The organism is Heliobacterium chlorum (assembly GCF_014502795.1).
GTDB lineage: Bacteria > Bacillota > Desulfitobacteriia > Heliobacteriales > Heliobacteriaceae > Heliobacterium > Heliobacterium chlorum.
On record NZ_JACVHF010000015.1, the window covers coordinates 1 to 57,222 of the forward strand.

At 44.3% G+C, this 57,222-nt stretch carries 65 protein-coding genes and 3 pseudogenes (1 of these 68 only partly in view); 15 read left to right on the plus strand and 53 right to left on the minus strand.

The window, feature by feature from the left end; genetic code table 11:
• The 32 genes and pseudogenes from H1S01_RS13350 to H1S01_RS13505 form a co-directional block, all read right to left on the minus strand.
• The coding region (locus H1S01_RS13350; RefSeq protein ID WP_188040946.1) for a BRO-N domain-containing protein at nt 1–380 on the minus strand (380 nt) is incomplete at its 3' end.
• A gap of 27 nt (nt 381–407) precedes the next feature.
• A complete protein-coding gene (locus H1S01_RS13355; RefSeq protein WP_188040947.1) occupies nt 408–1,667 on the minus strand; it encodes a DnaB-like helicase C-terminal domain-containing protein in 1,260 nt (419 codons plus the stop codon).
• On the minus strand, nt 1,667–2,437 hold the full coding sequence (locus H1S01_RS13360; protein ID WP_188040948.1) for a P-loop NTPase family protein: 771 nt from the start codon (nt 2,435–2,437) through the stop codon (nt 1,667–1,669). The genes H1S01_RS13355 and H1S01_RS13360 overlap by 1 nt, the downstream gene beginning before the upstream one ends.
• Nucleotides 2,434–3,402 carry a helix-turn-helix domain-containing protein gene (locus tag H1S01_RS13365; RefSeq protein WP_188040949.1) on the minus strand — a complete coding sequence of 323 codons (969 nt, stop codon included), beginning with the start codon at nt 3,400–3,402 and terminating at the stop codon, nt 2,434–2,436. Before H1S01_RS13365 ends, H1S01_RS13360 begins: the two co-directional genes overlap by 4 nt.
• A 158-nt stretch (nt 3,403–3,560) precedes the next feature.
• The gene (locus tag H1S01_RS13370; RefSeq protein ID WP_188040950.1) at nt 3,561–3,794 is read right to left on the minus strand and encodes a phage holin family protein; all 234 of its coding nucleotides are present in this window, start codon (nt 3,792–3,794) and stop codon (nt 3,561–3,563) included.
• Between the two features lie 44 nt (nt 3,795–3,838).
• Nucleotides 3,839–4,474 carry a peptidoglycan recognition protein family protein gene (locus tag H1S01_RS13375; protein WP_188040951.1) on the minus strand — a complete coding sequence of 212 codons (636 nt, stop codon included), beginning with the start codon at nt 4,472–4,474 and terminating at the stop codon, nt 3,839–3,841.
• 2 nt (nt 4,475–4,476) lie between these two features.
• Nucleotides 4,477–4,719, minus strand: coding sequence for a BhlA/UviB family holin-like peptide (locus H1S01_RS13380; protein WP_188040952.1), 243 nt, complete (start codon nt 4,717–4,719; stop codon nt 4,477–4,479).
• Between the two features lie 45 nt (nt 4,720–4,764).
• Complete coding sequence (locus H1S01_RS13385; RefSeq protein ID WP_188040953.1) at nt 4,765–4,941, minus strand: hypothetical protein; 177 nt, start codon at nt 4,939–4,941, stop codon at nt 4,765–4,767.
• On the minus strand, nt 4,941–5,321 hold the full coding sequence (locus H1S01_RS13390; protein WP_188040954.1) for a hypothetical protein: 381 nt from the start codon (nt 5,319–5,321) through the stop codon (nt 4,941–4,943). The genes H1S01_RS13385 and H1S01_RS13390 overlap by 1 nt, the downstream gene beginning before the upstream one ends.
• A 636-nt stretch (nt 5,322–5,957) precedes the next feature.
• On the minus strand, nt 5,958–6,638 hold the full coding sequence (locus tag H1S01_RS13395; RefSeq protein ID WP_188040955.1) for a hypothetical protein: 681 nt from the start codon (nt 6,636–6,638) through the stop codon (nt 5,958–5,960).
• 65 nt (nt 6,639–6,703) lie between these two features.
• On the minus strand, nt 6,704–7,024 hold the full coding sequence (locus H1S01_RS13400; RefSeq protein WP_188040956.1) for a hypothetical protein: 321 nt from the start codon (nt 7,022–7,024) through the stop codon (nt 6,704–6,706).
• A 95-nt stretch (nt 7,025–7,119) separates the two neighbouring features.
• Nucleotides 7,120–9,729: a hypothetical protein gene (locus tag H1S01_RS13405; RefSeq protein ID WP_188040957.1), complete on the minus strand. Its 2,610-nt coding sequence runs from the start codon at nt 9,727–9,729 to the stop codon at nt 7,120–7,122.
• Entirely contained in the window at nt 9,723–11,834 is a 2,112-nt protein-coding gene (locus tag H1S01_RS13410; protein WP_188040958.1) for a tape measure protein, read from the minus strand. The genes H1S01_RS13405 and H1S01_RS13410 overlap by 7 nt, the downstream gene beginning before the upstream one ends.
• 20 nt (nt 11,835–11,854) lie before the next feature.
• A pseudogene (locus H1S01_RS13415) lies at nt 11,855–12,148 on the minus strand (phage tail assembly chaperone); the annotation flags it as partial.
• A gap of 20 nt (nt 12,149–12,168) precedes the next feature.
• Nucleotides 12,169–12,465 carry a hypothetical protein gene (locus H1S01_RS13420; protein WP_188040959.1) on the minus strand — a complete coding sequence of 99 codons (297 nt, stop codon included), beginning with the start codon at nt 12,463–12,465 and terminating at the stop codon, nt 12,169–12,171.
• Nucleotides 12,466–12,477: 12 nt separating this feature from the next.
• Complete coding sequence (locus H1S01_RS13425) at nt 12,478–12,903, minus strand: phage tail tube protein (protein WP_188040960.1); 426 nt, start codon at nt 12,901–12,903, stop codon at nt 12,478–12,480.
• Between the two features lie 4 nt (nt 12,904–12,907).
• A complete protein-coding gene (locus H1S01_RS13430; RefSeq protein WP_188040961.1) occupies nt 12,908–13,228 on the minus strand; it encodes a minor capsid protein in 321 nt (106 codons plus the stop codon).
• A 52-nt stretch (nt 13,229–13,280) separates the two neighbouring features.
• On the minus strand, nt 13,281–13,706 hold the full coding sequence (locus H1S01_RS13435; protein WP_188040962.1) for an HK97 gp10 family phage protein: 426 nt from the start codon (nt 13,704–13,706) through the stop codon (nt 13,281–13,283).
• On the minus strand, nt 13,706–14,017 hold the full coding sequence (locus H1S01_RS13440; protein ID WP_188040963.1) for a hypothetical protein: 312 nt from the start codon (nt 14,015–14,017) through the stop codon (nt 13,706–13,708). The genes H1S01_RS13435 and H1S01_RS13440 overlap by 1 nt, the downstream gene beginning before the upstream one ends.
• The gene (locus H1S01_RS13445; RefSeq protein WP_188040964.1) at nt 14,014–14,337 is read right to left on the minus strand and encodes a hypothetical protein; all 324 of its coding nucleotides are present in this window, start codon (nt 14,335–14,337) and stop codon (nt 14,014–14,016) included. Before H1S01_RS13445 ends, H1S01_RS13440 begins: the two co-directional genes overlap by 4 nt.
• A 28-nt stretch (nt 14,338–14,365) precedes the next feature.
• Nucleotides 14,366–15,295, minus strand: coding sequence for a phosphoadenosine phosphosulfate reductase family protein (locus tag H1S01_RS13450; RefSeq protein ID WP_188040965.1), 930 nt, complete (start codon nt 15,293–15,295; stop codon nt 14,366–14,368).
• A 36-nt stretch (nt 15,296–15,331) separates the two neighbouring features.
• Nucleotides 15,332–15,523, minus strand: coding sequence for a hypothetical protein (locus H1S01_RS13455; protein ID WP_188040966.1), 192 nt, complete (start codon nt 15,521–15,523; stop codon nt 15,332–15,334).
• 62 nt (nt 15,524–15,585) lie between these two features.
• Complete coding sequence (locus H1S01_RS13460; RefSeq protein WP_188040967.1) at nt 15,586–16,527, minus strand: major capsid protein; 942 nt, start codon at nt 16,525–16,527, stop codon at nt 15,586–15,588.
• A gap of 61 nt (nt 16,528–16,588) precedes the next feature.
• Nucleotides 16,589–17,134, minus strand: coding sequence for a hypothetical protein (locus tag H1S01_RS13465; protein WP_188040968.1), 546 nt, complete (start codon nt 17,132–17,134; stop codon nt 16,589–16,591).
• 290 nt (nt 17,135–17,424) lie between these two features.
• Nucleotides 17,425–18,318, minus strand: coding sequence for a phage minor capsid protein (locus H1S01_RS13470; RefSeq protein WP_188040969.1), 894 nt, complete (start codon nt 18,316–18,318; stop codon nt 17,425–17,427).
• Nucleotides 18,315–19,775: a phage portal protein gene (locus H1S01_RS13475; protein WP_188040970.1), complete on the minus strand. Its 1,461-nt coding sequence runs from the start codon at nt 19,773–19,775 to the stop codon at nt 18,315–18,317. Before H1S01_RS13475 ends, H1S01_RS13470 begins: the two co-directional genes overlap by 4 nt.
• A gap of 54 nt (nt 19,776–19,829) precedes the next feature.
• Nucleotides 19,830–21,503: a phage terminase large subunit gene (terL, locus tag H1S01_RS13480; RefSeq protein ID WP_243237328.1), complete on the minus strand. Its 1,674-nt coding sequence runs from the start codon at nt 21,501–21,503 to the stop codon at nt 19,830–19,832.
• A 1,195-nt stretch (nt 21,504–22,698) separates the two neighbouring features.
• Nucleotides 22,699–23,592, minus strand: a complete 894-nt coding sequence (locus H1S01_RS13485) for a tyrosine-type recombinase/integrase (RefSeq protein ID WP_188040971.1) — start codon at nt 23,590–23,592, stop codon at nt 22,699–22,701.
• A 151-nt stretch (nt 23,593–23,743) separates the two neighbouring features.
• Nucleotides 23,744–24,148 carry a phBC6A51 family helix-turn-helix protein gene (locus tag H1S01_RS13490; RefSeq protein WP_207732333.1) on the minus strand — a complete coding sequence of 135 codons (405 nt, stop codon included), beginning with the start codon at nt 24,146–24,148 and terminating at the stop codon, nt 23,744–23,746.
• Between the two features lie 1,055 nt (nt 24,149–25,203).
• Nucleotides 25,204–25,533: a thermonuclease family protein gene (locus H1S01_RS13495; protein WP_188040972.1), complete on the minus strand. Its 330-nt coding sequence runs from the start codon at nt 25,531–25,533 to the stop codon at nt 25,204–25,206.
• A gap of 232 nt (nt 25,534–25,765) precedes the next feature.
• Nucleotides 25,766–26,095, minus strand: coding sequence for a hypothetical protein (locus H1S01_RS13500; protein ID WP_155477880.1), 330 nt, complete (start codon nt 26,093–26,095; stop codon nt 25,766–25,768).
• 109 nt (nt 26,096–26,204) lie between these two features.
• Nucleotides 26,205–26,879 carry a DNA-methyltransferase gene (locus H1S01_RS13505; RefSeq protein WP_188040973.1) on the minus strand — a complete coding sequence of 225 codons (675 nt, stop codon included), beginning with the start codon at nt 26,877–26,879 and terminating at the stop codon, nt 26,205–26,207.
• A gap of 247 nt (nt 26,880–27,126) precedes the next feature.
• Between H1S01_RS13505 and H1S01_RS13510 the strand changes: the two genes are divergently transcribed.
• Nucleotides 27,127–28,152, plus strand: a complete 1,026-nt coding sequence (locus H1S01_RS13510) for a DNA cytosine methyltransferase (protein WP_188040974.1) — start codon at nt 27,127–27,129, stop codon at nt 28,150–28,152.
• Between the two features lie 54 nt (nt 28,153–28,206).
• Here H1S01_RS13510 and H1S01_RS13515 read toward each other — a convergent pair whose 3' ends face one another.
• The 3 genes from H1S01_RS13515 to H1S01_RS13525 all read right to left on the minus strand — a co-directional run bounded on the left by H1S01_RS13515 (nt 28,207) and on the right by H1S01_RS13525 (nt 30,562).
• Complete coding sequence (locus tag H1S01_RS13515) at nt 28,207–28,725, minus strand: HNH endonuclease (RefSeq protein ID WP_188040975.1); 519 nt, start codon at nt 28,723–28,725, stop codon at nt 28,207–28,209.
• Between the two features lie 47 nt (nt 28,726–28,772).
• Nucleotides 28,773–29,282: an HNH endonuclease gene (locus H1S01_RS21190; RefSeq protein ID WP_207732334.1), complete on the minus strand. Its 510-nt coding sequence runs from the start codon at nt 29,280–29,282 to the stop codon at nt 28,773–28,775.
• 239 nt (nt 29,283–29,521) lie between these two features.
• A complete protein-coding gene (locus H1S01_RS13525) occupies nt 29,522–30,562 on the minus strand; it encodes a DUF3644 domain-containing protein (RefSeq protein ID WP_188040976.1) in 1,041 nt (346 codons plus the stop codon).
• A 484-nt stretch (nt 30,563–31,046) separates the two neighbouring features.
• On the opposite strand from H1S01_RS13525, the gene H1S01_RS22030 reads away from it, so the two are divergent.
• Nucleotides 31,047–32,018, plus strand: a complete 972-nt coding sequence (locus H1S01_RS22030) for a protein NO VEIN domain-containing protein (protein ID WP_188040977.1) — start codon at nt 31,047–31,049, stop codon at nt 32,016–32,018.
• 32 nt (nt 32,019–32,050) lie between these two features.
• Nucleotides 32,051–32,554, plus strand: coding sequence for a GIY-YIG nuclease family protein (locus H1S01_RS13535; protein WP_188040978.1), 504 nt, complete (start codon nt 32,051–32,053; stop codon nt 32,552–32,554).
• Nucleotides 32,555–32,676: 122 nt separating this feature from the next.
• Here H1S01_RS13535 and H1S01_RS22560 read toward each other — a convergent pair.
• Both H1S01_RS22560 and H1S01_RS13540 read right to left on the minus strand, forming a co-directional pair.
• Nucleotides 32,677–32,979: pseudogene (locus H1S01_RS22560) on the minus strand (DUF6884 domain-containing protein).
• Nucleotides 32,980–33,096: 117 nt separating this feature from the next.
• Nucleotides 33,097–33,294: a hypothetical protein gene (locus tag H1S01_RS13540; RefSeq protein WP_188040979.1), complete on the minus strand. Its 198-nt coding sequence runs from the start codon at nt 33,292–33,294 to the stop codon at nt 33,097–33,099.
• Nucleotides 33,295–33,513: 219 nt separating this feature from the next.
• Between H1S01_RS13540 and H1S01_RS13545 the strand changes: the two genes are divergently transcribed.
• Nucleotides 33,514–34,488 (plus strand): hypothetical protein, encoded by a 975-nt coding sequence (locus H1S01_RS13545; RefSeq protein WP_188040980.1) that lies wholly within the window; start codon nt 33,514–33,516, stop codon nt 34,486–34,488.
• Nucleotides 34,489–35,360: 872 nt separating this feature from the next.
• Here the strand turns inward: H1S01_RS13545 and H1S01_RS13550 are convergent.
• Nucleotides 35,361–36,005: a pentapeptide repeat-containing protein gene (locus H1S01_RS13550; protein WP_341479103.1), complete on the minus strand. Its 645-nt coding sequence runs from the start codon at nt 36,003–36,005 to the stop codon at nt 35,361–35,363.
• 162 nt (nt 36,006–36,167) lie between these two features.
• Here H1S01_RS13550 and H1S01_RS13555 point away from each other — a divergent pair, with 162 nt between their 5' ends.
• Nucleotides 36,168–37,385: a site-specific integrase gene (locus tag H1S01_RS13555; RefSeq protein ID WP_188040982.1), complete on the plus strand. Its 1,218-nt coding sequence runs from the start codon at nt 36,168–36,170 to the stop codon at nt 37,383–37,385.
• Between the two features lie 410 nt (nt 37,386–37,795).
• Here the strand turns inward: H1S01_RS13555 and H1S01_RS13560 are convergent, their stop codons facing one another.
• The 5 genes from H1S01_RS13560 to H1S01_RS13580 all read right to left on the minus strand — a co-directional run bounded on the left by H1S01_RS13560 (nt 37,796) and on the right by H1S01_RS13580 (nt 42,872).
• The gene (locus H1S01_RS13560) at nt 37,796–38,251 is read right to left on the minus strand and encodes a MarR family winged helix-turn-helix transcriptional regulator (RefSeq protein WP_188040983.1); all 456 of its coding nucleotides are present in this window, start codon (nt 38,249–38,251) and stop codon (nt 37,796–37,798) included.
• A gap of 3 nt (nt 38,252–38,254) precedes the next feature.
• Nucleotides 38,255–38,680 (minus strand): SRPBCC family protein, encoded by a 426-nt coding sequence (locus tag H1S01_RS13565; RefSeq protein ID WP_188040984.1) that lies wholly within the window; start codon nt 38,678–38,680, stop codon nt 38,255–38,257.
• Nucleotides 38,681–38,965: 285 nt separating this feature from the next.
• On the minus strand, nt 38,966–39,574 hold the full coding sequence (locus H1S01_RS13570; protein ID WP_188040985.1) for a dienelactone hydrolase family protein: 609 nt from the start codon (nt 39,572–39,574) through the stop codon (nt 38,966–38,968).
• Between the two features lie 902 nt (nt 39,575–40,476).
• Complete coding sequence (locus H1S01_RS13575; protein WP_188040986.1) at nt 40,477–40,959, minus strand: hypothetical protein; 483 nt, start codon at nt 40,957–40,959, stop codon at nt 40,477–40,479.
• A 389-nt stretch (nt 40,960–41,348) separates the two neighbouring features.
• On the minus strand, nt 41,349–42,872 hold the full coding sequence (locus H1S01_RS13580) for a PAS domain-containing sensor histidine kinase (RefSeq protein ID WP_188040987.1): 1,524 nt from the start codon (nt 42,870–42,872) through the stop codon (nt 41,349–41,351).
• Between the two features lie 474 nt (nt 42,873–43,346).
• Between H1S01_RS13580 and H1S01_RS13585 the strand changes: the two genes are divergently transcribed.
• Together H1S01_RS13585 and H1S01_RS13590 are read left to right on the plus strand one after the other, a co-directional pair.
• Nucleotides 43,347–43,580 (plus strand): hypothetical protein, encoded by a 234-nt coding sequence (locus H1S01_RS13585; protein ID WP_188040988.1) that lies wholly within the window; start codon nt 43,347–43,349, stop codon nt 43,578–43,580.
• A gap of 80 nt (nt 43,581–43,660) precedes the next feature.
• Nucleotides 43,661–43,894 carry a hypothetical protein gene (locus H1S01_RS13590; protein WP_188040989.1) on the plus strand — a complete coding sequence of 78 codons (234 nt, stop codon included), beginning with the start codon at nt 43,661–43,663 and terminating at the stop codon, nt 43,892–43,894.
• Nucleotides 43,895–44,158: 264 nt separating this feature from the next.
• Here the strand turns inward: H1S01_RS13590 and H1S01_RS13595 are convergent, their stop codons facing one another.
• From H1S01_RS13595 to H1S01_RS13610, 4 genes are all read right to left on the minus strand, one after another.
• A complete protein-coding gene (locus H1S01_RS13595; RefSeq protein WP_188040990.1) occupies nt 44,159–44,446 on the minus strand; it encodes a Dabb family protein in 288 nt (95 codons plus the stop codon).
• A gap of 175 nt (nt 44,447–44,621) precedes the next feature.
• Nucleotides 44,622–44,972 (minus strand): hypothetical protein, encoded by a 351-nt coding sequence (locus H1S01_RS13600; RefSeq protein WP_188040991.1) that lies wholly within the window; start codon nt 44,970–44,972, stop codon nt 44,622–44,624.
• Nucleotides 44,969–45,364, minus strand: a complete 396-nt coding sequence (locus H1S01_RS13605) for a hypothetical protein (RefSeq protein WP_188040992.1) — start codon at nt 45,362–45,364, stop codon at nt 44,969–44,971. Before H1S01_RS13605 ends, H1S01_RS13600 begins: the two co-directional genes overlap by 4 nt.
• Nucleotides 45,334–45,642 (minus strand): site-specific DNA-methyltransferase, encoded by a 309-nt coding sequence (locus tag H1S01_RS13610; protein ID WP_188040993.1) that lies wholly within the window; start codon nt 45,640–45,642, stop codon nt 45,334–45,336. Before H1S01_RS13610 ends, H1S01_RS13605 begins: the two co-directional genes overlap by 31 nt.
• An 84-nt stretch (nt 45,643–45,726) precedes the next feature.
• On the opposite strand from H1S01_RS13610, the gene H1S01_RS13615 reads away from it, so the two are divergent.
• Nucleotides 45,727–46,230, plus strand: coding sequence for a hypothetical protein (locus H1S01_RS13615; protein WP_188040994.1), 504 nt, complete (start codon nt 45,727–45,729; stop codon nt 46,228–46,230).
• A 1-nt stretch (nt 46,231) separates the two neighbouring features.
• On the opposite strand, the gene H1S01_RS21195 is transcribed toward H1S01_RS13615, so the two are convergent.
• The 5 genes and pseudogenes from H1S01_RS21195 to H1S01_RS13635 form a co-directional block, all read right to left on the minus strand.
• Nucleotides 46,232–46,585 carry a hypothetical protein gene (locus tag H1S01_RS21195; protein WP_207732335.1) on the minus strand — a complete coding sequence of 118 codons (354 nt, stop codon included), beginning with the start codon at nt 46,583–46,585 and terminating at the stop codon, nt 46,232–46,234.
• A gap of 175 nt (nt 46,586–46,760) precedes the next feature.
• Nucleotides 46,761–47,087: a hypothetical protein gene (locus H1S01_RS21200; protein WP_207732336.1), complete on the minus strand. Its 327-nt coding sequence runs from the start codon at nt 47,085–47,087 to the stop codon at nt 46,761–46,763.
• A 558-nt stretch (nt 47,088–47,645) separates the two neighbouring features.
• Nucleotides 47,646–47,922 (minus strand): annotated as a pseudogene (locus H1S01_RS21555) (phBC6A51 family helix-turn-helix protein).
• 439 nt (nt 47,923–48,361) lie between these two features.
• Nucleotides 48,362–48,835 carry a GNAT family N-acetyltransferase gene (locus tag H1S01_RS13630; protein ID WP_341479106.1) on the minus strand — a complete coding sequence of 158 codons (474 nt, stop codon included), beginning with the start codon at nt 48,833–48,835 and terminating at the stop codon, nt 48,362–48,364.
• 683 nt (nt 48,836–49,518) lie between these two features.
• Nucleotides 49,519–49,938: an Lrp/AsnC family transcriptional regulator gene (locus H1S01_RS13635; RefSeq protein ID WP_188040996.1), complete on the minus strand. Its 420-nt coding sequence runs from the start codon at nt 49,936–49,938 to the stop codon at nt 49,519–49,521.
• Between the two features lie 126 nt (nt 49,939–50,064).
• Between H1S01_RS13635 and H1S01_RS13640 the strand changes: the two genes are divergently transcribed.
• Nucleotides 50,065–50,817, plus strand: a complete 753-nt coding sequence (locus H1S01_RS13640) for an MBL fold metallo-hydrolase (protein WP_188040997.1) — start codon at nt 50,065–50,067, stop codon at nt 50,815–50,817.
• 888 nt (nt 50,818–51,705) lie between these two features.
• Here H1S01_RS13640 and H1S01_RS13645 read toward each other — a convergent pair.
• Nucleotides 51,706–51,852 (minus strand): hypothetical protein, encoded by a 147-nt coding sequence (locus H1S01_RS13645; RefSeq protein WP_188040998.1) that lies wholly within the window; start codon nt 51,850–51,852, stop codon nt 51,706–51,708.
• A gap of 287 nt (nt 51,853–52,139) precedes the next feature.
• Between H1S01_RS13645 and H1S01_RS13650 the strand changes: the two genes are divergently transcribed.
• From H1S01_RS13650 to H1S01_RS13675, 6 genes are all read left to right on the plus strand, one after another.
• Nucleotides 52,140–52,652, plus strand: a complete 513-nt coding sequence (locus H1S01_RS13650; RefSeq protein ID WP_188040999.1) for a GNAT family N-acetyltransferase — start codon at nt 52,140–52,142, stop codon at nt 52,650–52,652.
• A 566-nt stretch (nt 52,653–53,218) separates the two neighbouring features.
• Nucleotides 53,219–53,974, plus strand: coding sequence for an NlpC/P60 family protein (locus tag H1S01_RS13655; RefSeq protein WP_188041000.1), 756 nt, complete (start codon nt 53,219–53,221; stop codon nt 53,972–53,974).
• Nucleotides 53,975–54,159: 185 nt separating this feature from the next.
• Entirely contained in the window at nt 54,160–54,690 is a 531-nt protein-coding gene (gene lepB, locus H1S01_RS13660) for a signal peptidase I (RefSeq protein WP_188041001.1), read from the plus strand.
• Nucleotides 54,691–54,875: 185 nt separating this feature from the next.
• Nucleotides 54,876–55,169, plus strand: coding sequence for a hypothetical protein (locus H1S01_RS21565; protein WP_243237330.1), 294 nt, complete (start codon nt 54,876–54,878; stop codon nt 55,167–55,169).
• 461 nt (nt 55,170–55,630) lie between these two features.
• Nucleotides 55,631–56,638: a coiled-coil domain-containing protein gene (locus H1S01_RS13670; RefSeq protein WP_188041002.1), complete on the plus strand. Its 1,008-nt coding sequence runs from the start codon at nt 55,631–55,633 to the stop codon at nt 56,636–56,638.
• Nucleotides 56,635–57,222 carry the 5' portion of a site-specific integrase gene (locus H1S01_RS13675; RefSeq protein ID WP_188041003.1) on the plus strand. 378 nt of this gene lie beyond the right edge of the window, so 588 of the gene's 966 nt are visible here — the first part of the coding sequence; it begins with the start codon at nt 56,635–56,637; its stop codon lies beyond the right edge, outside the window. The genes H1S01_RS13670 and H1S01_RS13675 overlap by 4 nt, the downstream gene beginning before the upstream one ends.

Genomic DNA, 57,222 nt, shown 5'->3' on the forward strand with positions numbered 1-57,222 from the left:
TCCGCGTATTTATGCAGTGCATCTGGGAGCGTTTTGGGGATGAGGTCATAGAAAATTGAGTATGACCCTGTCTGACGTATGCTCGGCAGCACCTCATGGGTAACCCATCGTTTGAACGCTTTGGCCTCGGGCTTGCGGCTGGTCAAAACAAGAGAATAAAGCCCGGGTTCGTTAATAATGACCATTTCTTGCTGACCTCCAAGGGTGTCCACAGTATGGACACCCTTTTCATCAGAGTCCAATCGCTGAATTACTTGGCGAGGATTTCCGTGTTCGAGAATTTTGCACACATCATTTGCTACAAACCAAGGCTGACCGTCAATCAGCACTGTACGCACTTGAGCACCTTCATAGTTGAATACCTTTTGTAAGTTAGTCATTGAAAAACATCCTCCTAATTTTTGTTTTTAGAATTGGTCGGTAATATCGGTCTCTCGAATCCGGCCCTCATTAAAATTACATGTCAATTCGATCACTTGGCCCACGTTGGGCTCACGAGCCTTCTCTATGGATATCATGCCTATCCCATCGGATGCGTCGAACGTGAGGGCTGTGGCGGCGTCCTGAATGACAGCGACGGTCTCTGAGTAATCCGTGAGCCGTGGCGGTTTCACCAACCGTCTGCCTGCTTCATCTTCTTGTCGCTTTTCCTTTTCTGCGGAACCTGGTGTTTGGTGAACGACTAAGCCTACGACGTTATGGCGGCCAAATATCTGGCGTAGTCGGCGGGAGGTAAACGTCATGGAATCCCTCATTCGGCCTTTGCCGTGAATCATCAGGTTAAACCCGTCGATGATGACCATTCCGATATTCGCGTAAATCTGTAAGTCGGCCTCGATAACATCCAAGGTTAAGCCGTTGGGGAGGTCTTCCAACGTTTTGATTAGATATGGAGCCGCATTAATCTCCGGTTTGAACCCTTCCAGATAGCCGAAGTATTGATTCTCATTTGCCAGCAACCCTCGCCGGAGCTTTACGTTATCAAACTGCCCCATCAGCGTGTCGAGCCGTAGAGCCTGCTGTTTCTTTGATAGCTCCGGTGAGTAATGAAGCACACCAAATCCATTCTCCCAGGCCGCTAGGCCCATGTGAGAGGCAATCCATGACTTACCCCGGTTCGTGAATGCCATCAATAGAATGTAATCTCCGACCTCAAATCCACCGCCAAGAGCTTCCGTTAATGATGGGTACGGCGTTGGTAGGTACGTCCGTGACCGTTGTTCTTTGGCGGATTCGTACCACTGTTTCCGTTCCTCCCCGTTGGTCGCATAGTTGGTCCCCAAGTCGAAGCGAACTAACGTACTTGCCTCAATTCGCTCGGTTTCTGCCTTCAGCCATTGAACAAACTTGTCACCGGGCAATTCATTGAACATTTTGACCGCTTGGTTTTGTAAGAGCTCAAAGGCTCGTCGCTTCGCCGATTGTGCCTTCAGACGAGTACAAAGATATTTGAAGGTATCGGTGACCGCCGGTTGGTACTCAAAGGTTTCAAAGTTTGCCACAACGGTTCGATAGTCTGGGGTTACATGGTTCTCCCGTACATATTCACGAATAAAGGCGTAGGTATCACCGAGGGTTGGAAAATCAGTTTCGTCTACGTTGAAGCGGAACAGCGGGGTAAAGTCTTTCTCATCCAGCACTTTGGATAGCAGTTGGGATTCCAACACTACGCCATCCCTCCCCGCCGCTTATCCTCACCTTTGAACGAAACGGGGTACGTGGCTCCTTCTATCCGGCTGGCGATCCGTTCATCGAGCAGTTTGGCTATCCGTTCTATGGGCTCATTAGAGGTATAGATGGTAGCCAGCTGTTCCACTGCTCTGGTATCAATGACCTCATAGAACTCATTCTTAAAGGACTCTGTCGCCTCTCTGATGCCTATATCGTCGATGGTTAGGAGAGCTACGGTCAGCATCCGGTCTTTCAGCAAGTAATAGGTTTGGCTGGCTTCCTCTTGCATATCTCGGGTACCACGGAATTGAGCGTTAAAAGCGTTTTGATATTTTGAAGCGTTCACAAACAAGGCCGGGATATCATCGATGGGGCGTTGCCGCACCACGTGCAGAATCACTCGGGCTACCAGATACTCGTTCAATAAAGCGGTGGCTGCCGTGGTTTTCCCGGTGCCGGTTCCCTTGGGGTTCGCATCATTCGGAACTGAATAGAAGTAATACCCTTGGCCCTTGTCGACGTTTGCAACAATGTCTTGGCAATACTGCGTTACAAATTCAAACGCTAAGGGGTTGTCCTGCCGAAATGGCAGGGTCTTTAGCAAGGACTGTTGATAGGCTTTGGGTATGCCTGAGACCGCCCACAAGCCTCCCTGTCCGCTTTCACCATGGAGTTTAAGGAAAGCATAGCAGGTGTTATTGCATCGGCCTGTGTCCCCGGCTTTTTTGCATCTGTGGCGTAACAGGCATTTAGAGTCCAACGTCATCCGACCTTCCTCCCTCCTCGTTTTAATTGCTCTAACATTACATAGGGATCTCGTCCGCCAAACTCTTTCACCGGCTCTACCGTGGTCTTTTCTTCCTGAGCCAACGCCAACGCTTGGTTACCCAACCATGACGCCAACTGCCCGAGGGAGGGGCGTGGGTATTTGTCTTTCTTCCATGTGGTGTCATAACGCTCAAACACGATATTAATGATGGTTCGGATTTGGTCAGCAGTAAAATCATTCAGGAGTCGTTTGGCCAGCAGCATGTCTCTTGACCAGTTGACGGAGAAGTTCACGGAATAACGCTCACGGTATTTCTGACTGAAGTATGAGATGACTTCCTTTGGGCCGAAGGATTCAGTTGTTCTTTTCTCCACGGTCATCCTTGCTGTTTGCCCTGCTTCTAACTGGTTATTGTTAAGATGGTTATTGTTATAGTGGTTATTGTTACATCGTAAACCCTTACGACTACGTACTTGTAAGGTCTTACTACGACGTAGACGTAACATGTTTCCCTTACGTAGTCGTAAGGTCTTACCACTACGTACTTGTAACTTCTTACGATCACGTACCGGTAAAACCGGAGAATCAGCAGTGTTGATTTCAGGTAAGGGTTGAATACTACCGTTGAAAACAGCGACCTGAGAAATCGGCAGCACCGTGTAGAAGGATTGTTCCTGTGGGCCTTTTCCGGGTATATACCGTTTGAGACGTTGGATAATCGGTTGGTCGTTCCAGCGAAAGGTGATTAATTCCGTGATATAGGTGTAGGCAGTTTTGGTTGATACGCCCATTCTTCGAGCAATCTGTTCTTGTGTGGGAAAGCAATCGCCAGATTCGTTCATATATGAGGCGATGGTCAACAGTGTCATCAGCCGTTTCGGCCCCAATGAAGCCGCGAGTCCTTTGGAAAACATGTCGAAGTACACTCGCATGAACAGGTCGTTTCGGTTTTTTTTGCTCATGCCGTCACCTTCTTAGACGGAAAACCCGTCGGACGTTTGTGTGTTCCATCATCACTCCCCCTCTATATAAACCATGTCGCTTTTTTTCGCCATTTGTGACGTTGGTAATTAACGACAAAAAAATGCCCACCAGCCGTAAAGCCAGTGGGCGTAAGGGTTTATTGGGTTTTTTGATGAAGAATTTTTGTTGCATCAAACAATCCGTTAGCCGATAAACCGACGATAATGCCGTTAAGAATACCTGTCTGAATGGTATCGGAGGGGACGTACAAGATGCCAGCGACGATGCCAAGGGCAAGGGTAACCAATGGGATGTACTTGTTATCAATGTACATTTTGGCAAACTGTCCTACGGCAATCAGAACTGCGACAACAATTCCGGATTCAAACATTTGCTCACCTCCTTGCATGGTGGATTGATACGGGAAGGTGAGGGTTAGGCGATCAGTCCAAGGCGATCCAAAATGACGATAACCCGGTAGAAGGTGGCATCCCCAGTGGGATCGTCCACCACGTTTTTGTTCATTAATTTCTTTAGGGAATCTCTTGCCCAATCAGGAACGGTAGTTAACTTTGCTTCAATCAGCCTTTCCTGTTGCCGCTTGGCAATCGAGGCAATGAAGGCATCCCAACGCGGCAGGATGAGATGAGGGCAGTCTTTCCCTGTCCAGTGCTTATGAGGAACCACGTTCGTAAGTGGGATGTTGTACTGCTTCATGAGGTCGATGATGAGGTCAATGGCGTTGGCTTCTGCTTGGGCCAGATTTCCGTCGCTGTTCTCACAAATCTCTACCCCAATACTGGTGCGGTTGCCAGGACCATTTCCTCCATCACCAGCGTGCCAAGCATTCTCGTTGGTCGGGATGTGTTGGATAATTTGATGGTCATCGACAGAGAAGTGCCAACTGGTCGTCCCGGCTCCAGGAGACTTGATGAACGCGGCATGACCGGCAGCGTCGGCTCCTGCACTGCTGTTGCCCGTGTTGTGAACGGTGATAAATGTCGGGGTCAAGGGATAGCCGGGACGATTTTTTGCTCCTTGAGGTACGATATCCTGAATGATGTTTGCCATGATTAGTTGCCCCTTTCTCGAATTTCAGATTTGATGATTTGCACGTCGTCACTGAGTCGTTCGTACTGCTTCGCGAGGATTTCAAACTGTTTTGAGATATCCTTTAGAAAGTTGGTGAGCCGATCTTCTCGGCTTCGGGCCTCCGCCTGCAGTCGGCGGCTTTCTTGTAGCTGGTACAGGTATAGGGATACAAATAACGAGGCCCACAATCCTTGGGACAATGCTTCAGCCAGCAGTCCGTCCATAATTCACCCCCTTTCCCGGAAACTAAAAAAGACGCTTTTCGCGTCCTACATCTCGTCTTTGGTTATCAGGTCAATGATTAAATCCAGTTTTTCATTCAAACTTTCAAGACTTACTTTATCGATTTTTGCTCGGGTTACCCTGTACGCATTTATCTTCTTTTTCAGATCTTCCGCTTTTATTTCCTTAACTGTCTTAGGTACTTTTAAGGTGGGCTTTCCCATTACTCCGTTACCTCCACCCTAAATTCGGCGGGGTTATGGGCAAACCCCTCGGCGACCGCTTTAATAAAGTAAATCCCAGGTTTTTCACTGATAAAATCGAACTCACCGATACCGTTTACAGGGGTTAAGGGCAAAGTCACTGTTTGGTCACCGCCATGAGCGACCGCCAACGTTACGGAGGTGTTTATGTTTGGTAAGAGTTTACCTTGCCAGTCCTCATATTTAACCAATAAAGAGCGACCTGTATTCACGGTGAGTGGACTTTCCTCTCCAACAATCTTCAATGAAATTACTGCACAGTGAAAGGTTTTTAATTGAATTTTTTCGTCCTCCCGGAGGACTCGGTACACGATATCGGCTTCTTGAATAAACCCTTCCATACTCATCTCCTATCTTCTTATTAGGCTGTAACATACCAAATACAATAGCGAATACACGGAGTTACCGCTGCACTGGTAGTTACGTAAAGATGGAACTTGTTCTGAATATGAAGCATTTTCGGGATAACGAACATAAAAAGCCCGGGAGACGTAGTGATGATACTTGTCCCCTGATAATGCCGATTAAACCCAGCGTACGGTCGCCAGGCGTACATATTTTTTCCGTAATCACCCGTTGAGTCCCAGTTACTTGTCGCGTAGTCACTTAACGATCTGGTCGACCAACCATTGAAAAAGGTTAAGTCGTCCATCACAAGATAGGGATAAAGATAGTTGGAAGAAGCTTCGAATTCGATATATCCATCAAGAATAGTCAATGGTCCGTTAATTCGAACAATATCTGCGGTTGCGTTGCTTACTGTAGTGGTAACATAGCCGTGAACCTCGTTGACTTTTTTCCCATACGCCCAAGGACTCCGGTCTAACGAATCACGAACGGACTGAAAGTTAGCATTCTGATTGTCTTTGATATCGCCAAGTTTAGCGTGAACACTTCCCGTGGCGTTGGATGGATCAGTCCGTAGCCCTACCTGTCGTCGGAGGAACGATAGCAAGGTTTCGTTAAGTCCAAACAGGCTATATCACTCCTCTTTTCAGATACTCGCCTTTCCATTGGTAAACGAGTATATCCCGAATCCCGCCTTGGGTGGTTCCCATTGGCGGCAGATACCGATAGACCTTCGAGATTACCTCATTGCTGTATTCAATGGTCGTAAACCCACTTCCATACATTCCGTGCTTGAGTTCTCCCGACTCACCGGAGAAAACCTTAAAATGACCCGACGGGCCCTGTGCCCAACTTCCCGATGAACCAGAACGATAATAGCAGGGGTAGTTGGCGTTGGAGCTTGTCTCACCGATTAGGTGAAAATGGTTCGACGCATCTCCCGCTCCTCGGACTAACAGCCAATAACGAGCACCGGTGACGAGTCCAGTCGAATCCAAAGGAATGCTTACAAAAGCCTTTGTTTTCGGCAGAAACTCTTTCGGCAGAACCATCTGATAAAGCAGTTCCCCTTCCGTACTGCCATCGCTGACCAATCCGGAACGGAGTTCTATCACCACATCGGCTCCTGTTCCGTTGCCAACCAGTTCAAATTCAACGCGAGATATTTCTGTTACCCCTAATGCGGTAAAGTAAAATGCCCAATCATAGCCGGAACAGTCCATCTCAGAGATTCCGCTTCCGGTAAAGCCGTCGACTTGAGTTCCGTCATAAATCAACGTAAATGGCTGTAGGCTGACCAGACTGTTCATGGTCGCTTCATCTAGAATCGAAGCTCCGCCTTTGAAGGCCTGAATAGGCAGAAGATATCCCCCCTTTATCTTGCACTCACCGTAATTCGAGCCTCTACGGTAAGAAGAGTATTGGCCGTTTTTGACCATGGCTTGACCAGCAGATTGAGCATGGTTCCGGTGCCAGGTGTATCCGTGGCACCGCTAAAGACGGCGATTTTCCGGTGATCCCCGATCGCTTCATGTTGTAAAAACTGTGTCCGAAAGCGTACCTGATTCCCAGTACGGCTAATGGATGATACTGGCTTTCTTAGGACTTCCGTGATGGTTTCACCGGGGGAATTGTCATCCCCAATAACCAAAAAAGGACTGGGCAGGGTTTGAACACTATCTGCAATGAGACGCAATCCCGCTTCGGTGACGAAGTTGTTAAGAGGGCCGATGATTACTCCATCTTGGTACTCGAAAAACCATTCGCCCTTGATGTGCAGATTTGGATTATTTACGATACCACCACCCCATCACACACGACGCCGGTTTCGTCGTATGGCATTTTTGAGTTGAAATACTGAATCCTGGTCGTGCTTTTTAGCTTTACATAGCCGGGATAGGGGACTGTTATGGTTGCGCTGGGTTGAATCGTAGTCCACGGCGAGAATGTAATGCCGTCTGTGCTGGTCGCCATCTGTATCTTTGGTAGCGGACCCGCATCGATAGGCAACACATGAAAAAGAGACCCGATGGTGGGAGTTGGCACTCTTGCTCCTTCAACAGTGAGGTTAAAATTGTTCAGACGAGGTAGCCCTTGAATATCCGTGGACAAGGACTGGCGAACTTGCAATCGTGCGTTATTAAGGTTTAATCCCTGTGTGATGCCGGGAATGTTGCCACCATTGACTGTTGGTTGCCATCCAACCCATGAGGATCCTCCACTTAGGGAGAGATTTGTTTCGACGGTTACATCTCCTGGATATTCGAGCACCACATAGTCAATATCAGCTGTCCCGTTGCCGTCCGCGTAGTTCACGATAAACATGGGCCGGATATAAGCGACGCTATTAAGCACTGGGCCAGGACTGTCTGGATTAAGCTTTGGACCATTGGTAATCGATGAACTATACCCTCCAATGTAACCGATGAACGATTGCCACCCGCCAGTAGCCGTCAACGCTGTTCCACCGGCTCCGTAATAAAACTGGCTGGAATGAGTATTACTGCTGACCGTATTCACCAGGGTCACCCCATCTGCCGCGATGCCTTCTACGCCGAGATAACAATTTGGCCCACCGACCGTGGGGTCTACAGCTTGACGGAATCGGGCTTTGATGACATAGAGACGATCTGGTTGATAGGGAATCAACCCGTTCCAGTAAAACCACCCCATCCCACCCGATACTCTTAGGCATCTTCCATCAGTGGCCGTAGGTTCATTCAGAATGAATGTCGTGAGTCCCGGTGTATTAGCGTATAGGTTTATCCAACGGGGGTTCATGGCATTGAATGGTTCATCTACAAGGGAGCCAGCCATGGCATCCCAAGAGATTTTTGTCCGGTCAGCAGTACCAAGTCTCGATAAATCTAGCGTAGTCACGCGGTTGCCGGGTTGTTGAGATGTTAGTGTTAATGAGCCGTTTGTTGCCGTTACTCCGATTAACTGTCCTTGCTGAAATTCTGCCGTGGAATCTTCACGGTAAATGAGGTCAGTGCGATTGGGGTCAAAGATGCCAGATACACTTTTTTCGGTCTTAAACGGTAACTCCACTTGGTTAATGACCATTTCATCGGTGACTTTGAACAAATCTTTGTCATAGATAAACTTGTTCAGCAGTTGGGTTTCTGTTGAAGTCTGGGTTTGCTGTGCACTAACTATCGCTTGCAGAAAATCTGGAATCCCAATTAGGTGTCCGCCATATTCGACCTTATATGTCCAGACCGTTGGCGTAAGCGGTGAAATCGAAACTTTCTGCACCAGAAAAGAATTTTGGATTCCCCGGTTGGGAAGGTCGATGGTCAATAGTTGACCGGGAACCCAACCGGGGATTTCTGTTTCAAAGGAACCTCGGATGCGAGGATTCGCATTATTACGGAGATCAGCCATCCCAGCTGCTTCCGCCGCTTCAATAGTGGTTAAGCTAGTGTCGTGGATGACATGCTCATACACTCCATCGCCCCCTTGAACAGAAGCGATGGCCGCTTGGGATTCAAAATCGTCGACCATGGAAATCACGTTGATATCGTACTGATAGATGAAAGTCAGCGTGGCACCGTCTGCTGGGGTCGCTGTTTGGGTAGAGGCTTTTACATATTTGTCTTGATAATTCATGAGGTAGGCCACCGCAGCTTCCTCAGTAACGTTTTCAATACCCACGGTCACCGGCGAACCGGTTATCGCCAAAGAAAGATTGTGCGGTTTATGAGGGAGTGTCCAAATTCGAGCGTTACCGTCGGCTTTTAATTCATAAGTAAATGGGTCGGAAAGCATGGTTCCACCTTTGATGTAGACGCGGTTTCGAAGTCCCTGGGTATCCAAGCGGTGTGCAAGGTTACGAACTTCGGTATCGGAGGTAATCGTCACAGGAGCCTGCTGATTATCCGCAGCGGGATCGAAAAACCAGAGATCTCGGTAATAATCGACGTACCATTCCCAACCACAATAGTCGGCTAATTTCTTGAGACATTCCGAAGGGGGCGTGTAATCAAAGCAGATGTATTCTACAGTGGGAGCACCGGGTTTAACATTTGTGGAAGTAAATATCTCCTGTCCATACTTGAGAAGAATGTCCTTCACAATCCAATCGGTCGTTTTATTTTCATAGGTCTCTACGACCAACCGGCGATTTAACTGGTAGGTGTAGTCCTGGCAATCCACTTGCCAGATGTTGAGCGTCCCCGTCGATCGTTTAAGGCGAACGGAATCCACAATGCCTCCAAAAAAGCGAGTCCCGTCAACTTCGATAATGACTTCATCGCCTTCACTGGGAGGTTGGTTTTTGATGCAAAACGAGCAGGTATCCACCATATGGGTGAGTACCTGCTCTATCGTCAAATCTTCTAGAAGAACATCATGAATTCGGTTGACTCCGGCGACTAAAATTTGTTCAGCGATTACCACTTCACTCCTCGCCGGGCCAGTTGTCGTTCAAACTGCTCCCAAATTTCTTGGGCATTACTGCCTTGGATGCTGATATTAAAGGTATGACCGGCACCCGTTCCCGCCAATTCCAGGGTGGATACTGTGGGTCGATAACCTGAAACACCGCTAATGGCAGTATCGGCTAAACTGATAGCTGATTTTTGTACGGTCATTTCTCGGCTGTCCATCCCGATGGCAAAGCCTTGGGCGGTGTATTCACCCAGTTGCATCATCACACGGGAGGGCGAGCGAATATCAAGGGCTCGTTTCGCCGCATTGACGGCCCCGGTGAACAGGCTGGATACACTGCTGTAGAGCCAACTGCCTAACGCCCTCATCCCTTCGACGAAACCTCGGACCAAGTTTTGCCCCATAGAATAGGCATCGTTTTTCATATCCATCCACTTTTGATGGAGTACGTCGTAAATCACTTTCATCGCCGCCGCCAGTAACATAGGGGCATTTTTGAAGTATTGAAGAATCAGCTTCCACAATTCTTGGGTGATAACCCCGAGATTTTTCGCGGCAGCATCCCAGATATTTTGTAAGATTTCTGTATCTGAAGTGATAGTGTTCTTTATCCATGACAACGAATCTCCGGTGGACATTTTGATTCGGGTACACGTCTCATCCCATATTTGCCCAATAGCGGTCCATGCTAAATCTGCCCTGTTGGCGATAGAATCCATGATCTGGCTAAACCACTCCTTAACGCTGTTTAGCGTGGAATGGGTCGAGGTGCTTATCCTCTGCATCGATTGATCCCATATATCTCCCAAATTGCCGCCGATCAGAAGTAAAACGGTATTACTGATATCCGCACAGAAATCATTGATTACTTTGGTGATGGCCTCCCAAATAGAGGACGCGATCGACTTTATTCCATTCCAACAATCTGTCAGTCGTTGGGTAATTTCTTCCCAATTTTCGTACAGATAAATTCCGGTCACCACTAACGCTCCGATGGCCGCTGCTGCTATCCCCACAGGTGTAGCCAATGCCGCCGTGATCGATGCAAACGTTGCCATGGTAACAGATACCCCGGCCATGATGCCTTGAATGGCTGAGAAGGCCGCGAATCCGGTAGCGATACCGACTAATATGGGACCGATGATGCTCCAGTTGTTTTGAAGAAGAGAGAACAGTGTAGATACGCCTGTGATGATGCCGTTCAAGATAATTGCCACCGTTGGCGGAAAAGCGGCTTCAATTGCACCTTTCAAACCATCGGTTTTGAAGCCAGTTGACAGTTTATCTACAAACTCAATGGCGATTGGCATAAGTGCTTTTAATCGTTCCGATACCGGCTGAAGCACTTGGCCCAAGAGCATGTTGGTATTGTCTTTCAAGGTGCTCAACATCCCGGTAAAGGTCTGGCTTTGCTTCTGCATAGCACCGGAGAACTTCGTTCCCATCGCTTCAATTAGGGCCGGAACGGCTTGGTCGGCCATGATTTTTCCCTGCGATGATAACTCCATGAGTTGCTGTTTGCTCATACCAAGCTTTTCTGCCATGAGATCCCAAGCTGGAATCCCTCGTTCGGCCAACTGGTTCATTTCTTCTGCCGATACTTTGCCTTTGGTGGCCATCTGCCCGAGAGCCATCGTCACGCCATTAAGGACGTCTTCTCCCCCGCCAATCGCCGAAACCGCATCCCCGATGGCCTGAAGGTTGGGCATCACGCTGTCCGCGTTGAAGCCCATTGCCAACATCAGCTTCGCCGATTTCTGCAGTCCGGGGAATTCAAAGGGTGTCGTCGCTCCAAACTGTTGTAAGTCTTTGATCATCGCTTTGGCTTTTTCTGCCGAGCCAAGCAAGGTTTCAAATGAGATTGCTGCCTGTTCCAAATCCGCGTTGAAAGATAGACCTTTACTGATGCTTAGTCCGCCCAATGTCGCTGCGATCGCTCCCAGGGCTGGTAATGCCAAGTTCTTTAATGACGTAAAAGCTCCACCCATGGTAAAACCATCTTGTTGCATCTGTTTGCCGGTCTTTTGTACTTGCCCCATGGCCGACTGCATCTTGGAGTTAAAATCGGAAATATCTGCAGTGAATTTAACAAGGACGCTGGAGAGTGCGGACAAGTGTTCTTCTCCCTCCTGTCCTACGGTTGGAATTTCTGCTTCAATTCGTAGAGCCGTTTCTGTTGTTCTTTGCGATCCATTCGTTGTGCGTCTAGAGAGAGGCCAAGTAACTTATCCGGCGTGACTGGTCGTTTGAGATTACCCGACGCGTTCATGATGTGGCAGGCTAACCAAGCCGTTCGGTGATATTCCGCTTCTTGGCGTTGCTGTTCGTAATTGAAACGGGCTTCAATGATGTCGAGAAGTTCGGCTAACGTCAATGCCCAGAATTGTTCCGGCAATAAACGAAGCGAGCCGAAGGCGACCTTTTTTAGCTGGTCCCATTCGGCTCGCTTTAATCGTTTTTTCGAGTGGCCGTTTCAAAGGCTTCCGCAATCTTCGCTTGGACATATTCAATGTTATCGAAATCGACCCAAGAACCAACATCTTTTTCGTTAAGGTTAGCATCCTCATGGATAAGCCCCGCCCACAAGAAGGTACGAATCGATTTAATGCCAAGGGTTACTTCGCTCAGTTTTGTCACCGTAACGCCCAGCTTATCTTCAATCTCGGCTAGAGCGTTCAGGGTATAACGGAGTTTTCTAGGACGGTCTAGATCAATGTCTACGAATCCACGCTGTTTATTCGCCATTTATTTCCTCCATTAAGATCCGGTTGTGACCGTCAACGCTCCTGTCCCGGTCAAGGTCAGTTTATATGTGGCCGCATCATCCTGGGGGAACTCATAGGGAAAGTCGGTGATGATACAGGTTCCGGTGTACTTTTTACCGGAAGGCAAGCGAATTTCTGCTTTTAATGTAGAACGGCTGTTGAATACTTCATCCAAGTGATCCAATGCAGTATCGCTGTCGAGCATGAAACCGTCACATTCAATACTCCACGAAAGTACGCCAGCGACGTTTTCAGCCCAACCGTATGCGTCTTTCGATGTTGTTTCAATAAGATTGGCTGAGCGGTTCAAGGTGGCACCGCTTTGGCCACCAACAACGGTGTAGGTTGGAGTTCCTGTTGCTGTATCCGTACCGGTCTGCACATAGAGCAGTACATCCACGCCTGCGATTTTTGCCAAGTTATCAGGCCTCCTCCGTAATCAGTGAAAAATTCAAAGAATAGATGGATCGGCTGTTTTCATCGAGGCCGAGAAATAATGGACTGGATTGTCGAGCCACACAAAAAATGACGCGGGTGCTCCCCACGTTGAAGTTTCGCTTGCCATGAAACGCTTGATAAAACTCTGTTGCTTTCTCTTCAGCCATCGCTGGATCGCAGGTACGAATCAATATCTGCACAGCAGGTCGACTCAGATTGGCCTTTACACTGACTTCTCCTCCGCCAGTCATTCGCACAGCGGCACAATCTTGGTCTGTGACCGGGAAAGCGTTAGCAAAGTACATTAAGGGGACAGCTTGCTGAAGTATCGCGATGACTTCTGCTATTCGAATCTCATCATGCTCCCTTCAATATTTTCTGGAGTTCCCGCTCGATGTGCTGTTTATATGTCTGTGTCTCGCCTTCCAATGGCCGAGTTAAAAACTTGTTACCTACGGGATAATGCTTACCACTCATGCCGTAACCGCCGGGTTTAGCCAAAGAGCCGAGACCAAGCCGGTAATTCAGCTCATGCATCGCTAATGCGTAATTAAAGCCGCCTTCTTTGACGCTATAATCGACAGTTGCCGTTACTGTTCTGGAGTTGGCGGTTACTTCCTTCGCGAAGGATTTTTCCAAGATGCCTTTATCGTGTGGTGCCGTTTCTGACGATGCCCGAACGAGATCGTCAGCACAGTCATGAACGGCTTGTTTTAGCCGGTTTCGGATATCTTTCTCGACTCGTTTTAGAAGCTGGTCGTTCACTTTGACTTGAATCTTCATCAGACCACCACTTGCGTAAACAGCGGTTTGCCGGAGAAGTCCCGGATGATGGCGATGGTTAACGGCGACTTGAGGTGCTTTTGGCCGAGTTCATCGGACCACTCTATCTGATCGCTTAGGCCCACCGGAATGAGAGATTTAATCAAAATAGTCGCGACGGCAATCGCTTCTTGGCCGTTCACTTGTACAATCCGTTTGGTTGAAGCGTCGATTCGGCAAGGATACACTATCGGCTCCCCGAATGAAGGCTTCCCCCAGATATCTAACTCCCCGGCCTTACGGATGGTGACGGTCTGCTTCATCGGAATCAATCAGCATACCTCCCCACCCGGCAACCGAGGATGGCGATGACTTCGGGGGAGATGCGATTAATTTTGTCCATGGTGATGCTAAGACCACTTACGGATACAGACTTTATACCCTGCTGAGACTTACGAATTGTCTCATCCATTCGTATCAGCCATAATGCTTGCTCAAATAAAGCGTCTTTAGGAAGGGGCCGGTCGATGCGTTGATAGTTGCGGAATGCCCGGTAGAGCTGAGCTTCTGCACAGTTTAACGCCCTCTGCCTTGTAGCTTCTTCAGTTGTAAACCATTCTTCGTTATGGAGTACATTTTCTCGAAAGTACATATCTGCATCTTGAACTTGTATCGGCAGCTTACGCCACCTCTTTTCCGGAATCGACCCCGATATAGTCCAACACTTCCGCGATACCTAACTTGTCCATGCAATACCCATGCATTTTAGGGTGGGTCCTTTTTAATCGTAGGAATCGATTTTCTCCCTTTTCCAAGTGAACGCCGAACATACAGAAAACACAGCCAGTTCGTTTTTCCCCAGTGGTGGTTAACCGTCCGTTTTCGTCCTCGACGATTTCTCCGTACACGCTGGCATAAGGGATGTTAAACATCCGAAGATATTCTAAAATGTCCTGCTCTGTCCAAAAGGATATAGGTTTCGATGATGGCTCTTTACTGTCAAAGACATTACAGCCATGATTCAAATAATGCACTTTTCGCCGAGCCGATTCTATTGCCATAGTCCCGATGATGGGCTTTTTGCCGGTCATTTTCTGATACCGATAGAAGGGCTCTTTTTTCATGGCGTTGCAGCATTTATCGGAGATCAAAAAAGGGGCGTTGAGGAGATAGTGCCATTTCTTGGACACCATTCCGAACGTCCCTTTTTCATCGCCATATAAGAGTTTGTTGCGGTATTTCTCCGAAAGATTTTGTTTGCGGAGTTTGTAGATTGCCCCGGCTTGAGCTTTCGTGATGGCTGGGTAGCCGTATTCTTGGATTACTTGATAAAACGATTTTTTGGGTCGAAGCCAACAGACATTCTCCGTTTGTTTAACCTGTTCTCTAACTTCCGGAAACTCGAGGCCAGTATCCGCGAACATGGCTTGAACGTGTGGATAGACTGAACGAACAAGGTGAAGCAAAACCGTAGAATCTTTCCCACCGCTGTAGTTTACGTAAACCTCGCCATCCCAGGCTTCATACCACTCTCTAATCTTTCGGATGGAGCGTTGAATCTTTGCTTCTAACGGGAGAGATTGAAGTTGCTTCAACTGCCAGTCTTGCAAATATTGACCTCCTAAAAAGAGAAAACGGTAGCTTCGTTATTCCGCTACCGCTTTCGTTGCTTTTCGCTCTTTCGGTTCTTCAATGAGTTCACTTTGGTATCCGTAGTCAAGGGTAAGGATATTTTTAAGCCGCTCATCGTCAACGATGGCCTCTCCATTGGTGAACAAGACGCCCTCTGTAACTCCGTTGTAAATCTTGTTCGGCGTTCTTATCCTGTACTTTACCAAAATGACCCCTCCTAAAAAAAGATGAGACGTGGCAGATTGTCCACCACGTCAGTTCTACCCCACTACGCTGCTTGATTTAGTTCCTTTAATACTTCCGCAACACCTTTCTTAACGAATCGCAACCGTGCTGCAGCCCGAGGGTGGAACACAGCCATCCCGCAATAAAACTCAATCCGGGTTCTGAACACTGGTTTGCTGTCAATTTCGCCGAGGTCACGAACAGAAACTCCGCCATTCCGTAGGCCCGATACATACTGCTCGGCACCGAATTTCACGGCATAAATGGAACCTGTATCATTGGCAGTTCCCGCTTTGTTTAGCTCGGTAAAGCCGAGAATCTCTTGACCGGCTCCATCGGTTTCAATGACTCGAATCGGAATCCCTGCGTATGTGGCTACCGGTCGACCGAAGGAATCTTCCCCGCTCTCAATATAGTGCTTGGAGTCTTGAAGGATCGCCTTAATCTCCCGACGCATCGTTTTAGAACAAAAGAGAACATCCGGTTCTCCTTCAACTTTATCAATGAGTTCGTCAATCAAGGGGAGAGATAACACTTGATCATTCCCGTCAACGAGTTGGGAATTTGCTAATCGCTTTTGCAATCCGTCAAATTGGCTCGGCTGTGCCGCATCCCCTTTGAAAAAGGCTCGGGTGAATTCCAATGCCAGTGCTTTGGATTTCAGATCGGTATGGATGGATCGGATATCGTTCACGTTGCCCCTGGTCTGGATAAGAAATTTGTCAATATCCACGTCACCACCGAGGATATACAAGCCTTCGGATAGCTGATTGACCACACCCGCCGATTCTACATAGCCTTCGTTGACAGAACGGAACGCGATGCCGGGTAAAGCCTGCTCCTGATTGTACTTGTACGAGTTCCCCGATATCTCCATAAACGGCAACATTTCTAAGATCGGAGATGAACGTGCGAAGGTTTTGATTACTCCTTTTTGTAGGACATCTGTCGATAGCTTTGCCGCTTCGGTCATAGTTAGTGCCAAAGTAAAAAGTCCTCCCTATGTGCTGTATTTGGGCATAGAAAAAGCATAACCCGCGAAGGGATTACGCTCGTTGAGCATAGCCCATTTTGAGAAGTTGAATGGAACTTAGCTGGTTGAGGTCTGTGGTCTGGGCTTGAGTTGGATTCGTCGCCTGACCGACAGGCTGTTCTTGTTTGGTGCCGAATAAGCCTTTCTTTTCGGCTGCCGTCAGCCATTCTAGTTTTGCTTCCGGTGTAAGGTTGTTGGGGACGAGGTCGTGGAAGTCCTTTGGGATGCCATCTAACTTGGTTTCCACTAGGCCGTTAATGACCGATTCTAACTGCTGTACCCGGCCATTCACGGTTTTGAAGCCGTCTTTGGCTTTGGTTAACTCATCGGCCGTTGTCTTATAGAGTTCTTCAAACTTACCCTGCTGTTCTTTCGCTTCTTTCGCCTGTTGTTCCCGTTCGGTCAAAAGTTGGTCCAGCTGAGCCTGAACATCTTTATATTTGGTATTGACTTCATCGAACCGTGTTTTGGGGATGACATGCTCTTGGGGCGTGGGTTCCGGTTTCACTTCAGAGGCTGTTGGTTGTTGCGTTTCTTGAGCCTGGGCTTCTTCTGCCAAAACGATGTCCTCCTTACCCTACGCTTTGTTTCGCGGTTGCGTCCGCGTGGGTTGATTGGGCGGCTAGTTTAACGACATAACGCCGATGGGTCGAAGAAAAATTCGGGTATTCTAATCCCGGAGGTGGTTCTATGTTCCCTTTTCGAAAGTTCCAACAAAGGCAACGTGTGATACGTTGGCTATTTGCTTCCCTCTTATCAATCGGTTCTCTCATGGTTAGGCAATTTCTGTCTCGTCGCTGTCGAAAATGTTAACTGCCTCCTGCCACTCCATTTGGGGTGGCTTATTTCTTACCGAATCGCCTTCATTTTTTCTTGGTGCTTGTCTCGTAGTGACTTGGGAAGCAGTTGGATATCTCGAACTGGACTAACATGGTGCTGGCAGTTGGGATGAAATATCTTACCGGTTCCGCGGACTTGGTCATATGTGGGGTATCCCGGTGTTGACCCATGAAGGGAAATTACCATCCCCTCAAATGATCGACAGGCATCCTTGGCGTTGTGAGACGATATGACCGCCAAGTCCACACCCCGTTCCATCGTCTCCACCCGAGTCCCTTCGATATGAGCCTGTGTAAGTTTTGTTCGGACCACCATCTCGGCGTAGGTAGATAAATTCCATCTCCGACCGGCACGGTCTACAATGCCAATCCAAGCTTCATTGTCCAGCTTGGCCGACAGTCCTTTATGGGTAAGGTCGTGGACGATGGCGTTTCTCATCGTCTTACGCCCAATCTGCTCCAACGCTTTCACACGTAAGGTCTCGCTGACGGCATTTCTCACAAGCTGCTTAATCTTTCTTTCTGTGTTTTGCGTGGCCATCAGCAAGTCCGTGTAGGTGTCGTTAATCAAAGCCTCTGTTCGCTCTCTGGCCAGCATGGAAAAAGAAATGGACGATGCTGCCTCTGATAATGAGGATGCATCGCCCAACGCAAGGATAGTTTGTGCCTGTGCTTCTGTAAACGCCTGTTTAATGACGTGTTCGCACCATGATTTTGTGGAGCTATCTAAGTCACGGAGAATTACCATGATTTGAGAAAGCAGTGATTCAGCGTAGGCTTTTTCCAACCCGCCCGACGACGGAATGGTTTTTAACTGACCGGCAACTTCGTTAAATGCCTTTTTGTAATAGCCAATCAACCGCTTTACATCCCTCTCATAGACGGGTTTTGGAATCGGCCTCATTCGCTGTCACCGGGTTGCTGGAAGATGGACGGATCGGCGATGGCTTCCTCGTCCTGCATCCGTTTCAACTCGACCTCGGCTTGTTCCTCCGTTAGATCATCCAGCCACATTAGAGCCGACTTCTGAGAAATGGTCGCCTTCCCACCAGTACGAATGGACATGATATTGGCCATCTCCGTCTCATCATCCGGCAAGCCGTCTTTGAATTTCACTTTGGGTACGGTAACTTCATAATCCTGCGGACCTTTGCAGGCAATTTCGAGGAGTTGGGCGATTAGAAGCACTCGTTTTAAGGCTTTGTTGTAATACTGTCGCTTGCGGTTTACCTTCGCCAAAATCGAGTTGAGCCGCCATTTGATCGCAAGACCCGACGCTCCACTAGTCCCAGCATCGCCAGAGCCAAGGGCAATCTCGGGGATTTCGGCGTTAATGAGCAACAGCTTGACCAGCTTGTCCAATTCCAGAAAAGCTGCCTGCAACTGGCCGTCCCAAGTGATGTATTGAGGAACCACTTCGTCCTTCCCCATCACTTCAAAGACTTTATCTACGCCTACCCGAAAGATGGGATTGCCCTGTTCATCTTCGCCCAACGTCCCTGCTGGAACTGCCATGGCCGGGTCAGCGTGCTTATCGAGAATGGAAGCGATCTGCGAGAGCCGGTGGTTGATTTCATCCAACAACGGTTTGTTCTCGCTAAGGTCATCGATGCCTTCCCAACAATCGTCGGTGGCGTAGTTGGGAACGTGGACTACCAAAGGAAACGGCACGCCAGTTTGTACTTCCTTCCGTTCGCTAAGAAACTCGGCCTCAATTCGCCATTCATTGATTTCGTTGTCCACGGTCACCACAATCGGGTCCAGCTTGAACTTGGCGTAGACGATGCGACCGGGATAGTGGGATTCGGCGTTTAACAACCAATCCTCGGAATCACCACGCTTCACAAGCACCGGATAGGCAATGTGATAAGCGATGATGCGATTGGCGTCTCCTGGAGCCGTTTCGGGGAACACATACACAGGGTTTTGGGCTTCAATGATGACTCGGAAAGGATCGCTCTCCTTCCCAACCATCCCGCCAAACTCTTGACCGTAGCGGATTTTATAGAATGAATCGCCTCGGTAAGCGTTAGACAAGGCACTTTCATAATTCATAATGTGGAGGTCGTTTCCCTCAACAAGCCGCTCCATCGCCTGCTGCTCATTGGAGTTATCGTTTTTCCCCGCAGAAAAAGTGGGTTGCTCCCCGAATAAAAAATCGGCCGATTTCTTGCAAATCACGCCGGGAAGGTTGGTCGAAATATAAAGCAGCTCATTTTGCCGTCTCGATAGCTTGTTCTGAATCCGTTGGAATACATCAAAATGCCTGCCAAGAAAGAGCTTTTTGTTTTCCCGGTATCTCCGAATCCGATCGCGATGGGCCGGTGCCGGGTAGTAACTGCCTATGCTGAATAAGGACAAACCACGACCTCCCTTCTTGCATTTTCATCCACCAAGGTAGGCTGTTGGGATGGTTTACAACCCTACAGGTTTTTTTAGGAATGTTCTCCGTCGTCCCCCTCCACAGAGTTCCACAGCCATCTGCAAGGCATCGGGTAAATCATCGTGGTCGTGATTCGGAAACTGCTCTAACTGCTCCAGTAAGATTCGCTGGTGTTTCATAAATCGAAGAATCCCCTGCTCAATAATCGGCTCCAGCGATTCAATCCGTTCTTCCTTCTTGGTTTTGCTAGTTACCGCTTTTAATTTGGTTGTGTAGATCCCTTCCTTGGCCATCCGTTCCCGAGCCTGCCGGAATAAGTCAAACTGGGCTTGTACGGTCTCGATAGCGAAAATCCGTGGACGGTACTTGCCGATTTTATTAATGACCTCCATCAACGCTTCATGAGCCGGACACTTTCTTGCCCAAGTCTCCACGACATAGAGAATACCGGTTCGACGGTCACGCCCAGCCATCACGATGGCGTTGTAGTCCGAGCGATTGTTCTTGCCCATGGCGATGTCCCACGCACCGAAGTAATCTAACGGAATGGGTCGGCCCATCTTATCTCGAAGGTCTGGGTAGTCGAAGAATGTGAACATAGAAGGCTTAAAAATCTGGGTTTCTTCGTCAATGGGATTGTTCAGATACTCTGAACCAAAGGCTCGGGAGCCGATGTTGACCTTCTCGATCATTAGACGGGAATACGAAAAGCGTCCCGGCCATAAAACCTCGACGCCTTTATCCATCTCTTCTTGGTTTGTTTGATAGAACGCGATGGCATCATCCAGCCGAGTTTCATTCTCTGGATTCCGGCAAGTCGATTCAAACTGCTCCCACAGATCACCCCGTTCTGGCGGGGATACAATCGCAGAGTAAATGCGAGATTCAAAATCTGACCGTTGCAACACCGCCGTTAACAGCCCTCTCGCATGAACGATGGTTCCCATATAGATGAATGCTGTTCTGGCCGGGTCTCCGATCGGCATGACTACGGAGTTGAACCAGTGAAGGTTTTTCTCCCGCAGTTCCGGCGTATTCGTGTTCTTGGCCGATTCTAAATCATCGAGAATAACAAGGTCCGGCCGGTATGAGCCGTTCCTCTTCCCACGTAACTGCTTGCCCATAGACGCTGATTCCACGAGTACCCCTGTTCGGGTTAAAAACGCCTCTTGGTTATCCCGCTCGTTTAGGGATTTTCGATCGGATAGTAATTCACCGAAATCTTCCCGTAGCTTTTTATTGAATTTGAGTTGCAGCGATATCCATTCGATAAACTTTTTGGCCATTGAATCCGTTTCTGAAATGATGAGGATGTATTTTCGCTTATTAAAGACGATCTCATGGATGGGAAAGCCGTTAGAAAGATAGGCCGATTTGGCGTGGCCCCGTGGGGCGGCCCAAGCGATTCTTGCGATAGGGTTATCGATAGATACAACGCGGAGCAAATCGCAGAGCTCCCGGTGAAATCGAGGAGCATCGTCAATGCGAGTTCCTGCCGGGATAAGGTTCTGCTCATTCTCTGGGTTTTTATCGTCAGAGAAATACTCGTACATGAAAAACAGGACATCGAACTCTGAGCGGTCAATCCGTCGAAGGCGATATAGTTCTTTCAGGTCGGCAATATACTCGGTCTGCATCGCTGGGCTAAGTTCTTGCTTGGCACGAACATCATCAAATAACTGAACTCGCTGTTCTAATAGCTCCAACCGTTGCTGACGTTCACTGCGGTTAAGGATGTCTATGGTTTGTTCACCTCCGAGGATTTTGGTGGAAACTAAAAAAGACGCTTAGATTGTTTCTAAAGCGTCTCTAGCTCTGATTATTCGACAGCGTTTTCCCTGTTAAAAGTCATGTATGTGTAGTTATTCACCATATCCACAGAAATACCATTTAAACCTGTTGATAATGTTATATAAAAAGCAAAATGATGTTTTGATTTGTCGAAGGTTTTAGTCAAATATATCGTCATATCGACAGATTATTGATATCATGGAAGTAAAATCCACGATGTCAATTGAGGTGTATTTGATTGAAATTAAGCCAATGGGAGATTTATTTTTCTCCACAATTGGAGAGCCTTGATTATGTGCTAGTCACAAACGACGGCCAGCAAATTAAAGCGTACTGGAAAGAGAAGTTAGTCGCACATATTGTAGTCGCGGACGGGATTCTATCTTATCAGGGAGTTTGCCGTATGAACATACTCCCCCACGAAAACTTCGTCCAGTTGTGTCTTGACGATATGGAAGATGTTCTATCTCAACTCAATGCTTAGCCTGTCTCCCCGCACGTTGCCACACGTTCAAAAGAATTTGGCTCAGGCATAATTACCCCAAATACATATTCTCTCGCGACACGTGCCAACGTGTCGCCTCACGTGGGCAATCCAATTCAATACATGAAAAGGAAAAGCCCTCACAGACTAACAGCAGGAGGGCGATGCAATGGGCCAATCAAAAACGCCACCAAGAAAACGAATATTACCTTCGACAGGACGAGGGAGGTTAAAAACTCCGCTTAGAGGATACATGCCTCGTGTCGAAATCATAAATGAGACGGAAACACCCATCGGTAAACCTATCTTATCTCGGGTTCTTGTTTATGCTGCCGGGATACTTCTCATTAGCCTAGCCATGGTATTGTTAACCTCAATCGTTGGATCTTTGATCCTGAGACTATTTTATTCGCTAACATCTGGCGGAGGATCGTCTTCTCCCATGTAGCGGATTGATCAAATATTGTCAGTCCCCCCCCGTCGCCCTGCACGTTGCCCCACGTTCGAACAGATATTCGCCTTGGGGTATTTATGCCAACCCGCCCATTCTCTCGCGACACAGGGCAACGTGAAGGCTCTGTGGGGAAATGTGAGGTTTAGAAAGGGTGTCCACATTACGGACGCCCTTATACCCACGATAATTCCTCTACGGCTCTTACCAAATCTTCTTCACCGGGCATCGTATATCGACTGGTCATTTGCAGATTGGGGGAGCCGTCTTTTTTCATGTGGCCCATTAATCGAGCGATCACATCCAACGGAATTTTTCGCACAGCCAACTCATGCCCGAAACTGTGCCGGAGGGTATGGCAGGTCAGGTGGTCGATGCCAGTCAGATTCGCATATTTCGAAATCAGAAATGATACACCGCGTTGGCTCATCTTCTCACTACGCTGGGAGTAAAACAGGTACTCGCTGTTGGTATTGCGAGATTCGATATATCGCAGGAGGATTCGCCGGCTATCCACATTCAACGGGATTTCACGATATTTGCTGTGTTTGCCGTTGGGGATGACCAGCATTCCTTTGCGATCTGTAAGGGTTATGTCTTTCAACCGGATATCGCAGAGTTCCTGGACACGAACCCCGGTATGGAGCATCAACGTGACCATCACCAATTCACGAAGGGTGCCGTGCTGCCGGATGGCCCGGATGAGAGAGTTCTGTTCATTACGGCTTAACCACTTGGGCGACGATTGCGGGACTGTGATGCGGTCGATTTGCTCAACGGGATTATCCGGTGTATGGCCGTTATCGGATAGCCAACGGAAAATGACGTTGAGATGGGTTAACGTGAGAGAAAGGGTATTGGGCTTGAAGTTACTGGAAGCGAACCTTTTGAAATTTGCTATGTCCAGTTGTGTGGCCATCTGCGGCATGGCAGACCCCCCGGTGGGGGTGGGGCGGGGGTGCTCCTTCTCATACCACCGGGAAAACCTGGCCCAACTGTCCTGATAGGAACGCAGGGTGGTTGGGCTTTTGCCGTGTTGACGGAGTTCTTCGATAAATGCTGCGATCATTTCTTCATCCCTTTGCATAGACGCTGAGTATTTCGCCGGATATCCCACCGAAGTGTTGGGCTTCGTGGGTCACAGCTTATCTCTATTCAGCGACTAATGCAATGATAGAGGATGAGTTCAAAAGGGTCTCAATTAAACTGACACCCTTTGATTACATCTCGGCCAACATCTTCTTCAGGTTATCAATCTCCGCTTCGATTGCTTCGTTGGAACGGGTATCCTCAACCTTCGCCTCAATCTTCTGGACGTCGGTCAATCGGCCCTGGTTCTTCAGCACCAGTTCAATGGCCTTCAGTTTATTACCGTCGCTTCCGCTGGTACGAACGATACCTCGGAGGATACCGTAGGTCTCAGCGAGGAAGTCGTTCATCACACGTTCGGCCACATCATTCTGGTATGCGATGAAGTCGGGCTCTTGTTTCCAACGGTATAGGGACCGATCGGTTACGCCAACTTCTTCAGCGATCTGAGCCATGGTCATCTTGTGGATATCGTTGGTGGCAAAGATTTCAGCAGCTCTCAACTGCTGGGCAGACAGCCGGTAAACTTTTGACAAGGTAATCACCTCCCTTCTGTAATCCCGTTATTTCCTACGACTACAGTAAACAATAAAAAACGCTCTGCCCATCTGCGTCGGCAAAGCGTTGTCATCACTGTCTCTCTAACGGATATCCTGCCAATATGCTGTTGTTTCTTTATCCACGGTCATCCTGCTTATTGGCTGTACCTGCTGTATTATATTGTTATATTGGTTATTGTTAAGATGGTTATAGATACATCGTAAGGTCTTACTACAACGTAGACGTAAACTGTTACCACTACGTAGACGTAACACCTTACCACTACGTACTCGTAAGAACTTACGACTACAGGAATTAGAGGGTAGCTGCTGCTTTCTAATCCACGCTAAGCACTGTGTCATTAATAACCATAACTCCCACACTGTTCTCTTCACTGTGTCAATAGTGGTTAACGTATTAACGTCTTATAGTGGACCTGTTCGATTGTCATACAAGCTCCTCTGCTGTTATTTCTGCTGTTTTTCCATGATAATCAACGGGATTGGCCTTCTATCTCCCTGTTTCTTATTGTTTAACTGGTTATGGTTACGTTGGTTATTGTTACATCGCAAGGTTTTACATGTACGTAGTCGTAAAACGTTACCACTACGTAGTCGTAAAAATGGAGGACTACGTACTCGTAAAACGTTACGACTACGTGGACGTAAAACTGCGGAAGGGCCACCGATCTCCATAAATGACAAAAAAGGCGACATCGCAGTGAATGATGTGTTCACTACGGTGCCGCCCTTTTTTACTCATCTTCAATTATTCGCTTTCTTTTCGGCCATTTGGAATAGGCAATGTAAAAGAGCGTAACTATGTTCATCACCGGAACGATCATTAAAAGACTTAACCATGGCGACAGCCTAATTCTTTTAAGTATTATCCAGAAGGGCCATACTGTCAAAATTGAAATTATCAGAATACCTAACGGACCAATAGTAAACATCGGTTCGGGTTGAATAATCTCTATGATAAATCCCCCCAACACGCTTGTTACTTACAATAATAATAAACGAAGTTATCATTTTCCAGACTGTATTTCAAGTTATTTCATAAACGAAACTGCCAAGCCTTCGGCCAGCATCTCGTCATTCACGTTGTTTCCTTTATGATGGACCACTGCCAGCCACCTGCCGTACTTCTCTTTGCGAACAGAGTTTATCGTCACCGGTTGGCCCTCGACTTTACCGGCCAGCCACTGCTTAACTAGCTCTCCCCTGCCCTTTTCCTCACCGTGGATTTCCAGTGCGTTCAGCCCGTACAGACGAAACCTTTCCTTTATAATGACGTTGAAACCGAGGTCGATATCGGCGTCAAAGGTATCACCGTCGATGACTCTAGTTACGATGGCGTTGTATGTGTAGTTAACGAACATCCACTGTCCTCCTTGGATTTAACAGACATAACCAGAATGTTAACAGCCCAGCCAAGTTGGTCTAGGCTGTTTTGCGATCGAGAAAAGATCGGGTTTGTGACGTTGTGAGTTGCAGGGATGTGCACCAGCATCCCTCTATTTCGTGTGTATGTGAAACAAGGTATTATTATGGAGGGCAGAGCAGATTAGGCGGGTTCTCGTTGCCCGAATAATACCCTCATTTCAAATGAGGCTATTCTCGGACATCGACAATGTCGGAACAGCGGATTTCACGTTCATTTCCATCAGATACGATAGTCAACTTGCCGGATTTTGATTTGATAGGGATTCCGTTAATCCACTGTCCGCTCTTGATTCGAAACTTTATTTCATACTGCTCACTCGCTGCCAACTCGATAACCCGGGCTATTTCTTCCGCACGGATATCGTTGAGTTCCGGGATTGGCTCCTCGTTACTCAACCATTCCCTCTGGGTTATGCGAGTGACGTCACGATGCTCAGGCAGTAACATCGGTCGCCAAAGAGAGTTAGATGCATAAAATCGTTGGACTTTCGGGTTCACAATGCCCACCTCCTGGGAATATTTTAGCACATACGTTCCAATTACGAAACACACGTTCTAATGTTATCCCAGGAATTTATTGCCCTTGGTCAAACATTGAACAGCTACACTATGCGGCTTCATTTAGCCGGTTACTGGCTGCCTCCACGTATTGCTCCTCAACATCAAACGCGATGAACCTTCGCCCCATCCGCTTGGCTGCCACGCAGTCTCCTCCGCTACCGCAGAACGGGACCAGCACAACATCACCCGGCTGCGACGATTTCTCAATAATCATCTCGGCCAGCTTTACCGGCTTTTGCGTTGGATGGATGTAGGTCACTGCCGGATCACGAGGTACAGCCCACACATCAGAAATTCGCTTTCCATTTAATAAGTGTCGTCCCTTCACGGCGAAGATAAGAAATTCGTGAGCGGGACTGTAGGCTCCTCGAAGATCGCCCATTCCCCCACCGTTCTTTTGCCAGATGATGCAGTTTTTGATGGTGAAGTTCTGGGCGATGCGGTGGTGCCACTCAGTATAGACGTCCCAGCGAGTCCAGCAGTACAGAGCACAGCCATCTTTCAGCACTCGGAAAGCGTCGGCCAACCAGTCGGCCATGATGATGTTGTCGTTTTGGATTGCAGTGAACTTTCGCTTTCGGCTGCCACTTCTATAGTTGATGCCGTATGGTGGGTCGGCGATGACTAGGTCGATGGAGCTGTCTGGTATCAATTTTAGACCCTCGTTGACATCCATGTGGTGAATGCGGTCAACTGCTAATTTGCCAAGGTTTGCTGTCATTGGCCACCTCTTTGCTCTTTGAAAATAGAAAAAGCAGTCCAACCGCGATGGGCTGAACTGCCTGTCCATTCAATAGGTGGGCTGTGGGTGGTGGGGTACAAGTAGATTATGTATCGTTTATTGTCTCTGGTCAAAGCACACCTAACTTGATAAAATAAAACAATATATTGGCATTAATTATCTTTTTGATTCATTTAGCACATATAATCTTTTGACATCGAAAAGTCTCTAGACATTGGGGGAGCTTATGCAGCAACTTAATGATTTCACATTTATTGATTTATTTTCTGGAGCCGGAGGCATGTCTGTCGGTTTCGTCGATGCGGGATATACTTCGATTTATGCGGTAGAGAATAACTATTGGGCCTCTCTTACTTACAAAGAAAACTTTGGCGATCACGTAGATAATCGCGATATTGAACAGATAACGGATTTTCCACATGCGACAGTTATTATTGGCGGACCTCCTTGTCAAGGCTTCAGTCCTTTAGGGAAGCGTTTAGAAAATGATCCGAGAAATCAACTATGGCGTCATTATCTTAGAGCTGTAGAATGCTCCCAGCCATTAGTATTTGTCATAGAAAATGTTCCAGAAATACTAAAGTCAGCTGAATTTACAGAAATCGAAAGGGTTTCAAAAGCACTTGGTTATGTTTTAACTTCAGGTACATTATTTGCTGCCGATTTTGGAGTTCCACAAAAAAGAAAACGAGCATTTATAATAGGCAGTAAGGTTGGAAAGATTTCTTTTCCAGAACCGTTATATGTAGACCCGGCCAAATATAATAAAGATATGTTTAATTATAAAACCTGGGTAACAGTGCAAGAAGCATTTCGGGGATTACCAGAAGAACCAAATGATGTTAATTGGCATGTCGGAAGAAATGCTACTCCAATATCCTTAGAAAGGTATAAATGTATTCCTCCTGGAGGAAATCGTTTTGACTTACCTGATAATTTGAAGCCAGACTGCTGGAAGAAAAAGAAGACGGGCTCTACTGATGTATTTGGAAGATTAAGTTGGAATGAACCATCCCTGACCATCAGAACCGAATTTTTCAAACCTGAAAAAGGTCGATATTTACATCCGTCAGCTCATCGACCTATTACTCATCGTGAAGCGGCTAGACTTCAAACATTTCCAGACGAGTTTATTTTTGTTGGTTCAAAAATTGAGGTTGCTAAACAAATAGGAAACGCAGTTCCTTGTAAGCTTGCCTATCACATTGCAAAAAAAATCAAACAACACTTATTAGTTTCGGATAAAAAATAAAAAGAGTTTATGAATATAAAAAAGGGCGATTTCTTATTACCGCCCTTTTTATATTTATTTATTCTTTTTAGGAAAGGCTAATTTACAAGTAAGGCATTCTTTGTGAACGCAATCTCTGCACTGTGCTTTTTTGCCTAAATTGCATTCCAAGCACAGTATTTGAAGATTTTCTTCGGAATTGTTTTTACTTAACGCAAATGGTATACAGTGATCTACTTGTAGTACAATACTTGGGTCAGTATGTCGATTGTTTCCACAAAGTTGGCATGAAAAATTATCTTTTATTAAAACCCTCATTCTCACGGCAGTTCTTATCCTGTCACTTCTCTCTCCACTAGGAAAAGGAGGATACAATGTATACCACCCTTTTCCTTCTTTTCCGCCACCTTCATACTCTAAGTCCCAACCGTCCTCTTTTAGTTCACGTAATCTTCTAGCATAGTTAAATCGTTCGTTCCCAGCTCTAAATAAATCATCTCCACTTACTTTTGAACCCAAATTCTCATAAAGAACTTGTAACATTTTTTTATGGGCTTCCCCTCGTTGAGTCCCAGGAAAATGCGGCTTTTCCAAATCATTATTCTCCTTTTATAAGTTTTATGACTGGCCTTATCGTTTCGTTATTTTTGAAAAGCCAAGTTACAGTTAGTACAATTCTGTTTTACACAATCTCTACAATGTGCTTTTTTCCCCAAGTTACAGTCCTTGCATAAGGTTTGGAGGTTTCTCTCAGAGTTATCCTTACTTAATGCAAAGGGTATGCGATGATCAACCTGTAATTCGATAGCTGGATTAGTTTTCCGGTTTGCTCCACAGAGTTGACAAGTCCAGTCGTCTCTTACCAGGACTCTCATACGGTCAGCAGTGCCTATTCTTTGAAATCTTTCACCACTGGGGAATGGTGGTCTCAATGTGTACCACCCCTTTCCATCCAATCCCCCGTGTTCAAAGTCAATAAGCCAACCGTCTTCTTTTAACTCACGTAATCTTCGTTGGTAATTTACTTGATTTCCAGAAGCTCTAAAAAGCTCACCACCACTTACTTTAGAACCTAAATTTTGATAAAGTAACGCAAGCATTTTTTCATGAGCTACGCCACGTCTCGTTCCGGGGAAAAGCTGTTTGTTCAAATGAACTTCTCCTCTCACTATTTACAGTGAATTACCAACCAATTAAGTGGATAAACAAAATGTTTTTTCAACATTTTTCCTCAAATTCCTTCATTGTGATTTTTATAACGAGCAAAAGATTTTTAATAGTACGAATTTAATCCTCCTGAAATTTCAAAATGTCCTATTCATCCTACAAAGAACACCTCTGCTACGCAAAAAGCAAAAAAAGCGACTCGCCGATGCTAGCAAGATCGCTTTTATTGGGAATTTAAAATTTCAAATCTCTTATTCTCATCCGAAAGTTCTGTTATCAAAAGCTTGACCCATTCTTCGGTATATAAATAGTCGTTATGAGCGGCATCGTATTGACAATACTTTGTATCTGTTTTGGCCGGATTATTATCTTTTATCGGTGGGCGTACATTATAGTATTTCCAACATTTTGAGTGATGATTATTGTGACTAAAATTAATTCCAAGTGTTTTGGATACCTTATTTGCTACATCCTTAGGCTTTAATAAACCAGGATTTAGAACAGGTACTTGCTTTTCCTTTATTAAAGCGACAAACTTCTCATACTGTTGCATTTCTTCTGGTTTATTAGGATCATATTGTACAAACTCAACCGACGCATCCGAGTTTTTCGAACGATTAGCTATTTTAGGGATTAAAAACACTCTGAAACAATAATCCATACTTTGAAGTATTGGTTCTGGCAACCTTTGCTTAAATTCTCGAATATATTCATCCACTAGTTGATATTCGGCAGATTGAATTTTTCTGGATGCCTCATTTTGACCTGTTGTTCTTAGTTTAGAAAATTGAAGAGCAAAAACAAGACTTTCATTTAAAGCATACCTAACTCCAAACTCTTTAATTAAGATCTCTTCAAAATTTATAAGGTTTGCTTGACATTCGCCAAAAATTTGATTATCTAGTTTTGGCATAAATCGATGTTCAATTTTATTTCGAAGCCCGATTAAAAATTCCAAGTTTTGCTTTATGGCATTGTTTTCAGTTTTATAATATTCAGATAAGCATTTACTTATTTCCCATGCCTTGTAATCACCATCCACTTTTTGATAAAGTCTCTTATTATTATTATCCTTATAGTAATATTTTAGCTTGTTTTTTTCAAAAATGGCGTGAAATAAAGATGTCCAAGCAATGATCATCAAAACTATAAATCCACCACTACGAAACGAGATACCTGGTTTATTATATATTTCTACTGCTAGTATACAAGCCTCTCTCGCTTTATTAACTAATTGTTCAGCCTTTTTAGGCAGTCTTCTCATATTTCATCCCCACAAAGATACTTAGACTAATGGTTTGAATGGGTACGGTTAGTCCAATAACTACCCTCTACCTCATGTTATTTTTGACCGTTTCCCTTTATTACCCATTTTGTAAACTTTTTGAGGTCGACTTCTTATTTATTTAACCGGCGGTAGATTTTCTTCTCCTATCCTATCCATAGCAGACGAGTTTCCGCCTTCCTGCCCCTCCCACCCCCACAAACTCCCCCACTTATCACGCAAAAAACTCATCTGCTATGTAAAAGCAAAAAAAGCGACCCCGCCATTGGTGGCGAAGTCGCATATTCTTTTATGGAATGAGCCTGAAGAAGTATCCGTAAAACACTTTATTAACAACAGCTATTAACTATGAAGGTAAAAGAAGTAAGATGCAGAATACCTCCTTATTCATGGTTCGAATTTAGACAAATAATCATAAAACTCAGTTCTCTAAAATCAAACCGATTATATTGGAGGAATCAGAGTGCGTTTACTTTTTTGTAACATTGGTTGGATGAGATTTTATAATGGGTTAAGTTCTAGTGATCAAATTACGGGAGGGGGCAGTTGGGTTCAAGAAAATAAAACTGGTTGGGAAATATATAATTTCTCAAATTTTAATGGTGTTTATCATGGATTTGTAATGAATCCAGGTCAAATAAAAATAGAAAACCTTGGGGCAAGACCTAAAGACTCATATATAGATGACGTTTTCGTAATATGGCTTTCAAGAAATCCTTTGTTGGGCGGCGTAAGAATAATTGGGTGGTATAAAAACGCACGAGTATTCAGGAAGTTTCAAGCCCCTATCCCAGGATCACCTAGATTCGATTCAAAATATTACTTTAATATTGAAGCAAAGGTTAAAGATTCTTATCTTTTACCCTTTGACGGTAGAACATTTCAGATTCCAAAAGCGACTGAATCTTCTGGGGGAATAGGTCAATCAAATGTTTGGTATGCACAAGGAGAAAAAAACAAATACCTTAGAGAGAGTGCAATAAAGTACATTGAAAATTATGAAAAAAACAATAAAAAGACAAGGGTAAATTCAAATAAAAAAATTGATATACCTAAAAAGAACCAAGTCGAAATAAACGCAATTAACGTTGTAAGAAAATATTATGAAGACATGGGCTATATTGTTGCTTCAGTTGAAAAAGATAACGTTGGCTGGGACTTAGAGGCAAGACGTAACAACGCTTTTATCAAAATAGAAGTTAAAGGTTTGTCAGGTACTGAAATTACAATTAACTTAACACCTAATGAATTCGAGGCTATGCAAGAAAATTCCGAATCATATCGACTGTGTATAGTAACGAATGCATTAGATATTCAAAATTCTGAAGTCAGTGTTTTTCTGTTCGAAGAGGATGAGAACGCGTGGATCGATGATAAAGGAAGAAAACTTCAGATTCATAAAAGAATATCTGCTCGAATTACTATTGATAAATAAGCGATTTAAACTCTTTCGTGGGGGAAAATAAAATGCAAATAACGAGTACCTATCTATCTCAAGTTCCCAATACCCCGGCAGTTTATGCTTTATATGGCGGGAAAGGTAGATCTCTTCACGTCGCTTATGTTGGGATAGCTTCAAGGCTAAAGTCTAGACTGGAACAACATCTAGTTAGACGAGATAGTAGTGTCACTACCGGAGCTTCTGCAGTTAGCTTAAATCTGGAACATCTTTCTGAAATTCGTTGGTGGACAAGGCCAGATTTTGTAAACGAGGCCTTTTTGCAGGCCGCCGAGTTAATTGCTTTTGATATCTTGAATCCCACGCTAAGAAGTAGGGGAGCAATTACGGAACAAGCGAAACAGTTATACAATAGCGAAGAATTCAAACGAACTGCTACCGAAATTTTTAATCGTGAATCCGATGGCAAACTCGTTTTACCGTCTTTACAAGAGGCTCTAGAGAGAATTGAAAAACTAGAGAAACTCGTTATAGAGATGGACGCGAGAATAAAGTCTCTAGAGAATCGGTAGATTAAAAAGTCCTAGATCGTTTGTTTGAATCATCTAAAAACCTTTTTCTTTATACCATTTTAACTGTTTCCCAATACCCAATCCTTTCAGTGGAACCGAGTAATTATTTAAGCGATCCGCTATTATCTGATATGGAGTCCAGCATGAATATAAAAACGGATGTCTTCTAGATTTCCTAACTCTCCATGGATTTGCTGAATTACTTTATCTGCCCAAATTTCTCGATATTTCTTCGGCTGATTATTTAATGTTACATCATAATGTTCTAATATGGTATCCGGATGAACAAGCCCATGTTTGGCCGACGATACGAACCATAAATCTTAATTTATCTTGCAGTATTTACTGGCTTTCATAAACAAATCGCCTGTATACAAAGACCTTGCTGGTGCCGCAATGTTTAACTTACTTTTTCCACACGACACAAGTCCAACCCTTAGCAATATTTGCCCCTCCGTGATTTAGAAATCTTCTAAAAATATAATACTAAATTTGTAAAGCAAAAAGCGACCCCGCCAATAACGGCGAGATCGCTGTGGAGGTTAGTGAACGCGTTTCATATGTTCACGCTGATTACAAAACAGCTCGGCCCGATTACTCGATTTCTCAAGGCTTTCCTTTAATAGCTCCTGAACGCTGTTCGGAACAGTCAGCCCTGCGGCTTCGATTTGCTCTTGGAAAAACTCGAGCTCTTTGGCTAAGGTGGCGTTTCTCTCACACTTGTCGTTAAGGTTAGCCAAAGCAAGCTCATCTTCTTCCCTCTTCCGCCGCCGTCGAGATTCAAGCCATTCCTGGATGAAGACGCATCACCTCCGGGGTTAGTGTGTCCCGTATAGAGTGATGGTTTTCCTCGATCCCGAGACTAATTCGAAATCATCCCGATCTTTTGAATCTCAAAGGAACTTTTATCGTTTCAGAGAATATCTTCTTATCTATGTCGGAATAAGGAGTTAGGTTACATGGCAAACTTATACCTTCATAATCGAGAAGTAAATAGTGTTTTTCAGTTGCTTGGAGATCACGAGAATGATATTAGCTACAGTGTAGCTTGGGGACTATCTCAATGCCCTGCTTTTTTAAGGGAGTTCCTATTCAATGTTATACAATGGCAGGGTCCCGTAAACGAAGTTGAAATCAGAATGCAACAACATGAGCATGACAAGGGCTTTACCGATATCGAAATTGTACTCCAAGGCCACTTTCACCTGATAATTGAAGCTAAACGAGGATGGAATCTCCCTACAACTGCTCAACTTCAAAAGTATTCTACCCGTGATTCGTTTGTCAAAAGTCTAGCACCTATAAAACGTCTCGTTGTATTAAGTGAATGCAGTAAAGCATACGCCGCACTTTATGTTCCTAATACGATAAATGGTTTTCAAGTTGATTCAATCTCTTGGAAGGATGTTTTCCAGTTTTCCAGTAACGCTTACTCTAGTGGAACAAACGCTGAAAAACGATTATTACAGGAGCTAAATGTTTATCTTGGGGGTCTAATGACTATGCAAAAAAAGGATTCGAACTTAGTGTACGTTGTTTCGATTGGACAGGGAAACCCAGATGGTTGGGCACTATCATGGCGGGACATCGTAAACGTTAAACAAAAATATTTCCATCCAGTTGGCGGAAATGGTTGGCCAAAAGAACCCCCTAACTATATTGCTTTCAGATACGATGGAAAGTTACAGTCTATACATTACGTTCAAGGTTATGACGTTGTAAAAAACATGAGTACCATATTTCCCGAAGCCAAAAACGAAGATTGGGAACCTCATTTTGTTTACCACCTTGGCCCGGCCTTTGCTCCCAATAAAGAAGTTAAAACAGGAAATATTTATCCAACAGGGCGAGTTTGGTGCATGTTAGACACCTTGCTTACCTGCGATACGATATCTGAAGCTAGGGATCTTACTAAGCAGCGTTTTAATAGTTGATAAACAACAACCGCCCCTCCCCACTGTCCTCCCAATAACTTGGCATATCGGTAAGGCAGTGAGAACGGGCGGTTTGCTGTTATTTTGACTTGCATTTAATCGACTAACACCTGTTCATCAACTATTTCACCTAATAATTTCCTCCACCCTTTAAAACCCGCCCCCACAGAATGCCCTGTGTGCCTTTGAAAACAATCGGCTATACCATTTATGCCGGAATTGGGGTTGAATTGGATGTGGGGCGTTACAGGAGGTGTGGTGGGAGATGGAAGTTTTTAAGCGAACAATTTTGTAGTTGGATTCTGTTTTTTCTCTTTTTGTTTACTTGTGTCTTGTTAGTTAGCCATAAATAAAAAACAGCCCTAAACATATGACAAAAGGGCTGTTCAACATTACTCTTGAATTTCGGGATTGCTAGCTCAGGTCGGTAGGGCACCAGCAACGAAACTTGCTCCAATGGCCCAAATTGTTTCAAGTGAACACATCACAATTAATCGCCCAATAGGAACCACGTTAATGCTCATAAGCATCCCTTCCCCACAATCGTGACCAAAGTCATTCAAGCTGTACAAACGAATCACTACCAAAAGTGCATAGGAAAGGACCACCGAGCAAATTTTCGCCCAAGGGATTGAACCTTGACCTAGCCGACCTACAGACCTCAACTAGCAACGTCTTTAACCTCAAACAATCGAGAGTGATTGCACAAACAATCAATGAGTTTAACCGTAATCAATGCAATAAAGCCAATTACAGTAGCAAAATCACTAATCATAGGCATCACTCCTCGAATGCCAGCTATTACGCCATGTCCCCGATTGACATTAGCTTCCCAATCTCTCGATTGAGTGAGGCGGGACATTGGAATTATATCACATATTTAACGCTGAATTCAAGTTCTTAATTAAGCAGCTTAGCGTACAAATGTCCTTCTTTATTTCTTTCAAAGACTTAAGTCCACCAATCAAGTCCTTTTCAGAATATTTATCAAGCAACATATTTATGTTTAGATTATTGTACCTGTTACCGGAAAGGTGTAATACCCGGCATTTTGTTATGTTATTGTTTGACTTTAACTCGTCCAAGGCCGATTTTAATTCTATGCTTATATCTAGCTTTGGGTATTCCGATAAAATCGTAACGCCAGGGGTTTCTTTGTTTAACGATTTTACGTCGTCCAAGTTTGTATTAACAAATAAAACGTTTTCAAAAGTGCAACCCCTGAGCTTACATTTATCTAATAAGGCACCAACGAACATGGTATTCTTAAAATGAGAACCCTCAAAATTACTTTTTCTTAAATTGGTCCCTAAAAACTCGACTCCGTAAAAATTGCATTTCTTGAATACACAGGCCGTCATGATTGCCCCTCTAAAATTAACATGGCAGAACTGACTTTCTGAGAAGTTTGCCTTGAAAGAGCGACTCTTACAAAAATATTTGTACAGGTACTTTCGTCGCATACTGACCTTATAGAATGAATTTAGCTTTGCGAGACGATATTTTCTTTTCATCATAACTTGTCACCATTTTCATCGTATTCCCGATATAGTCTTATGGATAATTATATCAAATTTACTTATTTAACACTATTATCCTTATTTCGCTTGACTACCCTCCCCTTTTCAATCAAAACTGTCCACTGATCCCTTAACAAACATCGGGAAGGTGGACTAATCATGACCAAACGCACCAACGGCGAAGGCAACGTATACCAACGAAAAGACGGCCGATGGGAAGCCCGTTTCTTCCACACTGACCCCGCCACCGGCAATAAAAAACGCTACAACTATCTCGGCAAGTCCCACGAAGAAGCCTACAACAAGATGATGGCAGCGAAAGCACAGATCATTACCGGTAATTTTGTAGAACCTACAAGGATGACCGTCAAGGACTGGATGACGTACTGGTTGGCCGAATGTATCGAACCTAACGTAAAGCCCACCACATATGCACAGTATGAAACGATGGCCCGAGTCCACATCATCCCCACGCTGGGCTCACTGGCCCTTCAGAAAATCCAGACCTCCGATATCCAACTAATGTACAACGCTAAACTGAAATTCAAAGTTAGTAACGGTAAAGCCTTAGCTCCCAGAACTATCCGACATATCCATAACGTTATATCCGCTGCCTTTAAGCAGGCCATCAAGGAAGGAAAGCTATTAAAGAATCCGGCAGAAGCTGTTAAACTGCCCAAAAAAGTAAAGCCGGATATCCGTCCATTAAAGTTGAACGAAGTCCGGCAGTTCTTAAAAGAAATTGTAGCCCACAAGTTTTACGCTGCTTTTCTATTGGAGTTAAGATTGGGGTTGCGTCGAGGCGAGTTAATCGGTCTCCGCTGGCAAGATATCGATTTTGAACGAAGGATCTTATATGTAAGGCAGACAGTTCAGCGTGCACAGAAACCGGATGGTCAAGGCCAGAAAACTCAAGTGATATTTCAGACGCCTAAGACCGAACGTAGTAAACGGCCTCTTCCAATACCGGTAGACGTGATGATTGACCTACATAACCGAAAACTCATCGTTGAACAGCAAAAAAAAGCAGCAGACGAGTACTTCGATTATGACCTTGTTTTCTGTAAGCCGAACGGACGTCCACTCGATCCCATGTACATCACTCGGACATTCCAGAAACTGCTGACCAAGGCTGGTATTCCCCAGAAGACATCATTCCATAGCCTACGGCATACTGCCGGGCTTCTGATTCTTGAGCAGACCAATCAATTGAAAATTGTTCAAGAAGTGCTGGGCCACAGCAATATCCAAACCACCGTCGATACCTACCTTGACCACATCGGCGTTGAAGAGATGGCCAAGGCGTTAAGCCAGATGAACGGGCTGTTGATAACAGAGAATACCCCCGGTGGGCAAGAAAAGCCTGTGAAGCCATGACACCCTTTTGACGCCTCAAACTGACGCCTACGGGTGACGCCACGGGAGGTTTGACACCATGATGACGCTATTAGGTCTAACTGGAGAAATCATTGACGATGCGGGTTCAGGGGGTTAGAATGGGTGTACAGCCCTTAAGTAAACTCGCACTCTGGTAGCGTGCTTGGTTCGGGACCAAGAGGCCGCAGGTTCGAATCCTGTCGCCCCGACCATGAGTTAGCTGGGGTTTTGTGATGTAAGGCGGTTGCTTCGGTTAGGTTTTGACGCCTGACGTGACGCCTATGAGGGTTTGAGATGGATAAAGTTAAGGCTCAGGATGAGAAGTCCTGGGCCTTTTTGTTATGTTTTTGGTTTTTCGATAAACAGGGAATGGATTTGAGAACGCCTAACCCGTGTCACGTATAGTTTGTTTAGTCTTTAGAATTATATATGCTTAATTTCTCCAAGCAAGCCATAAATTCAGTATGATTTGATTCAAGAACTCCAAAAAAGCTATCGTCAATCCCCTCTACTATTGGCAACGCCGTAGCAACTTTTCTCTTACCTTCTTCTAGTAATTCAACAATATTGGCTCTTGTGTCGTTTGGATGTGGTTTTTTTTGAATAAACTTTTTCTTTTCGAGTATCTTCAAAATCTGCGATGTAGTCATAACATCAATGTCAGAATGTGTTGAAATCATAACCTGTGTTACATGCTCATATCGACTCTGAAGATATGCTATCACGGCGAGAACGACAAATTGGGGATGGGTTAAACCTATAGGTTGCAACGCTTTTCTAACTTGAGTATGCCAGTTATTGTAGGCACGAATAAATAAGAGGCCAGGGCTTTTTGAGGAATCATCTTTATATTTCGAGGGAAACATTTCTTATTGCTCAACTTCTTTTTTAATAGCTAGTATTGCGTCTGGAGTATCCTTGAAAACCTGAAATAAAAAATTAATATCGTCTTCGGTTATATCACCCTTAGATTTCTCTAATTTCACCGTGTGTTTTATTAACGTTTTGTTGTTCAAACGGGTTAATGTATGCCCAAAACACAAAGCCATCCCCTTTTCGGGAACTTCAGTTTTATCCCAAAATTCTTCACAATTTTTTACGTAAGTGAGAGTAAACTCCATTGCGGGCATCCCTTTAAGCTTCATACAACCGGTTACCCCCGAAATAAACTCTCCGTTTAACTTAATGTGTTCTAAATCGGACTCCCATTTGAAACGGTTTTCTGGGTTTGCATACATTGCCCATATTTCTTCTGGACTCGCATTTACCTCTGTTTGAAAGGAAAACTCAGTCATAAAACATAACCTCCATAATATTATTTGTCCTTATTATAAGTGCACTTACAATATGGTGTCAATTGGCTCGATTACTTTTTTCTCGACCAGAGTTAAGCTGGGGATATAAAGGGATGATAAACCTGATGGTCGAATACCAGTTCGATACCAGATAGATCGTTATTAAGAGCTTCGATATACATGTGGGGCAACGTCTTCCCCGCCATTCATATACCGGTAATGAAACAACAGTATAGAGGCCGCAGGTTCTCGCCCCGACCACGAAAACCGAAGTTCTATAACAACTCATTTTTCTGAAAGTTTAAGTAAGAACTGTAGTATATTCAGGTTCGCTTTTCTCGCAGACTCTTCCTGATAATGTTCTGAAAAGGGATTCGCAAAACCGTGATAACCAGAATACTTCTTTATCTCAACACCGTCTTTAAGTTCCAACTCATAAATCAAATCATCAACATTAAATGACTTTTCATCAGCAGCGAAGACTAGTAGAACAGGGCATGACGGATTGGTGCTTGTAAAATTTCGAATTTTCGATCCATAAATACCTACGATTCCGTTACATAAGTTCATATTTTCTGACAACAACCATGCAATAGTGGCTCCTACGCTAAATCCAAGGATGTACACCCCGTTATAATTAGATTTGATATTCTCTAAAAATAACTTAATCTTCCAGAATGCCTTTTCAAATCCAATGTTTGTGACAAAGTTTGAATAAGCCAAATCTTCCTGGCTATATTTATAGGTTAGGCTATTCCTTAACATGTTAGGAGCGTACACATCAAAACCTAGTTCGTATAACTGCTTACAAACATGTTCAATATGTTCGTTTAATCCATATATCTCATGTAAAACAACGACAGCACTTTTCGAATTATTAACGTATTGAATCATTAATCTCGTTACTCCTACAATAAAAATGGACGGTTATGAATTTAATGTGTTACTTCGTGTCTTCAGAGCAATTTCCTTCTAAAAAATATTCTTTTAATGACGTACTTTTGATTGCCTAGAGTATTGCAATTCCCTTGCCTTATCGAATAAAAAAGCGTATGGCAGTTGAGGGGATATGTGCCGTTATGGCCTTAGTTTTAGCGTCATCCGTACCTTAAGCTAACGGTAATGAAACAACAGTTATGGGGCCCGTAAGTTCAAATCCTGTTGCCCCGACCATTATTTAGCTGGAGGTTGTAGCGTGTTGCTGTCATAACAGATTTCATTTGACGCCTACCAGTGTTTAGGAACAGTTAAAAGTTGAGGAAACAGTTAAGGCCAGGATGAGAAGTCCTGGCTTTTTTTGCGTTAAATATTAGATTTTCCTCGATATTACTGTGGAGGAATCTACGCCTGGTGTAACGCCAGCGGAATTTGATGTGACGGGACACAACTGTTTCCTCTACCCTACCGGAAAAGAGAAAAAGCGTCTGGTAGTTAGAGGGCCAAACGCTTACTAAATATCCCTTATCGAATTTCAAACACAGGAACCCTTGTTTCTCCCTGCCCTGCCCTGAGTGTAAAACGTCGTGGCAGATAAAGGGCCAGATGCATAAATAAGTTAAGTGAGCAGTTATGGGAATTCTGTAACTATCTCACTTGTTCCACACTAAAAACGATAAATTTCTTTACCGTTTTTATTCCGTACTCACTATTAAGTGTTTGAGTACCCCAAGAACCATGCAAAATGACTGACTTTCCATTATTTAACCCATAAAGTTTGTCTAGATTACCGGACAACGGAAAATTTCCGTCTTTTGAAACAATTAGATAACTTAAGGAACTTCCGGTACCTTTATAGATTAGACCCGTAAGTTGGCTTTGACCTTCTCCTGAGTAGGATTCTGCGGCGGAGTACCAGTGGTGGTTTGCGTCGGGACGGTCGCTGGGCTTGGTTGCTCCGCAGAAATAACATTAAATACCTTTACAGTTTGCAAGCCTTTTTCTGTGTTGACTGCTTTAGTGATCCACGTCCCCTTGACATTAACTGGTTTTCCATTATTCAAGCCATTGAGTTTATCTAGATTACCGACGAGTACGATATTCCCATCTTTTGTTACCAGCATATAACTCAGCGTACTTCCAGCACCTTTATAAACTTGTCCGGTCAATACTTGAGTATGTTCGTGACCGGGATCAAGATTTGGTTGAAAGGTTACCGTTTTTGTGCTTTCTTGTCTTGGGGGTTGTATAGGAGGAGAGGATTTCGTCTTTTCTGCCGCTAGTACTGATGATGGTAGAGTAAGTGTACTTACTACGACTACCACCACTGCGAGTTTCTTCATAACACAAGCTCCTTCCGACAAAATTATTGATCTTTAATATAATTATCGAAGTGAACTTGTATTTTCTTAACGTTTTTCTGGCTATAGGGTCGGAAATTTCTAGAAAGTTTTAGAATATTAAAGGGCATACTGAACAGAAATTTGTTGAATCTAGGTAACTACATGGAAAACTTTGAGATAATTCAACAGACAAGAGAAACGCTCGGACAATTAGTGATTAGCAGGTATCTCTCTACAGAACTGTTTTCTTTCAACTAGTGGCTTCTAGTAGCGATCTTAATCGGAACCTACGTCGTGTGGTGGAAACTCATAGATAAAAAAAGGCTAATGGAACTCCTTTTATTCTGCTCTTTTGTAGCGGTCTCTGTCACTTTTGCGGAAGGTCTTTTTTACGACTTTATCATATTGCTTACAATTTCAAACCTAGCAAGATTTGTATTGCTAGCTGTGTTAAAGCGACAGCTCTCCGCAGAAGGCGTTTCAAGCAGACATTTAATAAGCCCCGTTCTACAACCAGCTACAAGGCCAATAGATCCTTGAATTGAAGCGTTATTTCTCTCGGCAATGCTATAGCAAATGGCCAGACCTAATCCCGTTCCAGTATCTTTCGATGTAATAAACGGAGTACCCAACTTGTCTAATATTTCCGCTTTTATTCCAGTACCTTGATCTTTTATTTCAAGGATTAATTCGTTTCCCTGTACACTCGTCTTTAGGAAGAGAACCCCACCTCGCATCGCTTCAAAACCATTACGCACCAAATTAAGAATCAGTTGTTTGATTTCTCTTTCGTCTACTATAATATTGAAAGAATCATCGGCAACCTCGAATAGCACATCATTATTTGACTGGAAAGCGTCGGAGGTAATAAGGGCTTTTAGGGATAGTATTATAGTTTTCAAAGATTCAGGCTTTTTTTGAACTGTTTTCGTTTTTGAAAGAGAAAGAAAGTCGCTGATAATTTGATTCGCTCTATCAAGCTCTTGGATCATTATACTCAGATGCTCACTATATTCGGTAAACTCTTTCTTACTTTGAAATATTTGCAGAAAACCTCTTACGCTTGTTAGCGGGTTCCGTATTTCGTGTCCAATCCCTGCTGCTAATTGCCCAATCAAGTTTAACCGGTCTAAACGAAGAACTTCCTTTTCAAGGAATTTTCTTTCGGTAATATCATTAACTTGTACTAAGTGACAAGGGATTTGACATATTAAGACGCTTTCAGCAGATAATAATACGGTAATAATTTTGTTAGACTTAGTTCTAATATTTACTTCATAATTATGAACCCGACCGGATTGACGTAAATTATAGAAAATCGAACTCCTATCGTGAATATCTTCGTAAAAATTTAATGTTTTAGAATTGTATCCTATGATTTCTTCACGTCTATATCCAAGAGTCATGCAAAATCTTTCATTAACGTCAATAATTGTTTCATTTACGGTGTCGATAATAGCCATCGGAATGGGACTTGCACTAAAAACCCTTCGAAATTTTTCTTCGGAAATTCTGTAAGAGTCTTCAGCTGCTTTTTGTTCGGATTTATCTCTCCAAGAAACAGCAACGGAATCTCCGTATTTTACAATTTGTAGTTTACTCACTAATTTAAGACCAAGATAGTTTACTGATTCTAATGTATCAACAGTATACGGAACACCGGTCTGCATGACATCAGATAATGTAAGAAATAAGTTTGTTTTGTCAAATGATGGAATTAGATCCGACATTCTCTTACCAATAACTTTATCCTTATCGATAACAATAAATTGAATAGCCGACCTATTAAGATACTCAACTGTGAAATCCTCAATTCGGTCGTACTCATTGTAAATTGCTTTATATAAGCCAAAACAGTCAACCAAGTTGTCCAGTAAATAGATTGTTTCTTCTGGGAGGATTTTTTTATTCATTACTCTTCATACCTCCCTGTTAGACGAGTTTACAGCAACATTCTACAAAGGAATTGAATATCCTTCAATATTTTATAAGCGGATCAAGATTTCTCTACAAAACATCCTCGTTGACTTCCTCCCCCACTAGAGCGATGATGTCACTGCGGCAACCGCCCACCAAGGAGGAATGAATATCAAGAGATAACCTGCCCCAACATAAAATTAAAAACTTAATTCCGCAAAGATTTTTCACTGTCGAGATCAAACGACACGCATTTGACTCATATATCTTACCTGATGGCCCAGTGCATGATAGGTCAGCAGCAAGGAGGAACGGATATCGAGGAATAGCCGGCCCCAACATAAAATTAAAAAAATAATTCCGCAATGATTCTACCGTCGAATCAACGACAAGCATTTTGCTTCAACTATTTTATATATTGGTCCGGTGCATGATGGACCGAATCATAAGGAGGGAGTTTTTATCGGGTAATGGCTGGCTGGGTTCCTTTAATTAAAGACAGCAACGAATCAAAACTCGAGTCCGCAGAAGAGGTCTGCCTAATGGTCCCGCCAAATAGTCAATCGAGGGAGGTCGATAGCTGGGCCATATCGGAACTGCCAGTTTGGTATAAATCGAATATTGGACACGTTGCTTCACGGGGCTATGAATTCCGGCTGGGAGTACGGATTCAGATAACCCGGGGGAATACGATGGCAGCGTAACCTGCAAAATCCTCTAAGCATATAGTCTTTAGAACGTCTTGCAGGCTTACCGTTCGGCAAAACGAGTGGGCCAATACGCAATGAACCACTTGCCGAAGTCCGGCCACGTAACCGAAACCATCGGCCATGGCAGTTTTGCCGGTAAGCCATCAGCGAACTTCGACATACCACTGGGAGTCCAGTCTGTCCGAACAGCCGACAGGCGACTTAAACCGCTAATCATGGAGGCCAGTCTGCCCTATCGACCAACAGCGAAGTCCGCCCATCCGTACTGGAGGATACGTCCGACCACTTATCAAGCGAGGGTTCTTTAATCTTCTGACCGTCGCTTATTTGGCGTGGGCTTTTTTAGTTATCAAAGAGCGAAACAGCCCCCGTTGCCGGGGGACTGCGTTGGCGTTATTCAGCTTTTTCGGGCTAAGCCATGTTCTCGTTGAGCTTCTCGATGTTCTGATTCAACCGGTTCAGCTGTTCGGCGATGATCCTCCCTGCTGTTGTTGCGAGGCAGGTACAGCTTATCTAGGAAGCGTAACTAAGTAAAGTTAATTTAATTTCAATGACAAATGACTTCAAAAAGTTTACTCTTCATAACAAACATTAGCCGCGGCTGATAATTTGCTTTTAAGTTGATTACCAATCTTGACATGTACCGGATGAGGTAAGTATGTCTGGAAGTCGTCCATAGAATCAAATTTTGCAATAAGGGAAATATCATACGAAGACTCAGCATGACGAATGTCCACAAAAACTTTTAAGTCGCGAATAACCTCAATCCTTCCATTCATGCTTAACAGTAGTTTTCTCGTATTTTCGATACTTTCGCTACTTCTATCATGGAGCTTTAACAGCAGGTTATGAACAATCACTTATTTATTTTCCTCCCATTCTTTTTTGGACTGGTCTAATTAAAGTATACCAGTTGGTTTGGAACTCAAAAATACGAAACAAACCATTACTAGCAGTATCTTCCCTCAATAAAGATCGATTCATGAGGGGACCGCCGTTAGGCGATCCTCTCCTTTCTCCCATTCGACTTTATCCCTATAAAGAAACAAGGTAAGCCCCGATCATTAAGAACAATCCACCTATCCACCTGACCGTGGGCACATACTCCGAAAACACCAGCCAACCAACGATAATTCCGAGGAAATGAATTAGCCCTCGTGCCGGGAATGCTGTGCTGAATGGGACCATTGTTAGCAACTTGAACCACACCGGCAAAGCGAGAGTAAGTAACACCACGCCACCGAGGATACCGGGAGACGTGGCGGCTTTGAGCAAGTTTGCAAACTCAAAACCGCCCATTCGGTCTAACTCCAATCGGATAAGGGTCTGCCCTGCTAAAATTAGGGAGATGTTCAATAACAGCAGCAACCATGCTTTTAGACTCATCGATCCACCTGTTTCTGAGGATTGCCTCGAAATATCGTTAAGATATCCATGATTACCGGCTCGTGTGCGGGTTTGATCGATGTCCCCCACCCGTCCCATTTCTTTGCGAGGTCAGTCGATGGTTCCGTAATATAATGAACGATCTTCCCTGTCTGTTCCCCGGCAAACAGCGACGAACCATAGGCCCTACCATGACCATTACGCTTATCCGGTACTTCCCGTTCGCCGATGGAATGCCGTTCCACTCCGGCTCGTTTATCGAAAGCTTTACTCACGTCCATGCTTTTGGGAAAGACGCTAGTGTATAGCCATTCAAGAACATCTCTGATTTCAAACCCGGCCATACGCAGGGCGATGGTCATCAGTCTTGGGTTCGAGTGCCTGAGAAGCAAAGGATGTGGCCGCCGGGCTTCAAGACGCGGAACACCTCTCGCCAGACGGCCGGTCCCGGGACAAATGAGTCCCAGGACTTACCCATGAAGCCTTTGGCTTGGTGAGTGTAATACTCACCGGCCATCCACTTTGAGAGAACTTCTCGAATGTTCGGCTCTTTGGAAAGACCGTAAGGTGGGTCTGTTACACAAGAGTCAACGGAATTATCGGGAAGTGTTTTAAGGGTATTTATGCAATCTCCTGAGATAACTGAGTTTCTTATAGAATCTAAGTTCAATCTAACCTCTCCTTTTTTTCACTTCTAAAGAAAGACTTTGACTCGTTCCGTCGAATTACTCGCATACGGGAGAGGAGGATTATTTTGAAAAAGGTATACATGATTGCCCTTATCCTTTTAGTTGCGATTCTCACGGGATGTACTAGCCCAAAAGCAACGCCCGAAAATGTCGCAATGCCAGATAACTTCGGATTCATACTAAAGTACGGCTATGGCCCGAAGAAGAATGAGTTGAATACTATGGAAGGTACTTTTACCAAAGACTTAGTAATGATTGATCCAGTCAGCACTGAGCTACGGTTAACCACCGACGAGATGAAAAGTATATACGAAGAGATGGTCAAAATAGATATATTGAGCTATCCGGATGAGTTTTCTCCCGATTCCGTCGGCCCAAGACCCGCCCAATCTTATGAATTTACCGTTCGTTTCGGAAACACCACTAAAAGAATACTTTGGAAAGAGGTATCCTATTCAGACTCTAAACAAGCAGTCCAACTAAAGAACTTCATTCGGAAGATTATAGATATAATTGAAAGCAAAGAGGAATTTAAGAGATTACCACAAGCTCAGGGGGGTTATTGTTGACTTAACTCGCCTTATCCCACATCGTCTTCGGCAACTTCCCGACGGTATCCATCAGCAACTCATACACGTCCAGGTCCATTACGTCGGCCTGGGCGTTGTTGTTTTTAGCCACCAGTTGCCGCAGGGTGGGCCGCTGTTCCCGTAGCTTCCGCATCGCCCGGTTATGACCCTCGATATGGGAACCGTGGTACTCCTTCAACGTATCCCACTTCTCGGGGTCAAGAGTGTGGACAGCCTCAAACATGGAATTGACAATTTCACGGGTTTCACCTTGAGCCCCCCGTTCCCAGAGGCGTTGTTTGAACACATTCTTTACAAGGGTTTCCTCGGAGAAATCCAGCATGAATGGTGGCATTATTACTCCGATTGGATACAGCGATCGCTTGCAGGGGTTCTTCTGGATGATTTGTTAGAACTTCATCGCATCGAGCTAACTGCTGTTCCATCATGCGAACTTATCAGCCTGGATTTTTTGCCTCGTAGGGAATCACGAATCCCCAGGGCTTATTCGCTCGGAAGCCTCCGGCAATTCAGCGATTTCGGATGGTGTAGGTGATGAGGTGGTCGTAGACCGTTTTACTCACGCCGATAAAGAGGAATGTTACTGTTTCTCCCCGGATGGGCTCATAGGAATGACCTGCCTTGACCATGCCATTGAGGAACCGGTCGGTATTGCCCATATCGTCGTATTTACCCAGGTAAAGGGCCGATGCAAAGGCACTGGATTTACGTCCTTTATCGGTGGCTCGCAAGGCAATCACCAGGCCATGTTGAATTGGTGTGAATGCTTCTTCGACGTAGTTCTCGTTAATAAAGTGTTCACTCTTGTAGATGTCCGACCGGATCAAGATGAACATGAGAATTCCAGCAAATCTGATCCAAATCGATCTTGAACAGATGTTTGTCCTCCTTTTGAATGATGAAGTTAACAAAGGCTCACACTATAAGAAAAGGGAGGCAATTAAATGTTTTTCTTTACTGGATTCTTCTCAGGCTTCATTTCAGGGTTCTTCTTCAGCTTGCTAACATTCTTCTTTCCCTGCCATTGTAAAGATCGGTTTCATGATGAGGACTCAACCTGTATGACCAAAACCTCATGTTCCACGTCTAGTTAGGTGGATACGCTCGTTCAGCGATAACTAGACATCATGGAATACTGGTTGGAACACCAGTTGGGCCACACGATCGCCTTTTTGATTTCAATGGGTTCGCCACCAAGGTGGATAAGAATCACGCCGATATCTCCGGTATAATCGGCAGCAATCGTTCCTGGTGTGTTTAGCACGGTCACACCGTGTTTCAATGCCATCCCGTTGAGGGGGCGTTACTTGAGCTTTCATCAATTAAACTGACACCCTTTGATTACATCTCGGCCAACATCTTTTTGATGGTTATCGATCTCAGCCTCGACCGCCTCATTGGGAACGGGTATCCTCAACCTTTGCCTCAATCTTTTGGACATTGGTCAATCGGCCTTGGTTCTTAAGCACAAGTTCAATGGCCTTCAGCTTTTTACCGTCGCTTTCGCTAGTCAGAACGATACCTTGGAGGATCGTGTAAGTCTCCGCAAGGAAGTCGTTCAATACAAATTCTGCCACATCATTCTGGTATGCGATGAAGTCGGGCTCTTGTTTCATGGTATAAGGAGCGATCGGTTACCCCAACTTCTTCAGCAATCTGAGCCATGGTCATCTTGTGGAAATCGTTGGTGGCAAAGATTTCATCAGCTCGAAACTACTGGGCAGACAGCCGATAACCTTTTGACAAGGTAATCACCTCCATTCTGTAATCCTGTTAATTCCTACGTCTACAGTAAACATTAAAAAACGCTCTGCCCATCAGCGTCGGGCAAAGCGTTGTCATCACAGTCTTTCGAACGGATATTCTGCCAATATGCTGTTATCTTGTTATCCACGTTCATTCTGCTTATTGGCTGTACCTGCTGTCTTATATTGTTACATCGGGATTGTAAATCGCATATCTCCCGAAACTGTCCGAGTCATATTAGATGAAGCCAATATTACCTATTAGAATACGAAAACGTGGAAAACTTCAAACGATCTAGACTTCGAGAGTAAAAAAAGAATCGAACCCCTTTACGAAACGCCACCCCAAAGTTACCTCGCCTACCCTACTTTACTGATTTTGGGATGAGCGTTTTCATCATTGTATAATTAACAAACACCTGTCCGTTAAGATATTTCTCTCGCTTTTCAACACACTTAAACCCTTTGAGCTCGAAGAAATCCTTTGCGGTAATGCTGGCTTCAGTGGTGATTGTGGTTACATCAAGTTTCGCCGCCTCTTTTTCAAAAGTTTCTAACAAGGTCGATGCAACACCTTTTCCTTGATAATCTTTATGAACGTACAGGGTGTGAAGATAGCCTTTTTCTGTTAGATCTCCGAAGCCCAATATTTGTTGGTCTCTTTCGACAACGTACGAGATATTTTCCCTCATGAATCCGGCCCATCGTTTTTCATCGGGTTCTAAGGGTGCCCAGGCTTCCAGTTGATCAACTGCATAGTCTCGTGCGTTAACAGTATGGACTGTATCATAGAATAGCTGTAAGACTTGAGGTAAATCAGAATCTCGATATCTTCTCACATTCAACGTTATCTCTCCGATTCTTTCGGTGATGAACGGATTGAGACTATTATCGTCGGTTACCGGTAATAAAACAACTGTATTGAGGCGGCAGGTTCGAATCCTGTCCCCAATCATAGTTTTGCTGGGATTTTGTGTAGCGGAAAATTTTAATCCCCATCCCTATTCGTAGGCTCGTCGGGTATAAGGCTTACCCCGGAGTTACCATATGGTGGCGGAGGATCAGCAAATTGCATATAGCCATTAGTGCAAGGATTTGCATAACGCATTTGAGGTTCTTCGTTGCCCCCAATGTAATTATGGATAGAAGGTCCTCGTTCTAGTATTTCGACTTGTTGATTAGCGGTATTTTCCCGTGGTTTGAAGTCGGGGATGTTAGAAGTACTTACATGGTCCCGTAAGACGCTCATAATTAGAATTCCAGATAAAAGGAGTATCACAAAAGAAAATCGAGCTTTCCCTTTTGTCGTCATAATTTATACCCCCAACAATCAACTACCTTATTGACGATTATATTAATTGTTGGGTTCCACACTTGGGTTTTGTACAGTTAGGTAGTCACTAACGTTTGTTTTTAACGCCCGGAGGAACACCTACGGGGGTTTGGGACAGTTAAAGATCGTGGAATAGTTAATGCCGGAATGAGATGTCCTGGCTTTTTTTGCGTGTGTTTATAAGATGATTTATTTATTTGTTATTTCAGAAATGGAAATTTGAAGTCGATAGTTTCCGTAGCGTAAAATCTTGTCTAATAGCTTTTCAAGATCATCTTGATTCCTTACTCGTGCCTTAAGCCAATAGCACCCTTCCCCACTGATCCGATGAGATTCCACAACCGATTCTTCATGGAGGACAAAACTTTGAAAAGATTTGTGATCATTACTCTTCATACACACCGTAATCAAAGCTACGATTATTCTGCCCAATTTTTCTTCATTAATTTTTACGGTATAGCCTTCTATGACTCCGATTTCTTCAAGACGACGAATGCGAGCAGAAGTGGCCTGTCCAGTCATGTGAACAATTTCTCCAATTTCTTTCCACTGCATTCGGGAGTTTTTACGTAAGAGTTTAAGTATTTCGAGATCAGTTTGATCGAGCATTCAAATTCAATCCTTTCAGGATGAAATAAAATTGGCTCATTTCCTTTCATCAGTCCATCGTTTTTTTCAATGATGATACCTACAATAATTAACAAAGGTCAATAAAAACGATGGAGGGATTTGTTCATGAAAATCAAGTTAATCCGTCACGCCACGACAATTTTACAGTTCGGTGGAAAGAAGATTTTAATAGATCCAATGCTTAGTCCAGCAAGGGCAATGGCACCCGTCGATTATTCGCCAAATCGTCAAAACAATCCTCTTGTAGAGCTACCGGTCACCATCGAGGAATTCTTTGATGTCGATGGAGTTTTGTTGACTCATACTCACCGTGATCATTTTGACGATGAGGCAGCGAGATTATTACCTAAAGAAATTCCTGTTTTTTGTCAATTGGATGATAAACAAAAACTAAATGACTTAGGATTTGCTCAGGTATATCCAATTCGAGAAAAGATAAATTGGGAAGGATTAAAAATTACTCGAACAAGCGGCCAACATGGTTCCGGGGATTTGGCTAAAAAAATGGGGCCTGTATCAGGATATATATTATCTGCACCGGAGGAACCAACACTGTATTTTGCTGGTGATACAATCTGGTGCACTGAAGTAGACGTTGCTCTTGATAAACACCAGCCTAATATAAGCGTATTATATGGAGGGGCAGCACAGTTTTTAGAAGGAGGACCTATAACAATGACATCTGAAGATGTTATTCGAGTATGCCGTAAGATTCCAGAAATGAACGTCGTTGTTGTTCATTTAGAAGCATTTAATCATTGTGTAGAAACAAGAGATGCGATAAAGAGAGCACTTAATGATCAGGGACTATCTAACAGCGTATGGGTTCCTGAAAATGGAGAATTATTATCTTTTTAATTTTCTTTACAGTTGGGTTGTCATTACAGTTTGGCTTTGATACCTAGAGCTACGCTTACGCGGGTTGGGAACAGCTAAATATAGAAGAAATAGTTCAAGCCAGGATGAGTGTTCCTGGCTTTGTTCGCTCATATGCTTTTGTTACCGTCTGCAAAGATAATTCAGTGAGTGCTCATGTTATTTAAAAGAATGTTCATCTGGCAGGTTCAATTTTCGAATGTCACACTATACCAGTTAATGAATATATTGCAGTGCTAGAATAAAAGAAAGGAAGATCGGAGTGCATTATTATCACAAACAGGTACCACCTTTTCCTCAACCATTTCAACCATATCAACCACCTGTTACCCCATTTCCCCCGAATATCCCTTTGCCTCAGTATCCCCTACCGGGATACCCGCAACAAAGGTATCCTCAACCTCCTGGCTATCCTCAGTCCGGTTATCCACGACCAGGATATCCTGCACCCCCATTTCCTCGACAACCACAAGTTCCACAACCGTCTCAACAAGTCATTTTAAGATTTTATGAACTACAACAAAACCCGCAAAGAGTTCAGGAGTTAATTCGACAAAGACAAAGCGTGGGCGGACAAGGTTATGTATATTTTAGCCCAGGTTGTATAAACCAGTGGACTATAATCGTTACTATTTATGGAGCAGTATTCTTGATGTATATCACTGAATCCACTCCTCAGGTAACTCGAGGTTTTGTATTCCCCACCTTTACGTTTACGTCCTTCCCTTCTAATTTAGTGGTAATTTCCGACTGTGCCTTTTAAAAGTCAATTAATATTAAACAGGTAAGGTCCGATTCGTCCTGTTAACCTTTCTTGAAAGAAGTTTTGGTCGCTGCATATATTGCATCGACCCTACATGGGAGGGAATTCTATGTCTGAACATGAGAGCGAACATTTATATCATTTTTCTGCAGAAAGACAGCCCATATTTCCTTATTACCCGCCGTTCTTTCAACTTCCTTATCCGGTTTATCCACCTTTCTTCTTTTATCCACCTTATTATCGCCCATTTCCATATTACCCACCCTTTTATCCTTATCGTCGACGGTTTTAAAAGGATAGTTCGGTCTGCCAATCAGATTTGTAAACACTTGAAAACGGCGATGGTTCAGGATGATTGTCCTGGACCATCGCCGTTTTTCATAAATGATATTACTCACGAAAATATATTTACATATCTTTCATAACTTACATTCGGCCTAGTCACAAGATACCTCGTCTTGTCAAATGTCACAAAAGGTTATGTGATTAACTGATTGCGTATGATATCTTGATATTACTGGTACTAATTGGGGGGATTATAATGTTTGTCCGCGAAGGAAATATGGCCGATGCCTCAGTTATAGCCCGAATCACTGTTGATACTTGGCGAACAACCTATCGAGGGATCATACCCGACGAAACCCTTGATAAATTGTCATATAGCGAACGGGAAAAATTCGTGATCGATTTTCTCGCCAATCCGAAAGAAAATACCTTTTTGTTCGTTTACGAAAACGCTCGAGAGGATGTTTTAGGCTTCATTTTGGGTGGGCCTGAGAGATTTGGCATGACTAGATTTTCGGGCGAGATTTATGCGATCTATGTTCTTGAAAATTATCAAGGAAAATGTATCGGCAAACAACTTATGCAGGCGGCCTTCAATAAAATGGCCAAATCCGGTTATACATCCGCATCAGTATGGGTTTTAGCCGATAATCCCTACAGACATTTTTATAAAAAATTAATGGGTATCTTTGTAGAGAACAGGTTTTTCGATGGGCTAAGCTTCGCTATTTACGGTTGGGATAACATACGGAATGTAGAGAATCTTTAGTATTGATGAGATTTTTGTTTTTTGCCGTACGAAGTCAGAAGTCTCTATAACTTAGATGCTTCGGTGATTTTAAGTATTCAATTAGGATTGCCGGAGGTATTGCCTCCGGCAATCACGACATTATTGAGATTTAACCTCCGTTGCGGCGGCGACGACGGCAGCGTACGCGAATGACCGCAGTATCCCCTTCGTTGAGAGTAATTCTAACGACTTGACGAGCCATTTGCTCTTCCTCCCTTCTGAGTGGATTCCTAATTACTCTACGCAAAACTGCCAAATTTCGTTAGTCAGTTAACAGTTTAATTCTTACTACCAATACTCTACGAGGTGTCATCCGCCAGTGCCCAAAATATCAATTTCATTTTCTTTGATTAGTACAACCTTCGAATGCGTGTAAGACCTTTGGGGTCATAGATATAAGCTTGGTAACAGCAATAAGCTTTAATGACTAGTGTTAAAATGGAGCATTTTAGTAACACGAGGCAGGAATTGCTAATTTTACGTCGAAGATTGCACTAGAGAGTCTAGAAATTAAGACACGATATGACAACAAAGGGGATTCACTCGTGGATAAACTAAAATATAAATCGATTTTAGATTTTATTGGTCCCATTGTATTAACGCTTGGGTTGATCTCCGTACCAGTTCAAGCCTCAGCGAGTAATACTGTCACATATACCGTAAAAACCGGCGATACCTTATGGGCTATATCTCAGCACGCTGGCGTAACCATGAATAAACTAATCGAACTGAACCCACAAATCGTTAATCCAAACTCTATAAAAGTTGGTCAAGTTCTAAATCTTTCCGTTCGGGACATGCCCAACACAGAGAGCCGGCAAAACGCTACCCCTTTAATCTCTTTTCAAATGGTTAAACAATCAGTAAATGCAGAACAAAGTTCGAACAAGGACTCAAAGCAGAAGATTGCTCAGGCTATAATTTCCACAGGAAAAAAACTGCTTGGCAAACCCTATAAGTATGGAGCTCAGTCTATGAATCCTTCCGCCTTTGACTGTTCCAGTTTTACACAATATGTGTACGGGGTAAATCACATTAAACTCAATCGTGTTGCTTCCCAACAGGCCAGCCAAGGACAAAATGTTGACAAGAGTCAGATGCGGGAAGGAGATTTAGTTTTTTTCTGGAACAGTGATACTCAAAATAAAAAAGGATTAGAAAGAATTGGCCATGTCGGTGTTTATTTAGGAGATGGCAAGTTTATACACTGCTCTACCTCTGACAAAGGAGTTATTATAAGCGATATAAATGATAAATATTATTTGAAAACTTTTATTTGTGCCCGTAGAGTACTTTTGTAAAACCTAAGTGGAGCATGTCCCTTATAATAAAAGTAAAGGTCCAGGATCGTTTTCCTGGACCTTTTGGATTGCTTTTTAAGTTCAGTTCCTCATTATGGGATTAAGGGGATATCTTCTCGGAAGGTTTTGCATGATTCGTTTCGAATTTATCTAGAGTATAGCTTATTTATGCGAGGAGATTATACATGCAGACTAAAATCAAAAAGATAATCGTTGAGTATGTAGGCCCGGTTATGTTCGCGCTTATTTTATCCCTGTTTATCCGAACTTATATTGCGGAAGCCTACTGGATCCCCTCGGAATCGATGGTACCCACGCTAAATGTCAATGATCATTTAATCGTGGAAAAGGTGACCGAAAAAATTGTTGGTTTTGAGCGGGGAGACATCATTGTTTTTAAAGCCCCCCCTCAATTGGCTAAGGACGAAAACCTGATTAAGAGGGTTATAGGATTACCCGGTGATACGGTTGAAATCCATAATGGAAAACTCTATATCAATAACGAAGTTTTAGACGAACCCTATGTGAAGGTAAAAATGCTTCAAGATTTTAAACCTTTTACGGTACCTGAAAACAGCCTTTTTGTTCTGGGTGATAATCGAAATAACAGCTACGACAGCCGTTACTGGGGGGTCGTACCCCAAGAAACTGTGATCGGGAAAGCTGTGGCTCGGTACTATCCATTCAATGAAATGGGGCTACTTGGTCATAGATAAGCTTCAATAGGAATGAGTTTTTAAGGACAAATTTATCCTGTGTAGCGTGGCCGACGAGGCCACGCTTTTGTCTTATTTCAGCAGTTTAACTATCACCTTATTACCTCCGGTAGTAACGATCAACTCCCCGATTCCATAAAATACAACATCAATGGAATTAAAAGGATTTCGAGGAGGGTATTAAAATGTCAAGACGGCACAGACATCATCAGCATCATCATTGTCAATCGGTCGCTTACTCCAATCCCACTACTTCGGCTCAGCCCGCACAAGCTTGTCCACAACTCCCCGGAACGCTGGTACGAATTTTTATTCCCGCTGGTGCAGTCATAAACTTATTGAATCTAATCGAGGTGAGTTCGCCGAGCGGCATTTGTCTGGTCGTAAGAATACCGATTTTAGGTGGTAATTCGACCGTTTCCAGTGTCTTAGACTCTATCCGTCAGGCCGGCGGTACTGTCGAGTTTATGACAGAGTAAGGATCCAACATCAAAGACCTGCCGTAGCTGTAAGCTGGCAGGTCTTTCGATTGCTTATTGTTGGTTCCCTTGTTCATTCGGATTCGGGAGTTGGGCACCTTCTGTCCGGTTGACCATCGTCGCTTCGGGATTGGGTATCTCCTGTTTGTTCACACTTTTATTCGTTTCGGTCAATGTAATCACCTCCCACGACTAGTATGGTCGGTTTTTTATGGATTATGGACCTTCGCCCCGATCAGTTTGACCGGATTTTCAACTTACGATAATGAAACGGTATCATAAGTTGAAAACTCTCAAGTTTTTACCTAGTCGTGAAATCACGACAACATAACGTTTATCACAACAAATCATAACGTTGTGAATTGTTGTGATAAGTCAAATATGATGTGATTGTGATGAATGGTTTCTTTTGGTATGATAGGAGTGAGGCTTGTCCAGATTCGATAGAGGAGATTTGAAATATGAGCGATGAACAAGTGCTTACCTGCGAGAATGGCGCCACAAGGGAACAGATAGATGACAGTGATTCCAAAATAGACCGCTACACCCTAGGCATCCGGGGGATCACTAAAAAGCAGTTACAAGACGAAATTCGACAATCTGGAAAATCGGTCGATGAGTTTATCGGCTATCTTTTGTCTTTACATACAGAACAACTATCGAAAGCCACTTTTACGGAATCGCAAAAAAGCGCTATTGCTGAAGTGGAACACCATTTGAATCGTATCGGCCAAATCATGGCCCATTTGCTCGGTTCCGCCCGATCACATATCGAAGCGTCTGAATTACAAGCCCTGAATGCCCGTTCTGAATTGGATTCAGTAAAAGCGGAATTGCTCGATGTGCAGCGGAAAGCTGAAAAAGAAATTGCCGAAGTGAAACAAAAGGCTAAGGTGACTGTAGAGGCAGCAGAAGAAATTGCTGCCAAAGCGCAAAAGCAGGCCCTTGAGCTGGAAGAACATCTGCACAAAGCTCGGGAGGAATTTAAAGAACAACAAGAACTCTGGATGCGGCAGTTGAGCGAGTCTCGAGCTAATGCCGCACAAACCAACAAGCTATTGTCGATGACGGAAGCAGCACTGGAGGAAACAAGAAGAGAACTGGAAAATCGAAAAACCCTCGCGAGTGAAGTGGACAAGCTCAAAGAGACTCTCGATACAATAGAAAAGAAAAACCGCAAAAAAACTCTTGAGGCAGATCAGACGCAAAAAAAGTTAAATCTAGCCGAAAACAAGATTTGTTCCCTAAAAGAAGAGCATCAAACTGCCTTATCAACGTTAGAGCAGCGATTGGCCCAGCAATGGTCTTTGGAAAAAGAGAAGGCTGTTCTGGAAACACGGGAGGAAGAACGGCAGACACATTATCGTCTCCAGGAAACGATCGCTGCTTTAAGAGAAGAAAATGCTCGGTTGCGGGGTGATTTGGCGGTGGCGCAAGCTTCTGCAACAGCAAGGAGTGAGAAAGGTTGAGCCTTCCCTCTCGTTCTTCTAAAGGCCCGATTGCCCTTCCAAACTCTTTGCCAGAGGAAATTCAAAGAGTACGCCAAGCCGCTCGTTCGCAACAAACGATTAAATCCTATCAAGCTGACTGGCGCCATTTTTCCACGTGGTGCCGCCAATCATCTCAATGTGCTTTGCCAGCTTCGTCGGAGACGGTGGAAGCCTATTTGGTCGCTATGGCTCAAAATGGCTATAAATACTCCACCATCTCCCGCCGTCTATCTGCTATAAGCAAAGCCCACGAAATCGAAGGCAAGGACTCTCCCACCCATTCCTTAATCGTTCGAACGGCCCTTCAGGGGATCGCTCGGCTTCACGGCTCGGCTCAACGAGGCAAATCGCCCATTACCGTCACTCACTTAAGAGAAATGATGGGCCACATTCCCCTAACCCTGCAAGGTCACCGGGATCGAGCCCTGTTATTGCTCGGGTTTGCCGGCGCATTTCGCCGTTCTGAGTTAGTTCAACTTAATGTGGCGGATTTACAGTTTGTAGCTGAAGGAATCCGCGTGAACCTGCGGCGCTCAAAAACCGATCCCTTGGGAGGGGGATTC

What these genes read in the sequence shown, in the direction of transcription:
- H1S01_RS13360 (WP_188040948.1), bottom strand. Translation starts at nt 2,437, where the DNA reads ATGACGTTGGACTCTAAATGCCTGTTACGCCACAGATGCAAAAAAGCC.
- H1S01_RS13365 (WP_188040949.1), bottom strand. Translation starts at nt 3,402, where the DNA reads ATGAGCAAAAAAAACCGAAACGACCTGTTCATGCGAGTGTACTTCGAC.
- H1S01_RS13370 (WP_188040950.1), bottom strand. Translation starts at nt 3,794, where the DNA reads ATGTTTGAATCCGGAATTGTTGTCGCAGTTCTGATTGCCGTAGGACAG.
- H1S01_RS13375 (WP_188040951.1), bottom strand. Translation starts at nt 4,474, where the DNA reads ATGGCAAACATCATTCAGGATATCGTACCTCAAGGAGCAAAAAATCGT.
- H1S01_RS13380 (WP_188040952.1), bottom strand. Translation starts at nt 4,719, where the DNA reads ATGGACGGACTGCTGGCTGAAGCATTGTCCCAAGGATTGTGGGCCTCG.
- H1S01_RS13385 (WP_188040953.1), bottom strand. Translation starts at nt 4,941, where the DNA reads ATGGGAAAGCCCACCTTAAAAGTACCTAAGACAGTTAAGGAAATAAAA.
- H1S01_RS13390 (WP_188040954.1), bottom strand. Translation starts at nt 5,321, where the DNA reads ATGGAAGGGTTTATTCAAGAAGCCGATATCGTGTACCGAGTCCTCCGG.
- H1S01_RS13395 (WP_188040955.1), bottom strand. Translation starts at nt 6,638, where the DNA reads ATGAACAGTCTGGTCAGCCTACAGCCATTTACGTTGATTTATGACGGA.
- H1S01_RS13420 (WP_188040959.1), bottom strand. Translation starts at nt 12,465, where the DNA reads ATGGCGAATAAACAGCGTGGATTCGTAGACATTGATCTAGACCGTCCT.
- H1S01_RS13430 (WP_188040961.1), bottom strand. Translation starts at nt 13,228, where the DNA reads ATGTACTTTGCTAACGCTTTCCCGGTCACAGACCAAGATTGTGCCGCT.
- H1S01_RS13435 (WP_188040962.1), bottom strand. Translation starts at nt 13,706, where the DNA reads ATGAAGATTCAAGTCAAAGTGAACGACCAGCTTCTAAAACGAGTCGAG.
- H1S01_RS13445 (WP_188040964.1), bottom strand. Translation starts at nt 14,337, where the DNA reads ATGTACTTTCGAGAAAATGTACTCCATAACGAAGAATGGTTTACAACT.
- H1S01_RS13470 (WP_188040969.1), bottom strand. Translation starts at nt 18,318, where the DNA reads ATGAGGCCGATTCCAAAACCCGTCTATGAGAGGGATGTAAAGCGGTTG.
- H1S01_RS13485 (WP_188040971.1), bottom strand. Translation starts at nt 23,592, where the DNA reads ATGATCGCAGCATTTATCGAAGAACTCCGTCAACACGGCAAAAGCCCA.
- H1S01_RS13495 (WP_188040972.1), bottom strand. Translation starts at nt 25,533, where the DNA reads ATGTTCGTTAACTACACATACAACGCCATCGTAACTAGAGTCATCGAC.
- H1S01_RS13505 (WP_188040973.1), bottom strand. Translation starts at nt 26,879, where the DNA reads ATGACAGCAAACCTTGGCAAATTAGCAGTTGACCGCATTCACCACATG.
- H1S01_RS13510 (WP_188040974.1), top strand. Translation starts at nt 27,127, where the DNA reads ATGCAGCAACTTAATGATTTCACATTTATTGATTTATTTTCTGGAGCC.
- H1S01_RS13525 (WP_188040976.1), bottom strand. Translation starts at nt 30,562, where the DNA reads ATGAGAAGACTGCCTAAAAAGGCTGAACAATTAGTTAATAAAGCGAGA.
- H1S01_RS13535 (WP_188040978.1), top strand. Translation starts at nt 32,051, where the DNA reads ATGCAAATAACGAGTACCTATCTATCTCAAGTTCCCAATACCCCGGCA.
- H1S01_RS13545 (WP_188040980.1), top strand. Translation starts at nt 33,514, where the DNA reads ATGGCAAACTTATACCTTCATAATCGAGAAGTAAATAGTGTTTTTCAG.
- H1S01_RS13550 (WP_341479103.1), bottom strand. Translation starts at nt 36,005, where the DNA reads ATGATGAAAAGAAAATATCGTCTCGCAAAGCTAAATTCATTCTATAAG.
- H1S01_RS13555 (WP_188040982.1), top strand. Translation starts at nt 36,168, where the DNA reads ATGACCAAACGCACCAACGGCGAAGGCAACGTATACCAACGAAAAGAC.
- H1S01_RS13560 (WP_188040983.1), bottom strand. Translation starts at nt 38,251, where the DNA reads ATGTTTCCCTCGAAATATAAAGATGATTCCTCAAAAAGCCCTGGCCTC.
- H1S01_RS13565 (WP_188040984.1), bottom strand. Translation starts at nt 38,680, where the DNA reads ATGACTGAGTTTTCCTTTCAAACAGAGGTAAATGCGAGTCCAGAAGAA.
- H1S01_RS13570 (WP_188040985.1), bottom strand. Translation starts at nt 39,574, where the DNA reads ATGATTCAATACGTTAATAATTCGAAAAGTGCTGTCGTTGTTTTACAT.
- H1S01_RS13575 (WP_188040986.1), bottom strand. Translation starts at nt 40,959, where the DNA reads ATGAAGAAACTCGCAGTGGTGGTAGTCGTAGTAAGTACACTTACTCTA.
- H1S01_RS13580 (WP_188040987.1), bottom strand. Translation starts at nt 42,872, where the DNA reads ATGAATAAAAAAATCCTCCCAGAAGAAACAATCTATTTACTGGACAAC.
- H1S01_RS13585 (WP_188040988.1), top strand. Translation starts at nt 43,347, where the DNA reads ATGGCTGGCTGGGTTCCTTTAATTAAAGACAGCAACGAATCAAAACTC.
- H1S01_RS13590 (WP_188040989.1), top strand. Translation starts at nt 43,661, where the DNA reads ATGAACCACTTGCCGAAGTCCGGCCACGTAACCGAAACCATCGGCCAT.
- H1S01_RS13600 (WP_188040991.1), bottom strand. Translation starts at nt 44,972, where the DNA reads ATGAGTCTAAAAGCATGGTTGCTGCTGTTATTGAACATCTCCCTAATT.
- H1S01_RS21195 (WP_207732335.1), bottom strand. Translation starts at nt 46,585, where the DNA reads ATGCCACCATTCATGCTGGATTTCTCCGAGGAAACCCTTGTAAAGAAT.
- H1S01_RS21200 (WP_207732336.1), bottom strand. Translation starts at nt 47,087, where the DNA reads ATGTTCATCTTGATCCGGTCGGACATCTACAAGAGTGAACACTTTATT.
- H1S01_RS13635 (WP_188040996.1), bottom strand. Translation starts at nt 49,938, where the DNA reads ATGCTCGATCAAACTGATCTCGAAATACTTAAACTCTTACGTAAAAAC.
- H1S01_RS13640 (WP_188040997.1), top strand. Translation starts at nt 50,065, where the DNA reads ATGAAAATCAAGTTAATCCGTCACGCCACGACAATTTTACAGTTCGGT.
- H1S01_RS13645 (WP_188040998.1), bottom strand. Translation starts at nt 51,852, where the DNA reads ATGGAAATGGGCGATAATAAGGTGGATAAAAGAAGAAAGGTGGATAAA.
- H1S01_RS13650 (WP_188040999.1), top strand. Translation starts at nt 52,140, where the DNA reads ATGTTTGTCCGCGAAGGAAATATGGCCGATGCCTCAGTTATAGCCCGA.
- lepB (WP_188041001.1), top strand. Translation starts at nt 54,160, where the DNA reads ATGCAGACTAAAATCAAAAAGATAATCGTTGAGTATGTAGGCCCGGTT.
- H1S01_RS21565 (WP_243237330.1), top strand. Translation starts at nt 54,876, where the DNA reads ATGTCAAGACGGCACAGACATCATCAGCATCATCATTGTCAATCGGTC.
- H1S01_RS13670 (WP_188041002.1), top strand. Translation starts at nt 55,631, where the DNA reads ATGAGCGATGAACAAGTGCTTACCTGCGAGAATGGCGCCACAAGGGAA.